This is a genomic window from Pseudomonas sp. RA_35y_Pfl2_P32 (genome assembly GCF_963970735.1).
GTDB lineage: Bacteria > Pseudomonadota > Gammaproteobacteria > Pseudomonadales > Pseudomonadaceae > Aquipseudomonas.
Genome location: NZ_CAXAQF010000004.1, coordinates 173015 through 228921, shown reverse-complemented (window position 1 = coordinate 228921; position 55907 = coordinate 173015). Strand labels below are relative to the sequence as shown.

The 55907-nt window shown below is 62.1% G+C and carries 55 protein-coding genes (2 of these 55 running past the window's edge); 30 read left to right on the top strand and 25 right to left on the bottom strand.

Annotated features, from left to right (window positions below; translation table 11 throughout):
• Window positions 1–54, top strand: the end of a protein-coding gene (gene icd, locus AACY45_RS06015) for an NADP-dependent isocitrate dehydrogenase (RefSeq protein WP_339544604.1). The gene continues 1203 nt to the left of window position 1, outside the view; the window shows 54 of its 1257 coding nt (coding positions 1204–1257); the start codon falls outside the window, past its left edge; it ends in the stop codon at window positions 52–54.
• A gap of 90 nt (window positions 55–144) precedes the next feature.
• Here icd and cspD read toward each other — a convergent pair whose 3' ends face one another.
• Window positions 145–411 carry a cold shock domain-containing protein CspD gene (cspD, locus tag AACY45_RS06010; protein WP_339544603.1) on the bottom strand — a complete coding sequence of 89 codons (267 nt, stop codon included), beginning with the start codon at window positions 409–411 and terminating at the stop codon, window positions 145–147.
• A 226-nt stretch (window positions 412–637) separates the two neighbouring features.
• On the opposite strand from cspD, the gene clpS reads away from it, so the two are divergent.
• On the top strand, window positions 638–1000 hold the full coding sequence (gene clpS, locus AACY45_RS06005) for an ATP-dependent Clp protease adapter ClpS (RefSeq protein WP_093421263.1): 363 nt from the start codon (window positions 638–640) through the stop codon (window positions 998–1000).
• A gap of 29 nt (window positions 1001–1029) precedes the next feature.
• On the top strand, window positions 1030–3300 hold the full coding sequence (clpA, locus tag AACY45_RS06000; RefSeq protein ID WP_339544602.1) for an ATP-dependent Clp protease ATP-binding subunit ClpA: 2271 nt from the start codon (window positions 1030–1032) through the stop codon (window positions 3298–3300).
• Window positions 3301–3440: 140 nt separating this feature from the next.
• Here clpA and infA read toward each other — a convergent pair whose 3' ends face one another.
• The 4 genes from infA to trxB all read right to left on the bottom strand — a co-directional run bounded on the left by infA (window position 3441) and on the right by trxB (window position 6230).
• A complete protein-coding gene (gene infA / locus AACY45_RS05995; RefSeq protein ID WP_002553999.1) occupies window positions 3441–3659 on the bottom strand; it encodes a translation initiation factor IF-1 in 219 nt (72 codons plus the stop codon).
• Window positions 3660–3770: 111 nt separating this feature from the next.
• Window positions 3771–4478, bottom strand: coding sequence for an arginyltransferase (locus AACY45_RS05990; protein ID WP_339544601.1), 708 nt, complete (start codon window positions 4476–4478; stop codon window positions 3771–3773).
• Window positions 4479–4507: 29 nt separating this feature from the next.
• Complete coding sequence (aat, locus tag AACY45_RS05985) at window positions 4508–5218, bottom strand: leucyl/phenylalanyl-tRNA--protein transferase (protein WP_339544600.1); 711 nt, start codon at window positions 5216–5218, stop codon at window positions 4508–4510.
• 61 nt (window positions 5219–5279) lie between these two features.
• Window positions 5280–6230, bottom strand: coding sequence for a thioredoxin-disulfide reductase (gene trxB, locus AACY45_RS05980; protein WP_339544599.1), 951 nt, complete (start codon window positions 6228–6230; stop codon window positions 5280–5282).
• Window positions 6231–6536: 306 nt separating this feature from the next.
• Between trxB and AACY45_RS05975 the strand changes: the two genes are divergently transcribed.
• The 6 genes from AACY45_RS05975 to cysG all read left to right on the top strand — a co-directional run bounded on the left by AACY45_RS05975 (window position 6537) and on the right by cysG (window position 14168).
• Complete coding sequence (locus tag AACY45_RS05975; protein ID WP_339544598.1) at window positions 6537–8945, top strand: DNA translocase FtsK; 2409 nt, start codon at window positions 6537–6539, stop codon at window positions 8943–8945.
• Between the two features lie 59 nt (window positions 8946–9004).
• Complete coding sequence (lolA, locus tag AACY45_RS05970; RefSeq protein ID WP_339544597.1) at window positions 9005–9628, top strand: outer membrane lipoprotein chaperone LolA; 624 nt, start codon at window positions 9005–9007, stop codon at window positions 9626–9628.
• A gap of 151 nt (window positions 9629–9779) precedes the next feature.
• Window positions 9780–11105, top strand: a complete 1326-nt coding sequence (locus tag AACY45_RS05965; RefSeq protein WP_339544596.1) for a replication-associated recombination protein A — start codon at window positions 9780–9782, stop codon at window positions 11103–11105.
• On the top strand, window positions 11102–11476 hold the full coding sequence (crcB, locus tag AACY45_RS05960) for a fluoride efflux transporter CrcB (protein ID WP_339544595.1): 375 nt from the start codon (window positions 11102–11104) through the stop codon (window positions 11474–11476). The genes AACY45_RS05965 and crcB overlap by 4 nt, the downstream gene beginning before the upstream one ends.
• A 16-nt stretch (window positions 11477–11492) precedes the next feature.
• Window positions 11493–12773, top strand: coding sequence for a serine--tRNA ligase (gene serS, locus AACY45_RS05955; protein WP_339544594.1), 1281 nt, complete (start codon window positions 11493–11495; stop codon window positions 12771–12773).
• Window positions 12774–14168, top strand: coding sequence for a siroheme synthase CysG (gene cysG, locus AACY45_RS05950; RefSeq protein WP_339544593.1), 1395 nt, complete (start codon window positions 12774–12776; stop codon window positions 14166–14168).
• A 72-nt stretch (window positions 14169–14240) separates the two neighbouring features.
• Here the strand turns inward: cysG and AACY45_RS05945 are convergent, their stop codons facing one another.
• The 9 genes from AACY45_RS05945 to AACY45_RS05905 form a co-directional block, all read right to left on the bottom strand.
• The gene (locus AACY45_RS05945; RefSeq protein WP_339544592.1) at window positions 14241–15242 is read right to left on the bottom strand and encodes a glutathione S-transferase family protein; all 1002 of its coding nucleotides are present in this window, start codon (window positions 15240–15242) and stop codon (window positions 14241–14243) included.
• An 89-nt stretch (window positions 15243–15331) separates the two neighbouring features.
• Window positions 15332–16333, bottom strand: a complete 1002-nt coding sequence (locus tag AACY45_RS05940) for a glycosyl transferase family protein (protein WP_339544591.1) — start codon at window positions 16331–16333, stop codon at window positions 15332–15334.
• Window positions 16330–16665 carry a TusE/DsrC/DsvC family sulfur relay protein gene (locus tag AACY45_RS05935; RefSeq protein WP_339544590.1) on the bottom strand — a complete coding sequence of 112 codons (336 nt, stop codon included), beginning with the start codon at window positions 16663–16665 and terminating at the stop codon, window positions 16330–16332. The genes AACY45_RS05940 and AACY45_RS05935 overlap by 4 nt, the downstream gene beginning before the upstream one ends.
• The gene (tusB, locus tag AACY45_RS05930; RefSeq protein WP_339544589.1) at window positions 16662–16961 is read right to left on the bottom strand and encodes a sulfurtransferase complex subunit TusB; all 300 of its coding nucleotides are present in this window, start codon (window positions 16959–16961) and stop codon (window positions 16662–16664) included. Before tusB ends, AACY45_RS05935 begins: the two co-directional genes overlap by 4 nt.
• Window positions 16961–17323, bottom strand: a complete 363-nt coding sequence (tusC, locus tag AACY45_RS05925; RefSeq protein WP_339544588.1) for a sulfurtransferase complex subunit TusC — start codon at window positions 17321–17323, stop codon at window positions 16961–16963. The genes tusB and tusC overlap by 1 nt, the downstream gene beginning before the upstream one ends.
• Before the next feature lie 3 nt (window positions 17324–17326).
• The gene (gene tusD, locus AACY45_RS05920; RefSeq protein ID WP_339544587.1) at window positions 17327–17719 is read right to left on the bottom strand and encodes a sulfurtransferase complex subunit TusD; all 393 of its coding nucleotides are present in this window, start codon (window positions 17717–17719) and stop codon (window positions 17327–17329) included.
• A gap of 65 nt (window positions 17720–17784) precedes the next feature.
• Complete coding sequence (locus AACY45_RS05915) at window positions 17785–18489, bottom strand: YoaK family protein (RefSeq protein ID WP_339544586.1); 705 nt, start codon at window positions 18487–18489, stop codon at window positions 17785–17787.
• A gap of 3 nt (window positions 18490–18492) precedes the next feature.
• Window positions 18493–18822, bottom strand: a complete 330-nt coding sequence (locus AACY45_RS05910; protein WP_339544585.1) for a DUF6388 family protein — start codon at window positions 18820–18822, stop codon at window positions 18493–18495.
• A gap of 59 nt (window positions 18823–18881) precedes the next feature.
• Window positions 18882–19130: a hypothetical protein gene (locus AACY45_RS05905; RefSeq protein WP_095171377.1), complete on the bottom strand. Its 249-nt coding sequence runs from the start codon at window positions 19128–19130 to the stop codon at window positions 18882–18884.
• A gap of 168 nt (window positions 19131–19298) precedes the next feature.
• Here AACY45_RS05905 and AACY45_RS05900 point away from each other — a divergent pair, with 168 nt between their 5' ends.
• Entirely contained in the window at window positions 19299–19637 is a 339-nt protein-coding gene (locus AACY45_RS05900; protein ID WP_339544584.1) for a hypothetical protein, read from the top strand.
• 101 nt (window positions 19638–19738) lie between these two features.
• On the opposite strand, the gene lpxH is transcribed toward AACY45_RS05900, so the two are convergent.
• On the bottom strand, window positions 19739–20482 hold the full coding sequence (gene lpxH, locus AACY45_RS05895; protein WP_339544583.1) for a UDP-2,3-diacylglucosamine diphosphatase: 744 nt from the start codon (window positions 20480–20482) through the stop codon (window positions 19739–19741).
• Window positions 20479–20982 carry a peptidylprolyl isomerase gene (locus AACY45_RS05890; protein ID WP_339544582.1) on the bottom strand — a complete coding sequence of 168 codons (504 nt, stop codon included), beginning with the start codon at window positions 20980–20982 and terminating at the stop codon, window positions 20479–20481. The genes lpxH and AACY45_RS05890 overlap by 4 nt, the downstream gene beginning before the upstream one ends.
• Here AACY45_RS05890 and AACY45_RS05885 point away from each other — a divergent pair.
• From AACY45_RS05885 to cysS, 3 genes are read left to right on the top strand one after another with little or no spacing between them, the layout of a single operon-like run.
• Complete coding sequence (locus AACY45_RS05885) at window positions 20974–21237, top strand: hypothetical protein (protein ID WP_339544581.1); 264 nt, start codon at window positions 20974–20976, stop codon at window positions 21235–21237. The two genes, AACY45_RS05890 and AACY45_RS05885, sit on opposite strands and share 9 nt — an antisense overlap.
• Window positions 21234–22931 carry a glutamine--tRNA ligase/YqeY domain fusion protein gene (locus tag AACY45_RS05880; RefSeq protein WP_339544580.1) on the top strand — a complete coding sequence of 566 codons (1698 nt, stop codon included), beginning with the start codon at window positions 21234–21236 and terminating at the stop codon, window positions 22929–22931. Before AACY45_RS05885 ends, AACY45_RS05880 begins: the two co-directional genes overlap by 4 nt.
• Before the next feature lie 18 nt (window positions 22932–22949).
• Entirely contained in the window at window positions 22950–24332 is a 1383-nt protein-coding gene (gene cysS, locus AACY45_RS05875; RefSeq protein WP_339544579.1) for a cysteine--tRNA ligase, read from the top strand.
• Between the two features lie 175 nt (window positions 24333–24507).
• Here cysS and AACY45_RS05870 read toward each other — a convergent pair whose 3' ends face one another.
• Window positions 24508–26334 carry a sigma-54-dependent Fis family transcriptional regulator gene (locus AACY45_RS05870; RefSeq protein ID WP_339544644.1) on the bottom strand — a complete coding sequence of 609 codons (1827 nt, stop codon included), beginning with the start codon at window positions 26332–26334 and terminating at the stop codon, window positions 24508–24510.
• Between the two features lie 404 nt (window positions 26335–26738).
• On the opposite strand from AACY45_RS05870, the gene AACY45_RS05865 reads away from it, so the two are divergent.
• The 8 genes from AACY45_RS05865 (at window position 26739) to AACY45_RS05830 (ending at window position 34432) form a co-directional block, all read left to right on the top strand.
• Complete coding sequence (locus AACY45_RS05865) at window positions 26739–27833, top strand: ABC transporter ATP-binding protein (protein WP_339544578.1); 1095 nt, start codon at window positions 26739–26741, stop codon at window positions 27831–27833.
• On the top strand, window positions 27833–28948 hold the full coding sequence (locus AACY45_RS05860; protein WP_339544577.1) for an ABC transporter ATP-binding protein: 1116 nt from the start codon (window positions 27833–27835) through the stop codon (window positions 28946–28948). Before AACY45_RS05865 ends, AACY45_RS05860 begins: the two co-directional genes overlap by 1 nt.
• Complete coding sequence (locus AACY45_RS05855) at window positions 28945–29811, top strand: carbohydrate ABC transporter permease (RefSeq protein WP_320332591.1); 867 nt, start codon at window positions 28945–28947, stop codon at window positions 29809–29811. The genes AACY45_RS05860 and AACY45_RS05855 overlap by 4 nt, the downstream gene beginning before the upstream one ends.
• A gap of 8 nt (window positions 29812–29819) precedes the next feature.
• Window positions 29820–30620 (top strand): carbohydrate ABC transporter permease, encoded by an 801-nt coding sequence (locus tag AACY45_RS05850; RefSeq protein WP_339544576.1) that lies wholly within the window; start codon window positions 29820–29822, stop codon window positions 30618–30620.
• Between the two features lie 10 nt (window positions 30621–30630).
• Complete coding sequence (locus tag AACY45_RS05845) at window positions 30631–30903, top strand: DUF2160 domain-containing protein (RefSeq protein ID WP_339544575.1); 273 nt, start codon at window positions 30631–30633, stop codon at window positions 30901–30903.
• A gap of 44 nt (window positions 30904–30947) precedes the next feature.
• Complete coding sequence (locus AACY45_RS05840) at window positions 30948–32690, top strand: ABC transporter substrate-binding protein (protein WP_339544574.1); 1743 nt, start codon at window positions 30948–30950, stop codon at window positions 32688–32690.
• Window positions 32691–32905: 215 nt separating this feature from the next.
• Complete coding sequence (locus AACY45_RS05835; RefSeq protein ID WP_166591450.1) at window positions 32906–33865, top strand: tRNA dihydrouridine synthase; 960 nt, start codon at window positions 32906–32908, stop codon at window positions 33863–33865.
• A 120-nt stretch (window positions 33866–33985) separates the two neighbouring features.
• Window positions 33986–34432 carry an Hsp20 family protein gene (locus AACY45_RS05830; protein WP_339544573.1) on the top strand — a complete coding sequence of 149 codons (447 nt, stop codon included), beginning with the start codon at window positions 33986–33988 and terminating at the stop codon, window positions 34430–34432.
• A 67-nt stretch (window positions 34433–34499) separates the two neighbouring features.
• Here the strand turns inward: AACY45_RS05830 and AACY45_RS05825 are convergent, their stop codons facing one another.
• The 8 genes from AACY45_RS05825 to AACY45_RS05790 all read right to left on the bottom strand — a co-directional run bounded on the left by AACY45_RS05825 (window position 34500) and on the right by AACY45_RS05790 (window position 44699).
• Complete coding sequence (locus tag AACY45_RS05825) at window positions 34500–35432, bottom strand: phosphatidate cytidylyltransferase (RefSeq protein WP_339544572.1); 933 nt, start codon at window positions 35430–35432, stop codon at window positions 34500–34502.
• A gap of 1 nt (window position 35433) precedes the next feature.
• Complete coding sequence (locus AACY45_RS05820; RefSeq protein ID WP_339544571.1) at window positions 35434–36054, bottom strand: lysophospholipid acyltransferase family protein; 621 nt, start codon at window positions 36052–36054, stop codon at window positions 35434–35436.
• 9 nt (window positions 36055–36063) lie between these two features.
• Window positions 36064–36519 (bottom strand): hypothetical protein, encoded by a 456-nt coding sequence (locus tag AACY45_RS05815; RefSeq protein ID WP_339544570.1) that lies wholly within the window; start codon window positions 36517–36519, stop codon window positions 36064–36066.
• A complete protein-coding gene (locus tag AACY45_RS05810) occupies window positions 36509–37852 on the bottom strand; it encodes a phosphatase PAP2/dual specificity phosphatase family protein (protein WP_339544569.1) in 1344 nt (447 codons plus the stop codon). The genes AACY45_RS05815 and AACY45_RS05810 overlap by 11 nt, the downstream gene beginning before the upstream one ends.
• Window positions 37849–39606: a bifunctional alpha/beta hydrolase/class I SAM-dependent methyltransferase gene (locus AACY45_RS05805; protein ID WP_339544568.1), complete on the bottom strand. Its 1758-nt coding sequence runs from the start codon at window positions 39604–39606 to the stop codon at window positions 37849–37851. The genes AACY45_RS05810 and AACY45_RS05805 overlap by 4 nt, the downstream gene beginning before the upstream one ends.
• 10 nt (window positions 39607–39616) lie before the next feature.
• On the bottom strand, window positions 39617–40240 hold the full coding sequence (locus tag AACY45_RS05800) for a CDP-alcohol phosphatidyltransferase family protein (protein WP_339544567.1): 624 nt from the start codon (window positions 40238–40240) through the stop codon (window positions 39617–39619).
• 209 nt (window positions 40241–40449) lie between these two features.
• Window positions 40450–43740 (bottom strand): PAS domain S-box protein, encoded by a 3291-nt coding sequence (locus AACY45_RS05795; RefSeq protein ID WP_339544566.1) that lies wholly within the window; start codon window positions 43738–43740, stop codon window positions 40450–40452.
• Window positions 43741–43808: 68 nt separating this feature from the next.
• A complete protein-coding gene (locus tag AACY45_RS05790) occupies window positions 43809–44699 on the bottom strand; it encodes a LysR family transcriptional regulator (protein WP_339544565.1) in 891 nt (296 codons plus the stop codon).
• Window positions 44700–44847: 148 nt separating this feature from the next.
• Between AACY45_RS05790 and leuC the strand changes: the two genes are divergently transcribed.
• The 9 genes from leuC to AACY45_RS05745 form a co-directional block, all read left to right on the top strand.
• Entirely contained in the window at window positions 44848–46266 is a 1419-nt protein-coding gene (gene leuC / locus AACY45_RS05785; protein ID WP_339544564.1) for a 3-isopropylmalate dehydratase large subunit, read from the top strand.
• A gap of 11 nt (window positions 46267–46277) precedes the next feature.
• Entirely contained in the window at window positions 46278–46922 is a 645-nt protein-coding gene (gene leuD, locus AACY45_RS05780; protein WP_339544563.1) for a 3-isopropylmalate dehydratase small subunit, read from the top strand.
• An 83-nt stretch (window positions 46923–47005) separates the two neighbouring features.
• Entirely contained in the window at window positions 47006–47773 is a 768-nt protein-coding gene (locus AACY45_RS05775) for a class I SAM-dependent methyltransferase (RefSeq protein WP_339544562.1), read from the top strand.
• A gap of 53 nt (window positions 47774–47826) precedes the next feature.
• A complete protein-coding gene (leuB, locus tag AACY45_RS05770; RefSeq protein ID WP_339544561.1) occupies window positions 47827–48909 on the top strand; it encodes a 3-isopropylmalate dehydrogenase in 1083 nt (360 codons plus the stop codon).
• A 67-nt stretch (window positions 48910–48976) separates the two neighbouring features.
• Window positions 48977–50089, top strand: coding sequence for an aspartate-semialdehyde dehydrogenase (asd, locus tag AACY45_RS05765; protein ID WP_339544560.1), 1113 nt, complete (start codon window positions 48977–48979; stop codon window positions 50087–50089).
• Window positions 50090–50381: 292 nt separating this feature from the next.
• Complete coding sequence (locus AACY45_RS05760) at window positions 50382–51392, top strand: aspartate-semialdehyde dehydrogenase (protein ID WP_339544559.1); 1011 nt, start codon at window positions 50382–50384, stop codon at window positions 51390–51392.
• Between the two features lie 196 nt (window positions 51393–51588).
• Window positions 51589–54351, top strand: coding sequence for a FimV/HubP family polar landmark protein (locus AACY45_RS05755; protein ID WP_339544558.1), 2763 nt, complete (start codon window positions 51589–51591; stop codon window positions 54349–54351).
• Between the two features lie 193 nt (window positions 54352–54544).
• Window positions 54545–55369 (top strand): tRNA pseudouridine(38-40) synthase TruA, encoded by an 825-nt coding sequence (gene truA, locus AACY45_RS05750; RefSeq protein ID WP_339544643.1) that lies wholly within the window; start codon window positions 54545–54547, stop codon window positions 55367–55369.
• A 63-nt stretch (window positions 55370–55432) separates the two neighbouring features.
• Window positions 55433–55907 carry the 5' portion of a phosphoribosylanthranilate isomerase gene (locus AACY45_RS05745; RefSeq protein ID WP_339544557.1) on the top strand. The gene runs 158 nt beyond the window's last position, so the window shows 475 of its 633 coding nt (coding positions 1–475); it begins with the start codon at window positions 55433–55435; its stop codon lies off the right edge, out of view.

Genomic DNA, 55907 nt, shown 5'->3' with positions numbered 1-55907 from the left:
GCCAAACTGCTGTCTTCTTCGGCGTTTGGCGATGCCCTGATCTCGCACATGTGAGCTGAGCGGCATTAAACACAAACCGGCCGGCTCAAGTGATTGAGTTGGCCGGTTTTTTTATGGAAAACCTGAAATCGGTAGGGGGGGGGCTCAGGCGGTAACAGAGTTGTTCTGTGCGGTGGTGTCGATTGCGCCGGTTTCAGTGGCGGCGCCGATATTCACGGCGTGCAGGCCCTTGGGGCCCTGGATGATCTCGAAGCTCACCGCCTGGCCGGCCTTCAAGGTCTTGTAGCCGTCCATCTGGATCACCGAGTAGTGGGCGAACAGATCGTCCGTTTTGCCGTCTTCATTGATGAAACCGTAACCCTTGGCATTGTTGAACCACTTGACCTTGCCATAGATCTTGACGCCTGACATACCCAACTCCCTCTGCAACAGACTCCATCACTGGAGTATCATCCAGTTGATCCTGATCAAATCCTGCAAATAGGGTTTGACGGCACGGACCTTTTTTACCCACTGTGGGCTCTATTGGTTGTAACACTGTTTTGCCGATAGTCAAGGCGACCGGACAGTCAGAGTTGAAAAGCTCTGGGACCGCCCCCACCACTGTATTCAGCTCAACTGACGAACCTTTCTTTCCATGCATGCAATCAGCCAGATTCGACTAACATTCAATCAGGATCGCCCGGATTCACACGACGACGATTCCGCAGGCATTGCTGTACAGGAGGCAAAGCCTGCCTTACAGGCACCGCCGATGTACAAGGTGGTTTTGTTCAATGATGACTACACACCGATGGATTTCGTCGTCGAAGTGCTCGAGGTGTTTTTTAACCTGAATCGTGAGCTGGCGACCAAGGTAATGCTGGCCGTCCACACAGAAGGACGGGCAGTATGTGGATTGTTTACCCGCGACATCGCCGAGACCAAGGCCATGCAGGTCAACCAGTACGCCAGGGAAAGCCAGCATCCGCTACTCTGTGAAATCGAGAAGGACGGTTAACGCCGACCACTTGGGTATGAGGTGAAGCTATGTTAAACCGCGAGCTCGAAGTCACCCTCAATCTCGCCTTCAAGGAGGCGCGTTCGAAACGTCATGAGTTCATGACCGTCGAACACCTCCTGTTGGCACTATTGGATAATGAGGCAGCCGCCACCGTTTTGCGTGCTTGCGGCGCAAACCTCGACAAACTCAAGCACGACCTGCAGGAGTTCATCGACTCCACCACACCTTTGATTCCCGTCCATGACGAGGATCGCGAGACCCAGCCAACCCTGGGCTTCCAGCGTGTACTGCAACGTGCTGTCTTCCATGTACAGAGCTCGGGCAAGCGTGAAGTGACCGGCGCCAACGTGCTGGTTGCGATCTTCAGTGAGCAAGAGAGTCAGGCAGTGTTCCTGCTGAAACAGCAGAGCGTTGCCCGCATTGATGTCGTCAACTACATCGCCCATGGCATTTCCAAGGTGCCTGGGCATGGCGATCACTCTGAAGGTGAGCAAGATATGCAGGACGAGGAGGGGGGCGAATCTTCTTCTTCAGGCAATCCGCTGGATGCTTATGCCAGCAACCTCAACGAACTGGCGCGCCAGGGTCGCATCGACCCGCTGGTCGGGCGTGAAATGGAAGTTGAGCGTGTGGCGCAGATCCTCGCGCGCCGGCGCAAGAACAATCCGTTGCTGGTGGGCGAGGCAGGCGTGGGTAAAACCGCGATTGCCGAAGGCCTGGCCAAGCGTATTGTCGACAACCAGGTGCCTGATCTGTTGGCCAACGCCGTGGTCTACTCCCTGGACCTCGGTGCACTGCTGGCGGGTACCAAGTACCGTGGCGATTTCGAGAAGCGCTTCAAGGCGCTGCTCAATGAGCTGAAAAAACGTCCGCAGGCCATTCTGTTCATCGACGAGATCCACACCATCATCGGTGCGGGTGCCGCCTCTGGCGGAGTCATGGACGCCTCGAACCTGCTCAAGCCGCTGCTGTCGTCGGGTGATATCCGTTGCATCGGTTCGACTACCTTCCAGGAATTTCGCGGGATCTTCGAAAAAGACCGCGCCCTGGCGCGACGCTTCCAGAAGGTCGATGTGTCGGAGCCTTCGGTCGAAGACACCATTGGCATCCTGCGCGGCCTCAAAGGTCGTTTCGAGGCGCACCACAACATCGAATACAGTGATGAAGCCTTGCGTGCCGCTGCCGAACTGGCTTCGCGCTACATCAATGATCGGCACATGCCGGACAAGGCCATCGACGTGATTGACGAGGCGGGCGCCTACCAGCGTCTGCAGCCGGTCGAGAAGCGCGTGAAACGCATCGAGGTGCCTCAGGTCGAGGACATCGTGGCGAAAATCGCGCGGATTCCGCCCAAGCATGTCACCAGTTCCGATAAGGAGCTGCTGCGCAACCTTGAGCGTGACCTCAAGCTGACGGTGTTTGGTCAGGATGCCGCGATCGACTCGCTGTCGACTGCGATCAAACTGTCCCGTGCCGGTCTCAAGTCACCGGACAAGCCCGTGGGTTCGTTCCTGTTCGCCGGTCCGACCGGTGTCGGCAAGACCGAGGCGGCTCGCCAATTGGCGAAGGCGCTGGGGATCGAGTTGGTGCGGTTCGACATGTCCGAGTACATGGAGCGTCACACCGTATCGCGACTGATCGGTGCGCCGCCGGGTTACGTCGGGTTCGACCAGGGCGGTCTGTTGACCGAAGCCATCACCAAGCAGCCACATTGCGTGTTGTTGCTCGATGAGATCGAGAAGGCGCATCCGGAAGTCTTCAACCTGCTGCTGCAGGTCATGGACCACGGTACGCTCACCGATAACAACGGGCGCAAGGCGGACTTCCGCAACGTGATCGTGATCATGACGACCAACGCCGGCGCCGAAACCGCAGCCCGTGCGTCGATTGGCTTCACCCATCAGGACCACTCGTCCGATGCGATGGAAGTGATCAAGAAAAGCTTCACGCCGGAGTTCCGTAACCGTCTGGACACCATTATCCAGTTTGGTCGCCTCAGTCATGAGGTCATCAAAAGTGTGGTGGACAAGTTCCTTACCGAGCTTCAGGCGCAGCTGGAAGACAAGCGCGTGCAGCTGGAAGTGACCGATGCCGCACGCAGCTGGCTGGCGGCGGGTGGCTACGACTCGGCAATGGGGGCTCGTCCGATGGCTCGCTTGATCCAGGACAAGATCAAGCGTCCGCTGGCCGAAGAGATCCTGTTTGGCGAGTTGGCCGATCATGGTGGTGTGGTGCATATCGATATCAAGGACGGCGAGCTGACCTTCGATTTCGAGACCACGGCGGAAATGGCCTGACGGTTGATTGTGGTAAAGCGGAAGGCGCCGGGAGGCGCCTTTTTGCTGAACCGCAGGAGCGGAGATGCTCAAAAAACTAAAGACAAACAAGGCGCACACAAAAACGCCCGGTATAAACCGGGCGTTTTGTATTGACTTGATTAGCGAGCGCGGTAAGTGATGCGCCCTTTGCTCAAGTCATAGGGCGTCAGCTCGACGCGCACTTTGTCACCGGTAAGAATACGAATGTAGTTCTTGCGCATCTTGCCGGAAATATGCGCGGTTACGACGTGCCCATTTTCCAACTCCACACGAAACATGGTGTTGGGCAGGGTGTCGACGACAGTGCCTTCCATTTCGAAGCTGTCTTCTTTCGACATGCAGTAAAGCCCTCGGTGTCCAATGAATGGCCCGGTGCAACTGCGCCAGGCAAAAGCGGCGTGCATTGTGCCCGAAAAATGGGGTTTAAGCCAAGGGCTTTACGGCTGACCCTAGTTCAGAACCACCCAGCGCTGGTTAATCAGCAGTTCTATTGGGCGATATTGGGTCTTGTAGTTCATTTTTTTGCAGTTCTTGATCCAGTACCCCAGGTACACCGCATCCAGCCCCAGGCGGCTGGCCTCGCCGATTTGCCAGAGGATTGCATAGCGCCCCAGGCTGCGGCGCTCTTCGGCGGGTTCGTAGAAGGTGTAGACCGCAGATAAGCCGTTGGGCAGCAGGTCAGTCACGGCAATGGCCAGCAGTCGGCCTTCCAGGCGGAATTCGTAGAACCGGGAAAAAGGCAGGTCGCGCACCAGGAAGGTGGAAAACTGATCGCGACTGGGTGGGTACATGTCGCCATCGGCATGCCGTTGTTCGATGTAGCGCTGGTAAAGGTCGAAGTATTCTTCGCTGAAGCCCGGTTTGGCCGGGCGGATCTGCAAGTCGGCGTTGCGCTTGAAAATGCGTTTCTGCTGCCGGTTGGGAGTAAATTGCGCCACGGGGATTCGCGCAGGCACGCACGCATTGCAATTCTGGCAATGGGGTCGGTACAGGTGATCGCCGCTGCGCCGAAAACCCATTTCCGACAGATCTGCGTAGACATGCACATCCATGGGCTGGCTAGGGTCGAGGAACAGCGTGGTCGCCTGCTCCTCAGGCAGATAACTGCAAGAGTGGGGCTGAGTGGCATAAAACTTGAGACGCGCCAACTCGGTCATGGATCAACCCTCGGGGGTAAACCGTTCAATTAAGTGTAAGCCACAGGCGTCAAAGTCGCCTGACAAACCCATGTGGCACGGTTGGGTTGATCGAGGTGGCGGGCCAGATAATCGGCAAACTCCCGGCGTGGGATCGAGCGGGCGCCCAGGCTGTGCAGGTGATCGGTGGGCATCTGGCAGTCGATGAGGACAAAGCCGGCCTCTTTGAGGTGTTGCACCAGGGTCGCAAAACCGACTTTCGATGCGTTGTCGGCACGACTGAACATCGACTCGCCGAAAAACAGCTGGCCCATGGCTAGGCCGTACAAGCCGCCCACCAGCACGTCCTGGTCCCAGACTTCCACGCTGTGTGCGTGGCCACGGGCATGCAGCTCCCGGTAGGCATCCTGCATGGCGTTGGTGATCCAGGTGCCGTCGGCATAGTCCCGGGGCGCTGCGCAGGCGCTGATCACGGCGGCGAAGTCTTGGTCGAACGTCACCCGATAGCGTTTTTGCCGCAGCAGTTTGCCGAGGCTGCGCGAGACATGCAGTTCGTCGGGGAACAACACCGTGCGCGGATCCGGGGACCACCACAGGATCGGCTGGCCTTCGGAAAACCAGGGGAAGCAGCCATGGCGATAGGCTTGGACCAGGCGATCGGCAGACAGGTCGCCACCGGCGGCGAGCAAGCCGTTGGGCTCGCGCATGGCTTTTTCCAGCGGTGGAAAATTCAGGGAGTCGCGTTGTAACCAGGTCAGCATGGTATCCAGCTTACAGTAGGGGAGGGCAGCGCCAGCGCCGGGCTACCGCCCATCATCTGAGTCAGTTGTCGTCGAGGTATTTTTCAGCGTCCAGCGCCGCCATGCAACCCGCGCCTGCAGAAGTCACTGCCTGGCGGTACACGTGGTCGGCGACATCGCCGGCGGCAAACACCCCGGCAATCGCGGTGGCAGTGGCATTGCCTTCACTGCCACCCTGGACCTGCAAGTAGCCATCATGCATCGGTAACTGGCCCTGGAACAGCTCAGTATTGGGTTTATGGCCAATGGCGATGAATACCCCGGCCAGCGGTAGCTCGCAGGTTTGCCCGGTGAGGCTGTCTCGCAGGCGGGCGCCGGTCACGCCGCTGGCATCACCGAGGACTTCGTCCAGATTCTGGTTCCAGTGCAGGCGGATATTACCGTTGGCGGCTTTTTCGAACAGTTTGTCCTGGAGGATCTTTTCCGAGCGCAACTTATCGCGGCGGTGGATCAGATGCACTTCCCGGGCAATGTTGGACAGGTACAAAGCCTCTTCCACCGCCGTATTGCCGCCGCCGACCACGGCAACCACCTGGTTGCGATAGAAGAATCCATCGCAGGTCGCGCAGGCCGATACCCCCTTGCCGGCAAAGGCTTCTTCGGACGGCAGGCCCAGGTACTGCGCGGAGGCGCCGGTGGCAATAATCAAGGCATCGCAGGTGTAGGTGGCGCTGTCGCCAATCAGCTGGAACGGGCGCTGCTGCAACTTGGCGGTGTGGACGTGGTCGTAGACGATCTGTGTGTCAAAACGCTCGGCGTGTTTTTGCATGCGTTCCATGAGTACCGGGCCCGTGAGGCCTTCGACGTCGCCGGGCCAGTTGTCGACTTCAACCGTGGTGGTGAGCTGGCCACCGGCCTGCATGCCGGTGATGACTACGGGTTTGAGGTTGGCGCGGGCGGCATAAACGGCAGCGCTGTAACCGGCAGGACCGGAACCCAGAATGATCAGGCGTGAATGCTTCGCATCGCTCATAAAAACACCTCATAAGCCTTTGTCACAAAAGAGAATGCATGCTCAAATTGAATCGTGCGCCACAGACTTCTGGCTATGCTGTAGCCATGGACTTGAAGCATGGCATCGGCCGTACAAACCCGTACAATGCAAGGCTGTAACAATGCATTGCGCAAAAAAGCACGGCGTGTCGTGTTTATAAAAGCCCAAGTGCAGTGTTAAAAGTAGTCCCAGTTGCGCCTGTTCACTTTTTACCTGCCTGGATTGGGCAGTTTTTTATAGTCATTCAACAGATGGACGCGCCCCTGGCGCAGGAAAAGTAGCGTTTTGAAGAAATCCACCGCAGCACCTAAACCAGTCGTTCCGCTTTGGCGTCAACACCTGCACTACCGACTCAAGGAAGGTGCGTTGATCGCCATCGGGGCCTTGTGCCTGTTCCTGATGATGGCCTTGCTGACCTACGGCAAGGACGATCCGGGCTGGAGCCACAACAGCAAGATCGACGACGTGCAGAACTTCGGCGGCCCTGCGGGCTCCTACAGCGCCGACATCCTGTTCATGGTGCTGGGGTATTTCGCCTATATCTTCCCGCTGTTGCTGGCGATCAAGACCTATCAGATTTTCCGCCAGCGCCACGATCCCTGGGAGTGGAGCGGCTGGCTGTTCTCCTGGCGCCTGATCGGCCTGGTATTCCTGGTGTTGTCGGGCGCGGCCCTGGCCCACATCCATTTCCATGCCCCTACCGGCTTGCCGGCCGGTGCCGGTGGCGCGCTGGGTGAAAGCCTGGGCGAATTGGCAAAGAACGCGTTGAATATCCAGGGCAGCACCCTGATGTTCATTGCCCTGTTCCTGTTCGGCCTGACCGTGTTTACCGACCTGTCGTGGTTCAAGGTGATGGACCTCACCGGCAAGATCACCCTCGACTTGCTTGAACTGTTCCAGGGCGCCGCCAATCGCTGGTGGACCGCGCGTACCGAGCGCAAGCAACTGGTTGCACAATTGCGTGAAGTGGATGACCGGGTGCACGACGTGGTGGCGCCAGCCGTGACCGACAAGCGCGAGCAGGCCAAGGTCAAGGAGCGCTTGATCGAGCGCGAGCAGGCCCTGAGCAAGCACATGTCCGAGCGCGAGAAGCAGGTGCCGCCGGTGATCGCCCCGGCGCCACCGAAACCCGCCGCCCCGAGCAAGCGTGTGGAGAAAGAGAAACAGGCGCCGTTGTTCGTCGACAGCGCCGTGGAAGGCACCTTGCCACCGATCTCGATTCTCGACCCGGCGGAGAAGAAGCAACTCAACTATTCGCCTGAATCGCTGGCGGCAGTGGGGCATCTGCTGGAAATCAAGCTCAAGGAGTTCGGGGTCGAGGTTTCGGTGGACTCGATTCACCCGGGGCCGGTGATTACCCGTTACGAAATCCAGCCAGCGGCGGGGGTCAAGGTCAGCCGTATTTCCAACCTGGCGAAAGACCTCGCGCGTTCGCTGGCAGTGACCAGTGTGCGGGTGGTGGAAGTGATTCCCGGCAAGACCACGGTCGGTATCGAGATCCCCAACGAAGACCGGCAGATCGTGCGCTTCTCCGAAGTGCTGTCGACCCCGGAATACGACAACTTCAAGTCGCCGGTGACCCTGGCCCTGGGCCACGACATTGGCGGCAAGCCGATCATCACCGACCTGGCAAAAATGCCTCACCTGCTGGTGGCCGGTACCACCGGTTCCGGTAAGTCGGTGGGGGTCAACGCGATGATCCTGTCGATCCTGTTCAAGTCCGGCCCGGAAGACGCCAAGCTGATCATGATTGACCCGAAAATGCTTGAGTTGTCGATCTACGAAGGCATTCCGCACTTGCTGTGCCCGGTGGTCACCGACATGAAGGACGCCGCCAACGCCCTGCGCTGGAGCGTGGCCGAGATGGAGCGGCGCTATAAGCTGATGGCCAAGATGGGCGTGCGTAACCTGTCCGGCTTTAACCAGAAGGTGCGCGAGGCACAAGAGGCCGGCACTCCGCTGACCGACCCGCTGTACAACCGCGAAAGCATTCACGACGAAGCGCCGCTGCTGACCAAGCTGCCGACCATCGTGGTGGTGGTCGACGAATTCGCCGACATGATGATGATCGTCGGCAAGAAGGTCGAAGAACTCATCGCCCGTATCGCGCAGAAAGCCCGGGCGGCCGGTATCCACCTGATTCTCGCGACCCAGCGTCCGTCGGTGGACGTGATCACCGGTCTGATCAAGGCCAACATCCCGACGCGCATGGCGTTCCAGGTGTCGAGCAAGATCGACTCGCGGACCATCATCGACCAGGGTGGCGCCGAACAATTGCTAGGCCACGGTGACATGCTCTACATGCCACCCGGTACCAGCCTGCCCATCCGGGTGCACGGGGCGTTTGTTTCCGATGACGAGGTCCACCGTGTGGTGGAGGCCTGGAAACTGCGCGGCGCTCCGGAATACAACGACGACATCCTCGCCGGTGTCGAAGAGGCCGGCAGCGGCTTTGAAAATGGCGGTGGCGGCGGCGGTGACGATGACGCCGAAACCGATGCGCTCTACGACGAAGCCGTGCAGTTTGTTCTCGAAAGCCGTCGCGCCTCCATCTCGGCGGTGCAGCGCAAACTCAAGATCGGCTACAACCGCGCGGCGCGCATGATCGAAGCCATGGAAATGGCCGGGGTCGTGACCTCCATGAATACCAACGGCTCGCGTGAAGTCCTGGCCCCTGGCCCGGTGCGCGACTGAATCAGTGCCGCGTGGCCTCACGCGGCGCGTCATTCAAACGAATCTCTATGAGGACTCCCATGCGTCTTATCCGCATGTTGCTGTTGCCGGTACTGGCTTTCACCACCCTCTCGGCCCAGGCCGATGACAAGGACGTGGCGCGTCTGACTCAATTGCTGGAAAAGTCCCAGACCCTGAGCGCGCGCTTCTCCCAGTTGACCCTTGACGGCAGCGGTACCCAGTTGCAGGAAACCACTGGCCAGATGTCGCTGCAGCGCCCGGGCCTGTTCTACTGGCACACCGATGCGCCGCAGGAGCAGTTGATGGTCTCCGATGGCAAGAAGGTCTCCCTGTGGGACCCGGACCTGGAGCAGGTCACCATCAAGACCCTCGACCAGCGCCTGACCCAGACCCCAGCGCTGCTGCTCTCCGGTGATGTGTCGAAGATCAGCCAGAGTTTCGACATCAGCGCCAAGGAAGCCGGCGGCGTGATCGATTTCACCCTCAAGCCGAAAACCAAGGACACCTTGTTCGACAACCTGCGCCTGTCGTTCCGTAACGGCCTGGTCAACGACATGCAACTGATCGACAGCGTCGGCCAGCGCACCAATATCCTGTTCACCGGCGTAAAAGCCAACGAGCCGATCCCGGCGTCCAAGTTCAAGTTCGACATCCCCAAGGGTGCCGATGTGATCCAGGAATAGACGCAGGACCCCTGTAGGAGCGAGCGTGCTCGCGATAAACCCGAGCACGCCGCGGGGTGTCAGGTTTACAGCGTTATCGTTGGCGACCATCGCGAGCAGGCCGCAAGCGGGCGCTCGCTCCTACATGACATCAGAGGTTTAACAGTACGCCATGGATCTGTTTCGAAGTGCCCCGATCGCTCAGCCACTGGCCGCTCGCTTGCGCGCGGCGAACCTGGATGAGTACGTCGGCCAGGAACACCTGCTGGCCCGCGGCAAGCCCCTGCGCGAGGCGCTGGAGCAGGGTGCCCTGCATTCGATGATCCTCTGGGGACCGCCGGGCGTGGGCAAGACCACCCTGGCGCGCTTGCTCGCGGAAGTCTCGGATGCCCACTTCGAAACGGTCTCGGCGGTACTGGCCGGGGTCAAGGAGATCCGCCAGGCGGTGGAAGTGGCCAAGCAGCAGGCCGGGCAATACGGCCGCCGCACCATCTTGTTCGTCGACGAAGTGCATCGCTTCAACAAGTCGCAGCAGGACGCCTTCTTGCCGTATGTCGAAGATGGCACGCTGATTTTCATTGGCGCCACCACCGAGAACCCCTCCTTCGAGCTGAACAACGCTTTGCTGTCCCGGGCTCGGGTCTACGTGCTCAAGAGCCTTGACGAAGCGGCGCTGAACAAGCTGGTACAGCGCGCGCTGACCGAAGAGCGCGGCCTTGGCAAGCGCCAACTGAGCCTCAGTGCCGAGGGCTTCCAGATGTTGCTGTCGGCCGCGGATGGCGACGGTCGGCGCTTGCTCAACCTGCTGGAGAACGCCTCGGACCTGGCCGAAGATCACAGCGAGATCGGTGTCGATCTGCTGCAAAGCCTGCTGGGTGACACTCGGCGGCGTTTCGACAAGGGCGGCGAGGCGTTCTACGACCAGATTTCCGCGCTGCACAAATCGGTACGCGGCTCCAACCCCGATGGCGCCTTGTACTGGTTCGCCCGCATGCTCGACGGTGGCTGCGACCCGCTGTACCTGGCCCGGCGCGTGGTGCGCATGGCCAGCGAAGACATCGGCAATGCCGACCCGCGGGCGCTGAGCCTGTGCCTGGCGGCCTGGGACGTGCAAGAGCGCCTCGGCAGTCCCGAAGGCGAGTTGGCAGTGGCCCAGGCCATCACCTACCTGGCCTGTGCGCCGAAAAGCAACGCGGTGTACATGGGCTTCAAGGCGGCCATGCGCAGTGCTGCCGAGCACGGTTCGCTGGAGGTCCCGCTGCACCTGCGCAACGCCCCGACCAAGCTGATGAAGCAACTGGGCTACGGCGACGAATACCGCTATGCCCACGATGAGCCGGACGCCTATGCCGCTGGCGAAGACTACTTCCCCGATGCTCTCGAGCCCCAGGCGTTCTACCGGCCGGTGCCGCGCGGCCTGGAATTGAAGATCGGCGAGAAGCTCAACCACCTGGCCCAGCTCGACCGCCTGAGCCCCCGGCAGCGGAGAAAATCGTGATTGCCCTGATCGTCGCAGTCTCGGTGGGTGGCATAACCGGCACTTTGTTGCGCTTTGCCACCGCCAACTGGATCAACGCCAATTGGCCGCGGCACTTCTATACCGCGACGCTGGCCGTTAATATCGTGGGCTGTCTGCTGATCGGCATGTTGTACGGCCTGTTTTTGACTCGCCCGGAAGTCCCCCTTGAGGTGCGCGCCGGGTTGATGGTTGGCTTTCTTGGCGGCCTGACGACTTTTTCATCCTTTTCACTGGATACGGTGCGCTTGCTGGAAAGCGGGCAAGTGCCGCTGGCCCTGGGCTATGCGGCCATCAGCGTATTCGGCGGGCTGCTCGCGACCTGGGCTGGCCTGTCCCTGACCAAACTTTGATAAACGAGAGACCGACATGCTCGATTCCAAACTGTTACGTAGCAACCTTCAGGACGTAGCGGACCGCCTCGCATCCCGTGGTTTTGTGCTGGATGTTGCGCGCATCGAAGCGCTGGAAGAACAACGCAAGACCGTCCAGACCCGCACCGAAGCACTGCAGGCTGAACGTAACGCGCGCTCCAAATCCATCGGTCAGGCCAAGCAGCGCGGCGAAGACATCGCGCCGTTGATGGCGGACGTCGAGCGCATGGCCAGCGAACTGGGGGCCGGCAAAGTCGAGCTGGACGCGATCCAGACCGAGCTGGACGCCATCCTGCTGGGTCTGCCGAACCTGCCCCACGAGTCGGTGCCGGTAGGCGCAGACGAAGACGGCAACGTCGAAGTGCGTCGCTGGGGCACCCCAACCACCTTCGACTTCGAGGTCAAGGACCACGTCGCCCTGGGCGAGAAGTTCGGCTGGCTCGACTTCGAAACCGCCGCCAAGCTGTCCGGTGCCCGTTTTGCCCTGCTGCGCGGGCCGATTGCTCGCCTGCACCGCGCTCTGGCGCAGTTCATGGTCAACCTGCACACCACCGAACACGGCTACGAAGAGGCCTACACCCCTTACCTGGTGCAAGCGCCGGCGCTGCAAGGCACTGGTCAGCTGCCGAAGTTCGAGGAAGACCTGTTCAAGATCACTCGTGAAGGCGAAGCCGATCTGTACCTGATCCCGACTGCCGAAGTGTCGCTGACCAACATCGTCGCCGGCGAGATCGTCGATGCCAAGCTGCTGCCGATCAAGTTCGTCGCACACACGCCGTGCTTCCGCAGTGAAGCCGGTGCCTCGGGTCGTGATACCCGCGGGATGATTCGCCAGCACCAGTTCGACAAGGTCGAAATGGTCCAGATCGTCGAGCCGTCGACCTCGATGGAAGCCCTCGAAGGCCTCACCGCCAACGCCGAGAAAGTCCTGCAACTGCTGCAGCTGCCTTACCGCACCCTGGCGCTGTGCACCGGCGACATGGGCTTTAGCGCCGTCAAGACCTACGACCTGGAAGTGTGGATTCCGAGCCAGGACAAATACCGCGAGATTTCCTCGTGCTCCAACTGCGGTGATTTCCAGGCCCGACGCATGCAAGCGCGTTTCCGTAACCCGGAAACCGGCAAGCCTGAGTTGGTGCACACCTTGAACGGTTCTGGCCTGGCGGTCGGTCGGACCCTGGTGGCGGTGCTGGAAAACTACCAGCAGGCCGACGGTTCGATCCGCGTGCCGGACGTGCTGAAACCCTACATGGGTGGCCTTGAGGTCATCGGCTAAATGAAGTATCTGCCGCTGTTTCACAACCTGCGCGGTAGCCGGGTGCTGGTGGTCGGTGGAGGGGAGATTGCCTTGCGCAAATCCCGCCTGCTGGCCGATGCCGGTGCACTGCTTCGGGTCGTCGCACCCGAGATCGAAGTCCAGTTGCGCGAGCTGGTGCAAAACAGTGGCGGCCAATTACTGGGGCGCGGCTACCAAGAGTCGGACCTGGACGGTTGCGGGCTGATCATTGCCGCTACCGATGACGAAACCTTGAACGCGCAAGTCTCCGCCGATGCCCATCGGCGTTGCCTGCCGGTCAATGTGGTGGACGCGCCTGCCTTGTGCAGCGTGATCTTCCCGGCGATCGTCGACCGTTCGCCGCTGATCATTGCGGTGTCCAGTGGCGGCGATGCACCGGTGCTGGCGCGGTTGATCCGGGCCAAGATCGAAACCTGGATTCCGTCGACCTATGGCCAGTTGGCGGGGTTGGCGGCACGTTTCCGGGACCAGGTCAAAGGCCTGTTCCCGGACGTGCAGCAGCGTCGTGGGTTCTGGGAAGACGTGTTCCAGGGGCCCATCGCCGACCGGCAACTGGCCGGGCAGGGTGCTGAAGCTGAACGACTGCTGCAAGCCAAGCTGGCAGGTGAACCCAGCGTGACCACCGGCGAGGTGTATCTGGTGGGCGCGGGGCCGGGTGATCCGGACCTGTTGACCTTCCGCGCCCTGCGCCTGATGCAGCAGGCGGACGTGGTGTTGTACGACCGTCTGGTGGCGCCGGCAATTCTCGAACTCTGTCGGCGCGACGCCGAGCGGGTCTACGTCGGCAAGCGCCGCGCCGATCACGCCGTGCCCCAGGACCAGATCAACCAGCAACTGGTGGACCTGGCCCGGCAAGGCAAGCGTGTGGTGCGGCTCAAGGGGGGCGATCCGTTCATCTTCGGTCGCGGCGGTGAAGAAATCGAAGAGCTGGCGGCCCAGGGCATCCCGTTCCAGGTGGTGCCGGGCATTACCGCGGCCAGCGGTTGCGCTGCTTACGCCGGGATTCCATTGACCCACCGTGATTACGCGCAGTCCGTGCGGTTTGTCACCGGGCACCTGAAAGACGGCACCAGCGATCTGCCGTGGAGCGACCTGGTTGCACCGGCCCAGACCCTGGTGTTCTACATGGGCCTGGTGGGCTTGCCGATCATCTGCGAGCAGTTGATCAAGCACGGCCGTGGCGCGGACACGCCAGCGGCCTTGATCCAGCAGGGCACCACCGCCAACCAGCGAGTCTTCACGGGCACCCTGGCCGACCTGCCACGCCTGGTGGCGGAGCATGAAGTGCATGCGCCGACCCTGGTGATTGTTGGGGAAGTGGTGCAACTGCGCGAAAAGCTGGCGTGGTTTGAAGGGGCTCAGACGCAGGTCTAATCAGGCCGAGTCGGCCCCATCGCTAGCAGGCTAGCCTGCTAGCGATGGGGGGCGTCAAAAACGACACACACCTCAGGCCTTGCGCCAAACCCCTTTCCCACTCAACCGTGTCCGGTTATGCGGCGCCGTGAAATCCTGCGCCGGTCCTTTTGGCACCACCCCCGTCGGATTAATGGTCTTGTGGCTGCCGTAGTAGTGATGCTTGATGTGGGTAAAGTCCACCGTCTCGGCGATCCCCGGCCATTGATACAGTTCCCGTAGCCAGTTCGACAGGTTCGGGTAATCGGCTATCCGCCGCAGGTTGCACTTGAAGTGGCCGTAATACACCGCGTCGAACCGAATCAGGGTAGTGAACAGGCGAATGTCGGCTTCGGTCAGGTAGTGGCCGGTCAGGTAGCGGTTGGCATCGAGCAATGCTTCCAGCCGATCCAGTTCCGCAAACAGTCCGTCGAAGGCCTCCTCATACGCTTTTTGCGAAGTGGCAAACCCGGCCCGGTACACGCCGTTGTTGATGGCCGGATAAATTCGCGCGTTCAGCGCGTCGATCTCGCCGCGCAGGGGCGCGGGGTAGAAGTCCAGGTCGTTGCCGGTCAGCCCATCGAAGGCGTCGTTGAACATGCGGATGATTTCCGCCGACTCATTGTTGACGATGCGTTGCTGCTGGCTGTCCCAGAGCACCGGTACGGTGACACGCCCGCTGTAGTCGGCGGTATCGGCGGTGTAGCGCTGGTGCATGAACTGCAGGTGATCGAGGCGGTCGCCGCTGGAGCCGGTTTGCGGGTCGAAGGTCCAGCCGTTTTCCCCCATCAGCCAACTGACCACCGACACGTCGATCAGCGGTTGCAGGCCTTTGAGCGTGCGCAGAATCAGCGTGCGGTGTGCCCAGGGGCAGGCCAGGGAGACGTAGAGGTGGTAACGACCGGGCTCGGCGGCAAACCCGCCGACGCCGCTCGGGCCGGGCCGCCCGTCGTGGGTCAGCCAGTTGCGCCGTTGCGCCTGTTCGCGCTGGAAGGCGCCGTCCTTGCTGCTTTCATACCACTGATCATGCCATTGGCCTTGCACTAACAAACCCATGTCCAGACTCCTCCATCAATAAGCGTTGGAGTGGAGTCTATGCCCATGGGTTCGAACAAAAAGCGCAAAGATTGTGGGTTAACCATCGATTAGATCGATCTGTCCCGGGCACCCCAGTATTGCTCGGCCAGGGCGAAGGCTTGCACCCGCGGGTGACCGAGCCCACGCAAGGCCAGGGCCATGGTGGCAATCAAGGCCATCTGCGGATAGCTGTCCAGTACATCGCCGCGCCACACGGCTTTCAGGTGCTCGGGGTCGAGGCTGGCCGGCTTGACGTGACGCTGGGCCGACATCTGTGGCCATTCTTCGTCCCAGCTGGCGCCGCCGGTGGTGCCGTACAGGTGACTGTCGGCGTCCGGGTTGATCTCGATTTCGCCGCCGTCACCCTTGATCACGATCACGTTGTCGCCCAGCAGGCCGCTGGCATCGCGGTGCACGCCCTGGTAGCCGGGGTGGAAGATGCTTTGCAGGCCACAGCGCGCGCCCAGTGGGTTGAGAATCCGCGCCAGAGAATGGATCGGCGAGCGCAGGCCCAGGGTGTTGCGCAGGTCGATCATCCGCTGCAGTTGGGGGGCCCAGTCGCCCAGGGGCATGAAGGCCAGGTTGCCCTGGTCCAGTGCCGCACCGGTTTGTTGCCAGGTACGGCACAGGGGAATCTGCAGGAACTCCAGCAACTGCTCGGTGTAGAGCCGGCCGGCGGTGTGTGCGCCACCGCCGTGCAGCAGGATGCGCACGCCGTTCTGGGCCAGGCACTTGGCCGCCAGCAGGTACCACGGCAGGTGGCGCTTCTTACCGGCGTAGGTCGGCCAGTCCAGGTCGACCGCCAGGGGCGGGGTGTGCAGGCGCGCGCGCAGGGCTTCGGTGAAGCCCGCCAGTTCCTGCGCGCTCTCTTCCTTGTGCCGCAACAGCATCAGGAAGGCGCCGAGCTGGGTGTCCTCGACCTTGTCGTCAAGCAGCATGCCCATGGCTTCGCGGGCTTCCTCGCGGGTCAGGCTGCGCGCGCCGCGCTTGCCTTTGCCGAGGATGCGCACGAAGGGGGCAAACGGGTGTTCGGCGGGCGTTTCGGTCAGCAGTGGGGCGAAATCGGTCATAGACAATTCGTCGGTCTGGGCAGGCCCGCCAGCTTGGCGGCGAGTTTGGCGGGAGTGCCTTTGAACAGGCGGTTCAGGTGCAGGCTGTTGCCCTTGTCCGGCCCCAGTTTGAGTGCGGTGTACTTGATCAGCGGGCGGGTTGCCGGCGACAGCTGGAACTCCTGGTAGAAGCCGCGCAGCAGCTCGAGGATCTCCCAGTGTTCAGCACTCAGTTGCAGGTCTTCGGTGGCCGCCAGCGCGTCGGCGACTTGCGCCGACCAGTCCGCCAGGTCCAGCAAATACCCGTCTTTATCCAGTGCGATCTGGCGTGTACCCACGGTCAGCGTGTTCATAACCAGCTGTTGACCTTGTCGTAGGCCACTGACTGTTCGACGAAGGCCGGGTAGTCAAGGCACTTGATCCACTGCGGCACTGGCAAGCCGCGGGCCTGGACGTCTTCTTCCAGGACAAACAGTTGCAGGCTGTCAGCCCGTTCCTGTAACTGACTGAGCGGTGCGGTGCCGGGTTGTAGGGCATAGACCGCGTCCCCTGTGAGTAGCAAGCCATCGCTGACGCTGAGCAGGCGCAGGCAACTGTCCAGCCGGTTGTCGGTGAAGGGCGAATGAGACAACACATGCAAAGTCGACATCAGAGGGTAATAACCTGGTCATAGCGGTCAATAACGGCCGGGATCTGCCCGGCGGCCAACAACTGTAGTTCATCGAGGCTAAGGGCCTGCGCCAGCAAACCCCGCGCGTTGGCACTGTCGGCACAGACGTAGAGGTCTTCGATGCCGAACAGGCCAAGGGCTTGCAGGTTGGCGCTGAGGTCTTTTTGCTGGATGGCCTTGGCATTCTGCTGGCTGGCCAGCTGGAACACGCCATCATCGAGAAACAACAGGCCGATGGGCAGGTCGAAGGCACCGCCGGCCAGCACGATGTCCAGCGCTTCACGGGCGCCGGGGCCGGACCAGGGGGCCTGGCGGCTGATAATCAACAGGGATTTAGACACGGCTCATGGTCCTCCAAAGCAAATCAGGCGATCGGCGTCCTGCACTGCATCGTGCAGTTGGCCGAGGCCGGACAATTGCCATGGCGCGTCGACATTGATCGCGCTGCGCTGATAGCGCTTGGCCTCGGTCTCGTCCAGCACGCCGCGTCTCAGGGCGGCGGCAATGCACACTACGCCGTCGAGCTGGTGCTCATTGACGAAGGTGCGCCATTGCTGGGCGATGTCCTGCTCATCCTGCGCAGTGACGACGCTGCTCGAAGCGTTGTAGACGCCGTCCTGATACAAAAACAGCCGAACGATCTGGTGCCCGCCGGCCAGCGCGGCCTGGGCGAACAGCAGGGCGCGGCGCGAGGAGGGCGCGTGAGGAGCGGAAAACAGCGCGATGGCGAACTTCATGGCGAACTCTGACGATAAATCTGCGGCCATGATAATGCTTTATCGGCGGTGCGGCGAAGGGCGATTCAACGCGGCATGTAGCCCAGATGCCAGCGACGTGGAATCTTCAGCGAGACAATGCCCAGCACCGCTGCCAACAGACCGCTGGCGTACAGCGCTTGCAGGCCGAACTGTTGCTCCAGGACCGCCCCCAGCACCGCACCGGCAAACATCCCGGTCCAAGGGATCAGTTGCACGCGCCAGCCCGCGCGTCGCTCGCCCAGCATCCAGCGTCCCAGGCCGCGGCCGAAGCGTGACAGGGCGCCGGTGACGTAGGTCAGGCCGATCGGCAGGCCGTTGACCTGCTCCACGGCGGCATTGAGCATGCCCATGGCCAGGATCGCCGCCAGCAATGCCGGGAATTGTGTTTCGAATGGCCAGGCTGCGGCGCCGTACAGCAGGGCCGCGATACTCAGCATCAGGGGCAGGGCGTGGCGCCGGCCGATGCGACTGACGATCACACCCAGGGCGTTGCCGACGATAAACATCAGCACCAGCACCAACAGGCGCAGGGTCAGTTGCCAGTCACTGTCGCTGATTGCCACCGCCAGGCGGGTGGTGTTGCCACTCATGAAGGAAACAAAGTCGCCGGTGGCCATGAAGCCGATGGCGTCGGTCATGCCCGCCAGGACCGACAGGCTTGCCACCAGGCACAGGCCGACGCGACCACGCCATTTCTGCACGTGCAACAGGCCACTGGTGGGGGCGCGATGGGGTGGGGTCGGCAGCATCGGCTAGCGCTCGAGGCCGTGCAGTTCGCAGTACTCCTGCCAACCCATGCCCGCCATCTGCGCCACCTCCTTGTGTACCTCCAGCCGTTGGGCGGCAAAGTCCTCGGGGGTGGCGGCGGTCAACTGCAAGGTCAGTTCCCAGGCAAACAGGCCCAGGCGCTCGGCCTCGGCTTCGTAGGCTTCGTGCAGGCGTTCGCTGCGAAAGTGTTCCATGCTCTCGCCTTTGGCCTGGGCGGCCAGCGGATTGAGGTGGTCCAGTTCTTCGCGCAGTGCCGGATGGGCATTGAGAAAACGTTGCAGCGCCAGTTCGTGTTGCGATTCGATCGGAGCCATGGATCATCCTGGTCAAAGTGAAAGTATACGCGCAGTCCCTCGCCGGGCCTTGATCCTGGTCAGGAAGTCTTCTTGCGGTTGGCCTTGGCTTCGGCCGCCAGGCACTCAAGGGCAAACTGTTCGGTGTAGGTCATCTGAATCGGCGTGGTCTCGCCCTTTACCGTGCGTTCGCCGTCGAGAATGTAGCGAATGCGTTTATCGGTCACGCCAATGCGCTTGGCAATCCAGGAGGGGGTCTGGCCGATCTGGCTGATCAGTTTGTCGGCGTAGTCGGTGGACGGTTTATACAGCTCAGCGTTCGGGGTCATTGGCTTTCCAGAAAAAGTACGTGGCGCAGGGCGCCCATAATGGCGCGACAGGGTGCGTGAATAACCGTGGCCTGTCGCGCCTTATCTCGAAGTAAAGCAGAGCCTTTGCACTTCGAGGCGGCGGTGTGGGGTGATAGAGTCGGCGTTTTTCCCATTTAAGGAAGCATGATGCGTATTTGTACGGTGGCACTGGCGGGTCTGTTACTGGCCGGGTGTGCGGGATCGACGATGAACCAGGCGCGTACCCAGAGCCCCTACAAGACGCTTGCCTCGACCAAGGCCGACCTGGTGGTTGCCCAGTGCGTGCAGTTTGCCTGGCAGGATGAGGCGGTCTTCGGGGTGGATGCCAGCGGTTACCTGGAGCCGGGTGACGGTGGTGGGTTTACCGTTTATACCCGTTCGGCTGAGTCGTTTATCGATGTGCAGGGAGGGACGTTGAAGTATTACGCGGTGGAAGATACTTGGGTCGCCAAGCGTCGGTTGGCGGCGTTGGCGACTTGTTTGTAGGGGGGTATCCATAATAGATGTGGGAGCGAGCCTGCTCGCGATGGGGCCACCCGAGAATTCCAGGCAAGGCCCGATGACGTCATCGCGGGCAAGCTTTGTTCCTACAGCTGTGGCAGGGCTGCCACGGGGAAGTCGAACGCGCTCAGTTGGAATCCCTGCTCGTCCACCTGCAGTGCCCAGCCTTGTCGGTCCCAGTCCCCCAGCACAATGCGCTTGGCCGCCAGGTCGCCGATCTGCAGCTTGTGGATGGCGGGGCGGTGGGTGTGGCCGTGGATCAGGGTTTTTACCCCGTATTGCTGCATAATCCGCGGGATTTCCTCGGGGGTCACGTCGACGATGTCGTTGGCTTTCATGCGGGTCTGCGCGCGGCTTTCGCTGCGTAACTTGCGCGCCAGGGCATGGCGGGTGCGCAGGGGCAGGTGGCGCAGGATGAACAGGGTCAGCGGGTTGCGCAGGTAGCGTCGCAGTTTCATGTAGCCGATGTCGCGGGTACACAAGCTGTCGCCGTGCATCAGCAGCACCGGTTCACCGGCGAGTTGCACCACACTCGGGTCCTTGAGCAGGGTACAGCCAGCTGCTTTGCAGAAGGCCTTGCCCAACAGGAAGTCGCGATTGCCGTGCATCAGAAAGATGGCCGTGCCGCTGTCGCTCAAGTTGCGCAGGGCCTGGCAGATGGAGCGTTGGAAGGGACTCATGGCGTCGTCGCCAATCCAGGCCTCGAAAAAGTCGCCCAGTATGTACAGCGCACTGGCCGCGCGGGCGCGGGTGGCGAGCAAATCCAGAAACGCCCGGGTTATGTCCGGGCGTTCCTCTTCCAGATGTAAGTCTGAAATCAGCAGTATCACTCAATGATCTCGGCTTTCTCGATGATCACGTCTTCTGCTGGGACGTCCTGGTGGCCGGACTTCATGGTGGTGGAAACACCCTTGATCTTGTCGACAACGTCGGTGCCGGCAGACACTTTGGCGAATACCGCGTAGCCCCAGCCTTGTACGTTCTTACCGCTGTGGTTAAGGAAGCTGTTGTCCGCCACGTTGATGAAGAACTGCGCGGAAGCCGAATGCGGCTCCATGGTGCGTGCCATGGCCACGGTGTACTTGTCGTTGGAAAGACCGTTGTCGGCTTCGTTCTGGATGCTTGGACGCTTGTCTTTCTTTTCCTTCATGCCTGGCTCGAAACCGCCGCCCTGGATCATGAAGTTGCCGATGACGCGGTGGAACACGGTGTTGCTGTAATGACCGGCCTTAACGTACTCGATGAAGTTGGCCACGGTGATCGGGGCTTTCTCGGCGTTCAGGTCCAGGACGATGTCGCCATGGTTGGTGGTCAGTTTGACTTGAGTCATGATCGCTACTCTATTAAGGAATTCGTGGGTTTCGGGGCAGCACGGCCCCCAACCGGTTTGGCCAGCGTCGGCCAAGGTGCGCAGTTTAGCGTGCCGGGCGCGAATTTCGAGGCTGTTTTTTCATCTCAGTTCGATAAAAAGCAGCAGTTTTCCGGCCTGCTCTGTCAGGCACTTGACCGCATCGGCTATGATAGCGGCTTTGTTTTGTCCGGCCTGCCTGTAGGCCACGCACTTGTACGCCCAAGGATCCTATGAGCAAGCCCACTGTCGACCCTGCCTCGAATTCCAAGAACGGCCCAGCCGTGCCGGTCAACTTCCTGCGCCCGATCATCCAGGCGGACCTGGACTCGGGTAAGCACACGCAGATCGTCACCCGTTTCCCGCCAGAGCCCAATGGTTACCTGCACATCGGTCACGCCAAGTCGATCTGTGTGAACTTCGGTCTGGCCCAGGAGTTCGGTGGCGTTACACACCTGCGTTTCGACGACACCAACCCGGCCAAGGAAGACCAGGAATACATCGACGCCATCGAAAGCGACGTCAAGTGGTTGGGTTTCCAGTGGTCCGGTGAAGTGCGCTATGCCTCGCAGTATTTCGACCAGTTGCACGACTGGGCGGTCGAGCTGATCAAGGCGGGCAAGGCCTATGTTGACGACCTGACCCCTGAGCAGGCCAAAGAATACCGTGGCAGCCTGACCGAGCCGGGCAAGAACAGCCCGTTCCGTGAGCGCAGCGTGGAAGAAAACCTCGACCTGTTCGCCCGCATGAAAGCCGGCGAGTTCCAGGACGGTGCGCGGGTGCTGCGGGCCAAGATCGACATGGCCTCGCCGAACATGAACCTGCGCGACCCGATCATGTACCGCATCCGCCACGCCCATCACCACCAGACCGGTGACAAGTGGTGCATCTACCCCAACTACGACTTCACCCACGGTCAGTCGGATGCCATCGAAGGCATCACCCACTCGATCTGCACCCTGGAGTTCGAAAGCCACCGTCCGCTGTACGAGTGGTTCCTGGACGCGCTGCCGGTGCCGGCCAAGCCGCGCCAGTACGAGTTCAGCCGCCTGAACCTGAACTACACCATCACCAGCAAGCGCAAGCTCAAGCAACTGGTCGATGAAAAGCACGTCAACGGCTGGGACGACCCGCGCATGTCGACCCTGTCGGGCTTCCGCCGTCGTGGCTACACGCCAAAATCGATCCGCAACTTCTGCGAAATGGTCGGCACCAACCGTTCCGACGGCGTGGTCGACTTCGGCATGCTGGAATTCAGCATCCGTGACGATCTGGACCACAGCGCCCCACGCGCCATGTGTGTGCTGCGTCCGCTGAAAGTGGTGATCAGCAACTACCCGCAAGGCCAGGTCGAGAACCTCGAACTGCCGTGCCACCCCAAAGAAGACATGGGCGTGCGCGTCCTGCCGTTCGCCCGGGAAATCTACATCGACCGTGAAGACTTCATGGAAGAGCCGCCAAAAGGCTACAAGCGCCTGGAGCCGGGCGGTGAAGTGCGCCTGCGTGGCAGCTACGTGATTCGCGCCGACGAAGCGATCAAGGACGCCGACGGCAACATCGTCGAGCTGCGCTGCTCCTACGACCCGGACACCCTGGGCAAGAACCCTGAAGGCCGCAAGGTCAAGGGCGTGGTGCACTGGGTGCCGGCTGCCGCCAGCGTCGAGTGCGAAGTGCGCCTGTACGATCGCCTATTCCGCTCGGCCAACCCTGAGAAGGCCGAAGACAGCGCCAGTTTCCTGGACAACATCAACCCTGACTCGCTGCAAGTTCTCACTGGTTGTCGTGCCGAGCCTTCGCTTGGCCATGCACAGCCGGAAGACCGTTTCCAGTTCGAGCGCGAAGGTTACTTCTGCGCGGATATCAAGGACTCGAAACCGGGCGCTCCGGTATTCAACCGTACCGTGACCCTGCGCGACTCCTGGGGTCAGTGATTCAGTCAAGGAACTAAAGTGCTAACGATCTACAACACGCTCACCAAGAGCAAAGAAGTGTTCAAACCGCTGGATGGCAATAATGTGCGCATGTACGTCTGCGGGATGACCGTGTACGACTACTGCCACATTGGCCACGGCCGTAGCATGGTCGCGTTCGACCTGGTGACCCGCTGGTTGCGGTTCAGCGGTTATAACCTGACGTATGTACGCAATATCACCGACATTGAAGACAAGATCATCAATCGGGCCAAAGAGAACGGCGAGCCGTTCGACGTGCTCACCGAGCGCATGATCACTGCGATGCACGAGGACGAGGCGCGCCTCAATATTCTCAAGCCGGACATGGAGCCGCGGGCCACCGATCACATCGCTGGCATGCAGAGCATGATCCAGACCCTGATCGACAAGGGTTACGCCTACGCCCCGGGCAACGGCGACGTGTACTACCGCGTCGCCAAGTTCATGGGCTACGGCAAGCTGTCGCGCAAAAAGATTGAAGACCTGCGCATTGGCGCGCGGATCGAAGTCGACGAGTCGAAACAGGACCCGCTGGACTTCGTGCTGTGGAAAGGCGCCAAGCCGGGCGAGCCAAGCTGGCCTTCGCCGTGGGGCGACGGGCGCCCGGGCTGGCACATCGAGTGCTCGGTGATGTCCACCTGCTGCCTGGGCGAGACCTTCGACATCCATGGTGGCGGCAGCGACCTGGAGTTCCCGCACCACGAGAACGAAATCGCCCAGAGCGAAGCGGCCACCGGCAAGACCTACGCCAACGCGTGGATGCATTGCGGCATGATCCGCATCAATGGCGAGAAGATGTCCAAGTCCTTGAACAACTTCTTCACCATCCGAGACGTGCTGGAAAAGTACCACCCGGAAGTCGTGCGTTACCTGCTGGTGTCGAGCCACTACCGCAGCGCCATCAACTACTCGGAAGACAACCTCAAGGACGCCAAGGGCGCCCTGGAGCGTTTCTACCACGCGTTGAAAGGCCTGCCGAAGGTGGCGCCGTCCGGTGGCGAAGCCTTTGTCGAGCGTTTCACCCAGGTGATGAACGACGACTTCGGCACACCGGAAGCCTGCGCGGTGCTGTTCGAGATGGTGCGCGAGATCAACCGCCTGCGTGAGAGCGATCTCGAAGCGGCGGCCGGTCTGGCGGCGCGCCTCAAAGAGCTGGCCAGCGTGCTGGGTGTGTTGCAGCTTGAAGCTGATGACTTCCTGCAGGCGGGCGCTGAAGGGCGGGTCGATGCGGCTGAAGTCGACGGCTTGATTGCCGCGCGCCTGGCGGCGCGTGCCGCTAAAGACTGGGCCGAATCCGACCGCATCCGCGACCAGCTCACCGCCATGGGCGTGGTGCTGGAAGACGGCAAGGGCGGTACGACCTGGCGTCTGGCTGACTGAGTGCTGCACGGCTAAAAACAAAACCCGCCTAGTGCGGGTTTTTGTTTATGGGGCGGAGCAAGCTCGCTCCCCCAGGTTCTGTGGCATGTGCAGATTCTGTGTTCGACTCGGACACGGTGGGAGCGAGCTTGCTTGCGATGGTCTCAAGTCGAGCACCGCCAAAGCGGATCACTGATCATTCAGTCTGGCGCAACCGCTTGTAGAGGGTGTTACGACTCACCCCCAACCGCCGCGCCAAATGCGAAATATTCCCCCCGGCCGCCTGCAACTGCCGATTCAAATCCTCGGCATCATTCAGGTCCACCGCCAACGTTTGCGGCGTCTCGACCGGTTCCATCTCCAGGTCGACAAAAAAATCATCCGGCAAATGCTCCGGCCGCACCGGCTGGTCTTCGGCCATGGCCAGGGCCACCTGGATCACGCTGCTGACCTGGCGCAAGTTTCCCGGCCACGGATGGCGGCTGAACAATGTCACCACTTCGGGGCTCAAACCGGCCCACTGCGACGGTTCACGGTGCTGCTCCCAGAGGCGTTTGAACAGCGCCTGCTTGTCGCTGCGCTCGCGCAGCGGCGGCAGTTCCAGGGTCAGGCCGCCGATGCGGTAAAACAAATCCTCGCGAAAGCGCCCCAGTTGCACCTGCTCGCGCAACGAACGGTTGGTGGCCGAGAGGATGCGGATATCCACCGCGAACAGTTCACTGCTGCCCACCGGCTGCACGCAACGCTCCTGCAGCACGCGCAGCAACCGGGCCTGGGTCGGCAGCGGCATGTCGCCGATTTCGTCGAGAAACAAAGTGCCTTTGTCGGCCTTGCGAATCAGGCCAATGCTGCCTTTCTGATTGGCGCCGGTGAAGGCGCCTTTCTCATAGCCAAACAGCTCGGATTCCACCAGTTCGGCGGGGATCGCCGCGCAGTTGACGGCGATAAACGCCTGTTTGCTGCGGGAGCTCGCCTGGTGCAGGGCCTTGACGAAGACTTCCTTGCCCACCCCGGTTTCGCCGTGAATCAACAGGGGAATGTCTTTTTCCAGCAGGCGCTCGGCCTGGCGCACGGCCTTTTCCACACGACTGTCGCCAAAGTGCAGGGTGCCGAGGCTAATGGGGGCGGGGAGGGGAGCTGGGGCAAATACCCGGGCCTGCACCGGGCGTTGCAACGGTCGCTTGAGCAGGCAATGGAAGCGGTTGCGTCCGGCCGCCTGCAGGGCGAAGGGCAGGCCGTCGGGTTGGTTGAGCAGCTCCAGCAATGAGACCTTGAACAGGCTGTCGATGTTGACCCGTGACAAGCTGATGCCCAACAGGTTGTCCGCCCGTCGGTTGGCCGAGAGCACCTGGCCGCTTTCATCAAAAATCAGCAGGCCGGCCCATTGGCTGTCGAGGTTGTTCAGGCCGGTGTTGAACACCAACTGGAAGTGCTCACCCTTGAACAGATTGAGGATCAGCCGGTTTTCCACGGTCTGGCTCATCATCTTGACCATGCCCAGGGTGTGGTCCGGCGGCAGGTAGCTGTCGCTGGACACATCGAGCACGGCGATCAGCCGCCGCTGCGCATCGAAAATCGGCGCCGCCGAGCCAGTCATGAAGCGGTTGGCTTTGAGAAAATGCTCATCGTGGGCGATGTGTACGGCCTGCTCGCAGGCCAGCGCGGTACCGATGGCGTTGGTGCCGCTGGATTGCTCACGCCAACTGGCGCCGGCATTGAAGCCGCGGCTCAGGCTTGGCTCGATAAAACGCTGGGTACCCCAGGAGGTCAGCACCTGGCCCTGGTTGTCGGCCAGCATGATCAGGCAGTTGGAGTTGCTGAGGATGTTCTCGTAGTAAGGCAGCACTTCCTGGTGGGTGGTTTGCACCAGGGAGTGCTGGCTTTCCAGCAGGCGCGCGATGTCGGCGGCAGGGAGCTGGTCGAAGGCCGGGGGGCTTTGATGCTGCAGGCCGAAGGCGCGACAGCGGCGCCAGGAGTCCTGGATGATGGCGTCGTGGGGCAAGGGCGAGGCAGGCGCGGGCATGGCGGGCAGTCTCTGGGCAAGCATTTATTGTTCTTGTTTTGGGCGAACGCGATCTGTGTAGCAGCTGTCGAGCCTACGAGGCGGCGTTCGGCTGCGCAGCAGCCGTAAATCCTATCGATCACGTCAATCTGACACTGCGCGGAGCCTGATTTCACCACAGCTTCGCCAGCGGCTACGGAGGTCAAGGTAGGTGAGTCATCGATTGAGTGTTGTTCACAATTGTTCAAAGTCAAACCCGCAACTGTTCAATTGTCCTGCCGATGTTGTTCATTTCTGTTCAGCGGCGAACCTGCCGGGTTCATCCTTTTCGTGAAATCCAAGGCAGATCAAACGCTTGGAATTTCTGGCACGAATGTCGCTCTGTCACCTCGGTCGCTTGACTCCAATAAGAAAAAGGCCGAGCCATGTCATTAACGCTGGAGCACGTCAGCCGCACCGTCGAGGGCCAGGTCTGGATCGATGATGCCAGCCTGCGTTTCGAACCCGGGTCCTTCAACGTCCTGCTGGGCCGCACCCTGTCGGGCAAGACCAGCCTGATGCGGCTGATGGCCGGTCTCGACAAGCCGGACAGCGGGCGCATCCTGATGGACGGGGTCGATGTCACCCAGCGCCCCGTGCGCCTGCGCAATGTATCGATGGTCTATCAGCAGTTCATCAACTACCCGACCATGACCGTGTTCGAGAACATCGCCTCGCCCTTGCGCCAGGCCGGGGTCTCGGCGGAGCTGATCCAGAGCAAGGTGCACGAGACCGCGCAGATGCTGCGCATCGACAAGTTCCTCAAGCGTTATCCGCTGGAACTGTCCGGCGGCCAGCAGCAGCGCACCGCCATGGCCCGGGCGCTGGTCAAGGATGCCGAACTCATCCTGTTCGACGAGCCCCTGGTCAACCTCGACTACAAGCTGCGCGAAGAACTGCGCCAGGAAATGCGCGAGCTGTTCCAGGCGCGCCATACCATCGCCATCTACGCCACCACTGAACCCAACGAAGCGCTGGCCCTGGGCGGCACTACCACCATCCTGCACGAGGGCCGGGTGATCCAGAGCGGCAAGACGGCCGAGGTCTATCACCAGCCGCAGACCGTGCTGGCCGCCGAACTGTTCTCCGAGCCACCGATCAACCTGATGCCGGGGCGAATCGCCGGCAACGAAGTCAGCTTCGCCAATTTTGTGCACTTCCCGCTGAACGTCGACCTGCGCCCGGTGGGTGAGGGCGAGTTCCGCTTTGGCGTGCGCCCCAGCCATATCTCCCTGGTGCCGAGCAATGACGACGACCTGGAACTGGCGGTGACCGTCGAGGTGGCGGAAATCAGCGGTTCGGAAACCTTCCTGCATGTGCGCAACGAGCACTTCCTGCTGGTGCTGCACTTGCCCGGGGTCCACGAGTACGACGTCGATGCGCCGATCCGCATCTACATCCCGACCCACAAACTGTTTGTCTTCGATGGCCAGGGGCGCTTGCTGCAGGCGCCCGGCCGGCGTGTCGCGAGGGTTGCCTGATGGCCGAAATTCACTTGCACAACCTCGCCCATAGCTACACCCGCACCCCGGCGGGGCCCGAGGACTACGCGATCCGCGAGATGAACCATGTCTGGGAGCAGGGCGGGGCCTACGCCTTGCTCGGACCGTCCGGCTGCGGCAAGTCGACCCTGCTCAACATCATTTCCGGCCTGCTCAGCCCCTCCGAAGGCCAGGTGCTGTTCGACAACAAGGTGGTCAACCAACTGACCCCCGAAAAGCGCAACATCGCCCAGGTTTTCCAGTTTCCGGTGGTCTACGACACCATGACGGTGTTCGACAACCTGGCCTTCCCGCTGCGCAACCAGGGCATGGCCGAGGCCCGGGTACACAGCAAGGTCCAGGAAATCGCCGAGGTCCTCGACCTGCAGGCACTGCTGGGGAAAAAGGCGCGCAACCTCAGCGCCGACGAAAAACAGAAAGTCTCCATGGGCCGTGGGCTGGTGCGCGACGACGTGTCGGCGATCCTGTTCGACGAGCCACTGACGGTGATCGACCCGCACATGAAGTGGAAGCTGCGGCGCAAGCTCAAGCAGATTCACGAGCAGTTCAACATCACCATGGTCTATGTCACCCACGATCAACTCGAGGCCTCGACCTTCGCCGACAAGATCGCGGTGATGTACGGCGGGCAGATCGTCCAGTTCGGCACCCCGCGCGAGCTGTTCGAGCGGCCGAGCCACACCTTCGTCGGTTATTTCATCGGCAGCCCGGGGATGAACCTGATCGAGGTCAGCCCACGTCCCGGCGGCGTGGGTTTCGCGGACATTGACTTGCCGTTGTCCGAAGGCCTGCAGCAGCGCATTGCCGAGGTAGCCGGCAAGTCGCTGAAGGTCGGCATCCGCCCGGAGTTCGTGCATGTCTGGGACGAACCCTTCGATGAGGCGATGCAAGCGACGGTGGTGCACGTCGAAGACCTGGGCACCTACAAGATCATGACCCTGGAACTGGGCGGCGTGCCGCTCAAAGTGCGCCTGGCCGAAGACAAGCCGGTGCCCCAGGGCACCGCCTTTATCAGCTTTCCGGCCCAGTGGCTGATGGTCTATGCCGATGACTATCTGCTGCCCATGCACGCCAGCAACGAGGGGCAACCATGAACAAGGTGCAGAACAACAAGGCCTGGTGGCTGGTACTGCCGGTGTTCCTGCTGGTGGCGTTCAGTGCGGTGATCCCGATGATGACCGTGGTCAACTATTCGGTGCAGGACATCTTCGACCAGTCCAGCCGCTACTTTGTCGGGGCCGACTGGTACAAGCAGGTGCTGCTGGACCCACGGCTGCATGACTCGCTGCTGCGCCAGTTCATCTATTCGGCCTGCGTGCTGCTGATCGAGATCCCCCTGGGCATCGGCATCGCCCTGACCATGCCGACCAAGGGCCGCTGGTCGTCGCTGGTGTTGATCATCCTGGCCATTCCGCTGCTGATTCCGTGGAACGTGGTCGGCACCATCTGGCAGATTTTCGGCCGCGCCGACATCGGCCTGCTGGGCTCGACCCTCAACGCCATGGGCATCAGCTACAACTACGCGGCCAACACCATGGACGCCTGGGTGACGGTGCTGGTGATGGACGTCTGGCATTGGACCTCGCTGGTGGCCTTGTTGTGTTTCTCCGGGTTGCGGGCGATCCCGGATGTCTACTACCAGGCCGCCCGGATCGACCGGGCCTCCAGTTGGGCGGTGTTTCGCCACATCCAGTTGCCCAAGCTCAAGAGCGTGCTGTTGATCGCGGTGATGCTGCGGTTCATGGACAGCTTCATGATCTACACCGAGCCGTTCGTGCTCACCGGGGGCGGGCCGGGCAACGCCACGACCTTCCTCAGCCAGACCTTGACCCAGATGGCGATCGGCCAGTTCGACCTGGGGCCGGCGGCGGCCTTCTCCCTGGTGTACTTCCTGATCATCCTGCTGGTGTCCTGGCTGTTCTACACCGCCATGACCCACTCCGACGCCAACCGCTGAGGCCCGACATGAGCAAGACCAAGCTGCTGCCTCTGTTGCTCTACATCCTGTTCCTGCTGGTGCCGATCTACTGGTTGCTGAACATGTCGTTCAAGAGCAACACGGAAATCCTCGGTGGCCTGACCCTGTTTCCCCAGGACTTCACCCTGGCCAACTACAAAGCGATCTTCACCGACCCGAGCTGGTACACCGGCTACCTCAATTCGTTGTATTACGTGAGCCTGAACACGGTGATTTCCCTGAGCGTGGCGCTGCCAGCGGCCTACGCGTTCTCCCGTTATCGGTTCCTCGGCGACAAGCACCTGTTCTTCTGGCTGCTGACCAACCGCATGGCCCCGCCAGCGGTGTTCCTGTTGCCGTTCTTCCAGCTCTATTCGTCGATCGGCCTGTTCGACACCCACATCGCGGTGGCCCTGGCCCACTGCCTGTTCAACGTGCCGCTGGCGGTGTGGATCCTGGAAGGGTTCATGTCCGGAGTACCGAAGGAAATCGACGAAACTGCCTACATCGACGGCTACAGTTTCCCCAAGTTCTTCGTCAAGATTTTCATCCCGCTGATCGGTTCGGGCATCGGTGTGACGGCGTTCTTCTGCTTCATGTTTTCCTGGGTCGAGCTGCTGCTGGCGCGCACCCTGACCTCGGTCAATGCCAAGCCGATCGCCGCGGTGATGACCCGCACCGTGTCGGCCTCGGGGATCGATTGGGGCGTGCTGGCGGCGGCCGGGGTACTGACGATCCTGCCGGGCATGCTGGTGATCTGGTTCGTGCGCAACCATGTGGCCAAGGGCTTTGCCCTGGGCCGAGTGTGAGGAGCTGATGATGGAGTGGATGAACTGGACCCCGCCGACCGCGCTCTTCTTCGGTGCCATCGCCTTGCTGCTGGTAGGCATGACCACCTGGGAGCTGCGTTCGCCGAGCATCGCCCGGCGCGGCTTTTTACCGATCAGCACCACCCGTGGTGATCGGCTGTTTATCGGTCTTCTCGGCAGCGCCTACCTGCATTTGCTGGTAATTGGCGCTACCGGCTGGAGCATCTGGGTGGCCACCGGCCTGTCCCTGGTGTGGCTGTTGGTGGTGATGCGTTGGGGCTAGCCGACAATCGGCAATCGTGCTCCGAAACCTAAACAGGAGGTCTTATGTTCGAGAAAAACAATAAGCTGCGACATAGCATTTCAGTGGCAGCCATGCTGGCACTCAGCGGGTTGAGCGCTGTGGCCTGGGCCGATGCCTATGAAGACGCCGCGAAAAAATGGATTGGCAGCGAGTTCAAGCCTTCGACCCTCACGGCCGAGCAACAGCTGGAAGAGCTGAAGTGGTTTATCAAGGCCTCCGAGCCGTTTCGCGGCATGAAGATCAACGTGGTCTCGGAAACCATCGCCACCCACGAGTACGAGTCCAAGGTGCTGGCCAAGGCCTTCAACGAAATCACCGGGATCAAGCTGACCCACGACCTGCTGCAGGAAGGCGACGTGGTGGAAAAACTGCAGACCCAGATGCAGTCGGACAAAAACATCTATGACGGCTGGGTCAACGACTCGGACCTGATCGGCACGCATTTTCGCTACGGCAAGACCGAATCGATCACCGACCTGATGGCCAATGAAGGCAAGGACTACACCTCGCCGACCCTCGATCTCAAGGACTTCATCGGTCTTTCCTTCACCACTGCACCGGACGGCAAGATCTACCAACTGCCCGACCAGCAGTTCGCCAACCTGTACTGGTTCCGCGCCGACTGGTTCGAGCGAGCGGACCTGAAGGCCAAATTCAAGGAAAAATACGGCTACGAGCTGGGCGTGCCGGTGAACTGGTCGGCCTATGAGGACATCGCCAAGTTCTTCACCGAAGACGTCAAGGAGATCGACGGCAAGCGGGTGTATGGGCACATGGACTACGGCAAGAAGGACCCGTCCCTGGGCTGGCGGTTCACCGATGCCTGGTTCTCCATGGCCGGTGGGGGCGACAAGGGCCTGCCCAACGGCTTGCCGGTGGATGAGTGGGGCATTCGCGTCGAGGATTGCCACCCGGTCGGTTCCAGCGTGACCCGCGGTGGCGATACCAACGGCCCGGCGGCGGTATTCGCGACACAGAAATATGTCGACTGGATGAAGGCCTACGCGCCACCCGAAGCGGCCGGCATGACCTTCTCCGAATCCGGGCCGGTGCCTTCCCAGGGCAACATCGCCCAGCAGATCTTCTGGTACACCGCCTTCACCGCCGACATGACCAAGCCGGGTCTGGCGGTGATGAACGCCGACGGCACGCCGAAATGGCGGATGGCGCCATCACCCCGCGGACCGTATTGGGAGGAGGGCATGAAGCTGGGCTATCAGGACGTGGGGTCCTGGACGTTCATGAAGTCGACGCCGGAGAAACAGAAACTGGCGGCCTGGCTCTATGCCCAATTCGTCACCTCGAAAACCGTGTCGCTGAAAAAAACCATCGTCGGCCTGACGCCGATTCGTGAGTCGGACATCAACTCCCAGGCCATGACCGACCTGGCGCCCAAGCTCGGTGGCCTGGTGGAGTTCTACCGCAGCCCGGCCCGCGTGCAATGGACCCCGACCGGGACCAACGTGCCGGACTATCCGCGCCTGGCCCAGCTGTGGTGGAGCCACATTGCCGAAGCCGCCAGCGGCGAGAAAACCCCACAACAGGCCCTCGACGGCCTGGCCAAGGACCAGGACGCCATCATGGCCCGGCTCGAACGCTCCAAGGTCCAACCGGTCTGCGGCCCGAAAATGAACCCGGAACGCGACGCGCAATACTGGTTCGACCAACCGGGTGCGCCTAAACCGAAACTGGCCAATGAGAAACCCAAGGGCGAGACCGTGAGCTACGCCGAACTGCTGAAGTCGTGGGAGGCGGCGCGTAAGTAAGTGTGGGGGAAATGGCCCGCCGGGCCTTTGTGGGAGCGAGCTTGCTCGCTCCCACATGTGGTCGTATCGCCCTGGCGGGTCGGTGTTGCACCCTTATGTGTTTTTTTTGCATTCGATCCACTGTCTTTGCTGCCCGTGGAACCGTCCACCGGTACGGCATGCCCTGATCGGCGAAACCGGCTAAACTGCCGCACGATTTTTGTTGAGTGTTTTCCATGCAAATTGCCTTGGCGCCCATGGAGGGGTTGGTCGACAACATCCTGCGGGACGTGCTGACCCGGGTGGGCGGTATCGATTGGTGCGTGACCGAGTTCATCCGGATCAACGATCAACTGCTCACCCCTGCCTATTTCCATAAGTTCGGTCCTGAATTGCTCAACGGTGCCAAGACCGCTGCCGGCGTGCCGTTGCGGGTGCAGTTGCTCGGTTCCGACCCGGTGTGCCTGGCGGAAAACGCGGCGCTGGCCTGTGAGCTGGGCTCGCAGGTGATCGACCTGAACTTCGGTTGCCCGGCCAAGACCGTCAACAAGTCCCGTGGCGGTGCGGTGTTGCTCAAGGAGCCGGAGTTGCTCAACCAGATCGTCGAGCATGTGCGGCGTGCCGTTCCGGCGCACATCCCGGTGACCGCCAAGATGCGCCTGGGTTTTGATAGCCCGGACGGTTCGCTGGTGTGTGCCACGGCGCTGGCCGAAGGGGGCGCGGAGCACATCGTGGTGCATGCGCGGACCAAGATGGACGGCTACAAGCCGCCGGCGCATTGGGAGTGGATCCCGCGGGTGCAGGAGGTGGTCAAGGTGCCGGTGTTCGCCAATGGCGATATCTGGAGCGTCGACGACTGGCGCCGATGCCGCGAGATCAGCGGTGTGGAAGACATCATGTTGGGTCGCGGCCTGGTATCGCGTCCGGACCTGGCGCGTCAGATTGCAGCCGCCCGGGCGGGCGAAGAGGTGGTCGAGATGACCTGGGCCGAGCTGTTGCCGTTGATCCAGGCGTTCTGGCTGCAGGCCAAGGCGCAGATGACGGCGCGCCAATCGCCGGGTCGCCTGAAGCAATGGCTGGCGATGTTGACCCGCAATTACCCCGAGGCGGTGGAGCTGTTTACCCTCATGCGCCGGGAGACGGAGCTGGACCAGGTTTCGCGTTTGCTGGGTTTGCAGGTTGCTGAAGCGGCCTGAAACAATCTGCAGAAAACCTCTTGAAATGCAATCGGCGGTCCCTATCTAAGGGTTACGCGATGCCGAATTCGGGTCGCGGAGATAAAAAACCTTGCTGATTGTTTTCAGGAGATTTGAACCATGAGTACCGCATTTTCCCTGGCTCCACTGTTCCGTTCTTCCGTGGGTTTCGATCGTTTCAACGATCTGTTCGAGACTGCGCTGCGCAACGAGCCTGGCAGCAGCTACCCACCCTACAACGTTGAAAAACACGGTGATGACCAGTACCGCATCGTCGTGGCGGCAGCCGGCTTCCAGGAAGAAGACCTGGAACTGCAAGTCGAAAAAGGCGTGTTGACCATCAGTGGTGGCAAACGCGACAGCAATGACGGCGTGACCTTCCTGCACCAGGGCATCGCCCAGCGCGCGTTCAAACTGTCGTTCCGCCTGGCCGATCACATCGAGATCAAGGCCGCGGACCTGCGCAATGGCCTGCTGAGCATCGACCTGCTGCGCATCGTGCCAGAAGAGGCGAAAGCCAAACGCATCCCGATCAACGGCGAGCAAAAACCTGCACTGCAGCACTGAGTCACCGCAATAAAAGAAGGGCGCCCATGGCGCCCTTCTTTATTCGTTGTTGTAGGAGCCGCCGGGCTCACGTCCAGCCATAGCGCACCAGATGAAAGAAGATCGGCGCGGCGAAACACACCGAGTCCAGGCGATCGAGCATGCCGCCATGGCCTTCGATCATGTGCCCCCAATCCTTGACGCCGCGGTCGCGCTTGATCGCTGACATCACGATGCCACCGGCAAACCCCAGCAGGTTGATCAGCAGGGCGATCAGGAACGATTGCCAAACATTGAATGGGGTAATCCAGCACAACGCGGCCCCAATCACGGAAGCCAGGACGATACCGCCGACAAAACCTTCGACAGTCTTGGACGGGGACAGGTTGGGCGCGATCTTGTGTTTGCCAAACAGTTTGCCGCAAACGTACTGCAGCACATCCGACATCTGCACCACGATCACCAGGTAGGCGATCAGCAGCAGGTTGCGCCCCTCATAACCGCCAATGTCCAGGGTCAGCAGGGCCGGTACGTGAGACACGCAGAACACCGCGATCATCAGCCCCCACTGGACCTTGGAGGCGCGCTCGAGAAAGTGCGTGCTGTCCCCGCCCAATGACGCGAGGATCGGCAGCAACAGGAAGACGTAGACCGGAATGAAGATCGAGAACAGTCCGTACCAGTCGAAGTAAATCAGCAAGTACTGCAGCGGCAGCGCCAGGTAGAAGGCCGCCACCAGGGCCGGGTAGTCGCTGCGCCGGGTCGGGGTGAGGGTCATGAACTCGCGCAGGGCGTAGAAGGATACGGCGTAGAACAGCAGGATGACCGCACTGGTGCCGAGCCAGAAAGCGATGCCGATCACTGCCACCATCACCCACCAGGCGTTGATCCGCGCGTTGAGGTTATCGATCACCGGGTCAGGCGTGCCGCGCTTGCGCAGCTTGAGGGTCCAGCCGATCAGTGAGGCGAGCAGCAGGAAAGCGCCAATCCCGCCAAACAGCATCAGGGTTTGTCTATCCATGTCAGGCCAGCTCCTCAGCCAGGTCCAGCAGCGCGGCACGGCTGCGCTTTAGAAATTGCTCTTTGCTTTCATCGGCCTCGAGGGTGAGCGCCGCGCCAAAACGGGTGGTGCATAACAACGGCAGCGGCAGGAAACGGCCCTTGGGCATGACGCGGTTGAGGTTGGCGATCCATACCGGGATCAGTTCGACCTCGGGATGTGCTTTGGCCAGGTGATAGATCCCGCTTTTGAATGGCAGCAGGCCCTCCTCGAGGTTGCGGGTGCCTTCGGGGAAGATGATCAGTGAGTCGCCGTTGGCCAAGGCGTCGAGCATGGGCAGCAAGGGGTTGTCCGTCGGCTCCTTGCGCTCGCGGTCGACCAGCACGCCGTTGAATACCCGGTTGATGATGTAGCGGCGCAGCGGGGTGGTTTGCCAGTAATCGGCGCCCGCCACGGGTCGGGTCATGTTGCGCAGGGCCGGTGGCAGCGAGGCCCAGAGCAGCACGAAGTCGCCATGACTGCTGTGGTTGGCGAAGTAGATGCGCTGCACCGCCTGTGGCGCGCAACCGAGCCACAGGCTGCGGGCGCCGGTGATGGTGCGTGCCGCGGAGGTGATGAGGGTGGCAACCAAGGGTTCGAGCATGGCAACTCCTTATCCAGCAAAGGCCAGCCAGGGGCTGGCCAGAATGAAGCCCAGTGTCAGCAGCACTTGCGCCGCCACCAGCAGGGCCTGGCGCCGTAGCAGGTTGAGGGCGCCGCCCGTACGTTCGCTCCACAGGCGGCCGCCCCGTTCGGCAGGTTGCAGGCCGAGGGCGGCGAGGGCGTGATCCAGGGCCTCGGTGCGCAAGGTCAGGGCTTGATTGCCGTCGGCCACGCGCTGGAACAGCTCTGCATCGAACGCCACCCGCAGTGCCCAGTATTTTTGCACCAGGCCCAGCACCAGCAAGGCGGCGCCGCACAGCACCGCCCCTACGCCGGGGCCGGCCAACAGATACTGGCTCAAGCCCAGCAAGGCACCCACCAGCGTGAGGCCGGTGGACAGTTGATCCAGGGACGCCCCGCGGCGCAGCAGGCTGGCGGTCGTGTGCAGTTCCATGTCAGTGGTCATGGGCAGGCTCCGTACTTAAGCACAAGGGTGTCAGGGCGACTCGGTGGGCCTGGCGCAGGACGATGCCCGGGCGTGCCTGTTGCAGTCGCGCGATTGCTTGATCGAGGGTGGCAGCCCTGCCACTGTGCAACAGCCACGCGGCCACCGCAGTAGCGCTGCGTGAATAACCAAGGGCGCAACAGACCAGCAGCGGACCGTGTTGGCGCAGGTGTTCGATGGCGTGCGCGGCTTCCAGGCATTGCGCAGTGGTGGGGGCGGTCAGGTCGAGCACGGGCAGTGAGCGGTAGGCCAGGTTTCCCGGGTCCAGCGACAATTCGGCACACAGGTCGAGCACCGCCTTGAACGGGCTGTCCTGCAGTTCCCGGCGAGTTGGAATCCGCCCCAGCCACAGTCCATCGAGCACCCGGTCGGGCTGCGGATGGCGGCGCGTCCACCCCCGTGAGTTGAGCCAGGCCGCAGCCAGATAGGGCGCCAGCAACCAGCGTGCGGCCCAGCTCAGGCGCCCATCGCTGCGTTTCTGAAAACCACTGGCGTCCAGCACCGCGTAATTCAGCGCGACCAGCAGCAAGGACAGCGCCGGCCAGAGCAACCACAACCCGCCACCACCGATACGCCAGGCCAGGAGGCACACGACCCCGGCGCCTGCCAGGTACCCCAGGCTCAGTTTCCAGCGTTTGCTGTCGCGGGCCAATCGGGCACTGTACAGCGGACTCGGGCGATCCAGCGGCCACAGCCAGACACACAGCCAGCCGAGCAGGGCACCCGTGGGCAAATCGATGAAGTGATGCTGGTAGGTGGTCAGCACCGACACCCCGATCAGGCCGAACCAGATATGCATTAACCCGCGCCAGAGGCCCGGTAGATGTCGCTGATAGCAGGTCCACAACACCACCAGCAGGGCAATGTGCAGGGAGGGGGCCTGATTGAACGGTTTGTCGAAGCCGGCCAGGACCTCGAACAGCCAGCCGAAAACCCCATCGAGTACGGGGCGTTCGAAGGTGAAGCGTAAGGGCCAGAGCAGAAAACAACTGACCGCGATCACTTGCGCAGTCAGCAGGCGCAGCGCATGGCGCTTGAGCGCCTGGCGAGTGTCGGGGAGCAGCAGCGACAGGCCATACAGCAGGTCGATCGACCAATAGGGCACGATGGTCCACGCCCAGAACGGCATGTGGCTTTCCCACTCGAACACCAGGCTGCCAACGTCGGCGCGCTGGGTGGTGACCCAGGTGGCAAACCCGTAGGTGGCAAAAAACAACGGTGCCAACACCAGGAGCCAGAGTACCGCGGCCTTTAGCATGCCGGGCTCACGCTGCCCGGTGCTGGCGTGGCTCATGCCTGCACACGTTGGGCGAGGGCGACGCTGAAGATGCCCCATTCATCGACCCGCTGGGTGATTTTGCGAAAACCGGCAGCCGCCACCAACTGGTCCATCTCCGCCTGGCTGCGCCGGCGCATGACCCAGGCCTGGCCTTCCCGGTGGCTGGTCAGGGCACGGGCAATCAGCTCCAGCTGCGGGTGCCAGGGTTGGCCGGTGTAGACCAGGTAACCGCCGGGTGGTACTGCGTCCGCCAGGCCCGCGAGGGAGTCGCCGACCCTCTGGTTGTCGGCGAACAGTTCGTACAGGCCGGACACCACGGCGAGGGTCGGTTGCGGGTCGAGGGCCGCCAGGTCGGCGCGGTCGAAGGCATCGCCCTTGACGAAGCAGGCGATGTTTTCCAGGCCCTTCTCGCGGATCAATGCACCGCCGTCGCGCACATTGATGTCGCTGTAGTCACGCAACACGATTGACTCGGGAAGCGGCGCAACGCCCTGCAAGGCTTCGAGAATGTAGCGTCCGTGACCGGCGGCGATGTCGACGATCCGTACCGCGCTGCCTTGCTCGCGTAGCTGTGCGATAGCCAGGCGCAGCAGTTCCTCGACATGCAGCTTGCGCTGGCGAATGCCGCGCCAGCCGATCGAGTCCAGGTAGTTGCGGTCGATCATGCGTCCGATTGCGGAGGTGCCGGTGGGGGTGTTGCGGTAGACGTAGTCCAGGGTGCTGCCGGAGTCGAAACCGGTGTCGAAACCCAGCTTGACCCCGCTCGACAGTCGACTGCCCAGGCGCATGCTGGCGCGGGTCATGCGCCAGTACCGGTCGCGCAGGGAGTTGTGCGGCAAGGGCGCGGCCAGGGCTTCCGATTCGGCGCAGGTCAGGCCCAGGCGGTCGGCGGCCAGCAGCGAGGGGCGTTCGAGCGGTTGTTGGAAGTTCTGCACAATGAAGCGCCGGGCGCTGGCGACGGCGATACCGCGACGCTGCTCGCCGAGGGTGTCGTGGAAGAAGCCTGGCAGGATGTGTTTTTCCTTGTGCAGGCTGCCCAGGCGCTCGAAGAACTGCTCTTGCGGTCGGCGATGCACCACGAAGTCGGCACCGGAGATCAGCAGCTGGGTGGGTACCTGAATGGCCTGGGCATCGGCGACCACTCGCTCGGCGGCGTCATACAGGCCCAGCAGTACATTCACTGAAATGGCTTTGGTGATCAGCGGGTCGCTGTCGTAGGACGCCACCCGTTCCGGGTCATGGCTGAGAAAGCGCGCCTTGACGTAGCTGTTGACGAAAAAGTTACCGCGAAACCGTCGCATCAGGGCCAGCCCCTGACGGGCGAACGGTACGTAGAGCTTCACGTTGAACGCCGGCGACGCCAACACCAGTGCGCGGATGTTGGGGGCGTAGTCGTGGACCCAGGTCGCGACGATCACCGCGCCGACGCTCTGGGCAATCACGGCCATGTTCGACTCGGCAATCTGGTAGCTCGTTTGCAGGTGATCGCAGAACGTCTGCACGTCGCGCACGCTGGTCGCGAAGCTCGGGCTGTCGCCACGCTCGCCCGGGGACAGCCCGTGGCCCCGTGAATCCCAGGCAAAAAAATCAAATTCAGGCAGGTCCAGTTCGTTCACCAGATGGGCGATGCGCCCGGAATGTTCGTGGCCCCGGTGGAACAGCAGCACGGCGTTGCGCGGTGCGCCCGGGGCCGGGGTGCCTGGCCAGTAGCGATAGAACAGTTGCACGCCGTCGTGGGTGGTGAATGTCTGGTGCTGGGCTTGGCGCATGACGACTTCCTTAGGCTGGAGGGGTGTTTTCCTGGACTTCCTTGAGACCCTGGCGGACCCGGTTGACCAGGGTGCAGGCCAGCAGGACTGCGATCAGCGCGAACACGCCGTTGATCCACGGGGCGCTGGCCCAGCCCAGTGCGATAACCATGGCCAGAAGCCCCAGCACCAAGGCCCGGTCACTCTTGCCCATCGGCCCGTCATAACGGCGCGATGCACCGATCATCGGGCCCAATACACCACTGTATTCACTGAACACCGCAAGCAGGGTCACCAGCAGCACCAGCAGCAGGCTGACGTCGGCAAGCAGGGCGAAGGGCAGAATCAGGGCGCAGTCGGCGACCACGTCGCACAACTCATTGAGATAGGCCCCCAGGTGTGATTGCTGGTTGAACTCGCGGGCGAGCATGCCGTCGATGGCGTTGAGGGCCATGCGCAGCAGCATCCACAGGGGAACCAGGGCGAACACCCAGGCATGCTGGGCAAAAGCGCCGATCGCGACCCCCATCAACACCGAACCGAGGCCTGCCAGCAGGGTGATCTGATTGGCCGTGGTGCCGTTATCGAACAGACGCCGGACCAGCGGTCGCAAGCAGTTCTGAAACGCAGGTTTGATCTGGTAGAGGCTGGGCACGGTATCGAGTCTCGGCGAGGGGGCGTGCGGCTGGGTAATGCCGGCGGAAAACATGAGGTGTGAGTGTAGATGGCTTCTGGCTTCTGGCAGGGGGGGCCAAGCTAACCGTGCGGTGCCGAGGAAAAAATAGGATATGTCTGAATTGTAAGTAGGTTCGCGCCTCGTTCGGGTATCGATGTAGCGCCTGGCGCAAGCCAAACTGCCGCCCGTTACTGCAGCAACAACTCAAACTCCTCCACCGGCAACGGCCGGCTATGCAGGTAGCCCTGGTACAAGTGGCAGCCCAGCCCCTGCAAAAACTCAAGCTGTTCCGGGGTTTCCACGCCCTCGGCGATGACTTCCAGTTCCAGGCTGCGGGCCATGGCGACGATGGCGCGGATGATTTCGGCGTCGTTGGGGTCGCTGGTGGCGTCGCGGATGAACGATTGGTCGATTTTCAGGGTGTCCACCGGCAGGCGCTTGAGGTAAGTCAGCGATGAGTAGCCGGTGCCGAAGTCGTCCATGGCAAAGCTGACGCCGAGTTTTTTCAGGCGACGCATTTTGCTGATGGTGTCTTCCAGGTTCTGGATCACGATGCCTTCGGTAATTTCCAGTTTCAGCAGCGAACAGGGCAGGCCGTGGCTGCTGAGGCTGCGCTCGATGCGTTCGACGAAATCGACCTGGCGGAACTGCCGTGGGCTGATGTTCACGCACAGGCTGAAGGTGTGCGGGTCGACCTTGCCCTGGGTGATCAGTTGCTTGAAGGCCAGGCAGGCTTCATCGAGGATCCAGGTGCCGACTTCGAGGATCAGTCCGCTGTCTTCCAGCACCTTGATGAACTCGGTGGGCGACTGGGCGCCCAATTGCGGGTGGTTCCAGCGCACCAGCGCTTCGGCGCCGACAATGCGGTTGCCGCGGGCGTCGACCTGGGGTTGGTAGTGCACCCGGAATTCACCCCGGGACAGGGCCAGGCGCAGGTCGGTTTCCATGCGCAAGCGCTCGCTGGCGGCCTTCTGCATGGTGTTGTGGTACATCTGCGTGGTGTTGCGCCCCGAGTCCTTGGCCCGATACAGGGCAATGTCTGCGCGCTTGAGCAGGTCGGTGGGGGTGGAGCCATGGTCGGGAATCAGGGCCACGCCGATGCTGGGGGTGACCTGCAGGCGGTGACCGTCGAGGAACATCGGCTCCGACAGCAGTTCGCGCAGGGTGTCGGCCAGATCCCGCACCTGGTCGCTGACTTCATTGCGCGTGCCTTCCAGGCCGCTGAGCAGGACCACGAACTCGTCACCGCCCAGGCGCGCCACGGTGTCTTCCATGCGCACGCTGGCTTCCAGGCGTGCGGTGATGATCTTCAGCACCGTATCGCCCACCGGGTGACCCAGGGAGTCGTTGATGTGCTTGAAGTGGTCGAGGTCCAGGAACAGCAGTGCGCCGCGCAGGTTGTGGCGCTTGAGCAGGGCGATCTGCTGGCTCAGGCGGTCCATTAACAGGGCGCGGTTGGGCAGGTTGGTCAGGGAGTCGTGGTAGGCCAGGTGGCGGATCTGCGCTTCGGCGTTCTTCAGCAGGCTGACGTCCCGCGCGGTCAATAGCAGGCAGTCGGTTTCGTTGAGGGTGATGGGTTCCACCGAGACTTCGACGGTGAGCAACTGCCCGCTCTTGTTGCGCCCGAGCATTTCCAGGTGGTGGACCCGGCCCTTGAGTTGCAACTCCGCCAGCAGCATCGAGCGCTGTTTTTCTTCGGCCCAGATGCCCACCTGGTACACGGTCTTGCCGACCACCTCCTCGGCGCGGTAGCCGGTCAGGCGGCAGAAACCGTCGTTGACCTCCAGGTAACGCCCGGTGTCGCGTTCGGTGATGGTGATGGCGTCGGGGCTGGAGTGGAACGCCTTGGCGAATTTCTCTTCACTGGCCTTGAGCGCGGCCTCCGAGCGCTGTTGCTGGGTAATGTCGCGCAGGGTGGTGACGATGCACGGTTGCTCGCCAACGCTGATCTGCCGGCTGGAAATCACGCAGGTCAGGGGCTGGCCGTCCTTGTGCTGGACCCTGATCGCCACATTGTTCAGGCCCTGTTCGCGGATCACCTGTTCGATCCGTCGCAGGCTTTGCGCCGAGGCATCCCACAGGCCGATGTCGTCGGCGCGGCGGCCGATCACGTCGGCGGCGGTCCAGCCGAAGGTCTGGGTGAAGCTGTTGTTGATTTCGATGAACTGGCCGCTGTCCTGGCGGGTCACGCAGATCGGGTCCGGGCTGACCTGGAACAGGGTGGCGAACTTCTCTTCGGAGGCCACCAGGCGCTGCTCGCGCTCCACCTGGTCGGTGATGTCCAGCAAGGTTCCGGCCATGCGCAAGGGCTGGCCGTTTTCGTCGCGGTACAGGCGCGCGCGGCTTTCCAGGTAGCGCGAGCTGCCATCGGCCAACTGCACCCGGTAAGTCAGCTGATAGTTGCCGGCCGGACCTTCACGCAGGCTGCGGTAGGCGTCGCGCATGCTGTCGCGTTCTTCGCCGGGCACCCCTTCGAAAAACGCCTCGAAGGATTCATGAAAGGGGATCGGTTCCAGCCCGTGCAGTTGGGCGGCCCGCGCCGAGCCATAGAGCATGCCGCTGGGGATGTGCCAGTCCCAGGTGCCCAGTTGGGCGGAGTCCAGGGCCAGGTCCAGGCGCTCCTGGCTGTCCTTGAGGGCGTCTTCGGCGATTTTGCGTTCGGTGGTGTCGAGAAAGGTGCTCAGCAGGTAGGGCTGGCCTTCGAGTTCGACCTTCTGGGCGCTGAGGATGCCGTCATGGATCTGCCCGTTGCTGGCACGAAATTGCACTTCCATGCTCACCAGCTCGCCCTTGGCCTTGGTCGCCTTGACCAGCTTGGCCCGTTGCTCGGGGTGTACCCACAACCCCAGTTCCAGGGTGGTACGACCAATGGCGTCCTGCACCGGCCAGCCGAACAGGCTTTCGAAATACTGGTTGGCCTCGGTGATCAGGCCGTCTTCCTGGCGGGTCAGCAGGACCATGTTGGGGCACAGGTGAAACAGTGTGGCGAAGCGTTTTTCCGAGCTGCTCAGGGCCTGTTCGCGCTGGCGCTGATGGGTGGTCTCGCGGATCACCCCGATCATCCGGGGCCGGCCCTGTTTGTCCGGCAGCAGGCTGCCGCTGATTTCCAGCCAGTGCAGGCTGCCATCCGGCCAGCGGATGCGGTGGTGCATCACTTGTTCCAGGGGCGCGCCGGCGATGACCGCGTTGAACGCACGCAGGGTCTTGGCCCGGTCCTCGGGGGGCAGCAGGTCGAGGTATTCGAGGTCTGCCGGCAAGGGTTGCCGGGGGTCGAAACCGAACAATGCCTGGGTGCCCCGGGACCAACTGATCAGCCCGCGCTCGATGTCCCAATACCAGGCACCCAGGCGCGCACCGTTGAGGGCGGCCAGTAACTGCGGAGCGCTTTCCCAGCTTTGCTCCGACGTGTGGGGGTCAAGCGCCTGGATACGCGGCATCAGTGGCGTAGGTGGACGAGGGCGGTCAACAGATTTGGGCATTGGCAACAGGCCTTGGGCTGATAGGGGCGTTAGGCACGGGTTTTGCGGCTCTATAGGAGTAGCACAAGTTAGCCATCAGTCCCTGGCAAATCGATCTGTGCGTCCAGCAAAGCCATGAAGGCGCGCGCAGCATTCGACAACGTCCTTTCGGTGTGCACGATATAGCCTAGCTGGCGTGTGAGTTGTATGCCCGGCAATGGGATGCGCGCCACCTGCTCGTCGAGCATGGTGCGCGGCAGGACACTCCAGGCCAGGCCGATGGACACCATCATCTTGATGGTTTCCAGGTAATTGGTGCTCATGGCGATGTTGGGCGTCAATCCCTGGGCCTCGAACAGGCGCTGGACGATGTGATGGGTGAAGGTGTTGCCGCCGGGGAATACCGCCGGATGCAAGGCGATATCGACCAGGCTGACCGCGCCGTTGCTGATCAGCGAATGCTCGGGGGCCACCACGAAATCCAGCGGGTCGTCCCAGACCGGGGTGGCCTTGACCAGGGTGTGGGGTTCCGGGGCCAGGGTAATCACCGCCAGTTCGGCACGGCCGTGAAGAATTTCCTCATAGGCCACTTCCGAGTCGAGGAACTGGATGTCCAGTGCCACCTCGGGGTATTGGCGGGTGAACGCCCTTAATAACGGTGGCAAGCGATGCAGGCCGATGTGGTGACTGGTGGCCAGGGTCAGGCGACCGGTGACCTCGCCTGTCAGGTTGGTCAGGGCGCGGCGGGTGTCATCCAGCACGTTGAGGATCTGGTAGGCCCGTGGCAGCAGGGCGCGCCCGGCCTCGGTCAGGCCCACTTCACGGCCCAGGCGATCGAACAGGCGGACCTTGAGCTGCTGCTCCAGCCCGGCGATGCGTTTGCTGATGGCCGGCTGGGTCAGGTGCAGGCGTTCACCGGCCCCGGAGAAGCTGCCGGTCTCGGCAATGGCGATAAAGGCATTGAGGTTGGCCAAGTCCATGTTCGTATTCCAGTTGGTTATCCAAAGCATAAAAAATATGAATTTGAGTTATTTAATGTAACCCCATAGGATCGACCTCACAAGCCAAGGGGTTATTGAGTCGCTCAAGGCCCAGGGCATAGAAACAAGCTGATGAGGAAAACGTCTGATGGCCGGCAAAACGCTCTACGACAAGCTCTGGGATTCGCATTTGGTCAAGCAGCGCGACGATGGTTCGGCGCTGATCTATATCGATCGTCACATCATTCACGAAGTGACCTCGCCGCAAGCCTTTGAAGGCCTGCGTCTGGCCGGGCGCAAGCCTTGGCGCATCGATGCCAATATCGCGACTCCGGACCACAACGTACCGACCACCCCGGAGCGCAAGGGCGGCATCGACGCCATTGTCGACCAGGTCTCGCGTTTGCAGGTTCAGACCCTCGACGATAACTGTGATGAGTACGGCATCGTCGAATTCAAGATGAACGACGTGCGCCAGGGCATCGTCCACGTCATCGGCCCGGAGCAGGGCGCCACCTTGCCGGGCATGACCGTGGTCTGCGGCGACTCCCACACCTCGACCCACGGCGCCTTTGGTGCCCTGGCCCACGGCATCGGCACCTCCGAGGTCGAGCACGTGCTCGCTACCCAGTGCCTGGTCGCCAAGAAAATGAAGAACATGCTGGTGTCCGTCGAAGGCACCTTGCCGTTTGGCGTGACCGCCAAGGACATCGTGCTCGCCGTGATCGGCAAGATCGGCACCGCGGGCGGCAATGGCCATGCGATCGAATTCGCCGGTAGCGCGATTCGCGAGTTGTCGGTCGAAGGCCGCATGACCATCTGCAACATGTCCATCGAAGCCGGTGCCCGTGTGGGCCTGGTAGCCGCCGACGAAAAAACCGTGGCCTACGTCAAGGGCCGTCCATTCGCCCCGAAAGGCGCGGAATGGGACTTGGCGGTCGAAGCCTGGAAAGACCTGGTTTCCGATCAAGACGCCCGGTTCGACACCATCGTCGAACTCGACGCGAGCCAGATCAAGCCACAAGTCAGCTGGGGCACGTCGCCCGAGATGGTCTTGGCGGTAGACCAGAACGTGCCGGACCCGGCCAAGGAAATGGACCTGGTCAAGCGTGACTCCATCGTCCGCGCCTTGAAGTACATGGGTTTGACCGCCAACCAGGCGATCACCGACATTCAGCTGGACCGGGTGTTCATTGGCTCCTGCACCAACTCGCGAATCGAAGATTTGCGCGCCGCAGCCGTGATCGCCAAGGGCCGCAAAGTGGCCTCGACCATCAAGCAAGCCATCGTGGTCCCGGGTTCGGGCCTGGTGAAGGCCCAGGCGGAGTCGGAAGGCCTGGACAAGATTTTCCTCGAGGCCGGTTTCGAGTGGCGTGAACCAGGTTGCTCGATGTGCCTGGCGATGAACCCGGACCGTTTGGAAAGTGGCGAGCATTGCGCCTCCACCTCCAACCGCAACTTCGAAGGCCGTCAGGGCGCCGGTGGTCGTACTCACCTGGTAAGCCCGGCGATGGCCGCCGCCGCCGCTGTCAACGGCCGTTTCATTGACGTCCGCGAATTGATCTGAAGGAGCGCAGCATGAAAGCTTTTACCCAGCACACTGGTCTTGTCGCGCCTCTGGATCGTGCCAACGTGGACACCGACCAGATCATTCCCAAGCAGTTCTTGAAGTCGATCAAACGCACCGGTTTTGGTCCGAACCTGTTCGACGAGTGGCGCTACCTCGATGTCGGGCAGCCGTACCAGGACAACTCCAAGCGTCCGCTGAACAAGGACTTCGTGCTCAACGCCGAGCGTTACCAGGGCGCCAGCGTGTTGCTGGCCCGTGAGAACTTCGGTTGCGGCTCGAGCCGCGAGCATGCGCCGTGGGCCCTGGAAGAGTACGGTTTTCGCAGCATCATCGCGCCGAGCTACGCCGACATCTTCTTCAACAACAGCTTCAAGAACGGCTTGCTGCCGATCATCTTGAGCGACGCTGAAGTCGACGAACTGTTCGCACAGGTGGAAAGCACGCCAGGCTATCAGTTGCAGGTCGACCTGCAGGCCCAGACCGTGACCCGTCCCGACGGCAAGGTGCTGAACTTCGAGATCGACGCCTTTCGCAAGCACTGCCTGCTCAACGGCCTGGATGACATCGGTCTGACCTTGCAGGACCACGAGGCGATTGCCACGTTTGAGGCCAAGCACCGGGCGAGCCAGCCGTGGTTGTTTCGCGACGCGTGATTGATACGAGGTTCAGGTAGGTAGTGCTGCCCTCATCGCGGGCAGAACAGACACCCCAAGACTCACCTTAAAAGGAAGTCCCCATGACCAGCAGCACCCAGCACATTCAAGTCGTACAAAAGCAATTCGGTGAGCAGGCTGCGGCCTACCTGAGCAGCGCCGTACACGCCCAGGGCACTGAGTTTGCGCTGCTCCAGGCCGAAGTGGCGGGGCGCGCTGATGCGCGGGTGCTGGACCTGGGCTGCGGCGCTGGGCATGTGAGTTTCCATGTGGCCCCGCTGGTCAAGGAGGTGGTGGCCTACGACCTGTCGCAGCAGATGCTCGATGTGGTCGCCGGTGCCGCGGTTGAACGTGGCTTGAGCAACGTATCGACAGTCCTGGGTGCCGCCGAGCGGTTGCCGTTCGCCGATGGCGAATTCGACTTCGTCTTCAGCCGTTACTCGGCGCACCATTGGAGCGATCTCGGCCTGGCCCTGCGCGAAGTGCGTCGGGTCTTGAAGCCGGGCGGGGTGGCGGCGTTCATTGATGTCTTGTCGCCGGGTAGCCCGTTGTTCGACACTTACCTGCAGAGCGTCGAAGTGCTGCGCGACACCAGCCATGTGCGTGATTATTCTGCCGGCGAGTGGTTGCGCCAGATCAGTGAGGCGGGGCTGTTTGCCCGTACCACCAGCCGTCAGCGCCTGCGCCTGGAGTACAGCTCCTGGGTCGAACGCATGCGTACCCCTGAAGTGATGCGCGGGGCGATCCGCGAGCTGCAACAGGCGATGGGCAGCGAAGTGCGCGAGTATTTCCAGATCGAAGCCGATGGTTCGTTCAGCACCGACGTGCTGGTGTTGATGGCCGAACGCTAGAATTTTTCCGGGCGTGCCTCCTAGGGCGCGCCGACTGATGACATGAGGAACCCATGAGCAAGCAGATTCTGATTCTCCCAGGCGACGGTATTGGTCCGGAAATCATGGCCGAAGCGGTCAAGGTGCTGGAGCTGGCCAGCGACAAGTTCGCCCTGGGCCTGGAATTGAGCCACGACGTGATCGGCGGCGCGGCCATCGACAAGCACGGCGTACCCCTGGCGGACGAAACCCTGGAGCGCGCGCGCGCGGCCGACGCGGTCCTGCTGGGCGCCGTGGGCGGCCCGAAATGGGACACCATCGAGCGTGACATCCGCCCTGAGCGCGGCCTGCTGAAAATCCGTGCGCAACTGGGCCTGTTCGGTAACCTGCGTCCGGCGATCCTTTACCCGCAACTGGCCGAGGCTTCCAGCCTGAAGCCGGAAATCGTTGCCGGCCTGGACATCCTGATCGTTCGCGAATTGACCGGTGGCATCTACTTCGGCGCGCCGCGCGGCACTCGCACCCTGGAAAACGGTGAGCGCCAGGCCTACGACACCCTGCCGTACAGCGAAAGCGAAATCCGCCGGATCGCCCGTGTTGGTTTTGACATGGCCATGGTCCGTGGCAAGAAGCTGTGCTCGGTGGACAAAGCCAACGTATTGGCCTCCAGCCAGCTGTGGCGTGAGATCGTTGAGCAAGTGGCCAAGGATTACCCTGAGGTCGAGCTGAGCCACATGTACGTCGACAACGCCGCCATGCAATTGGTGCGTGCGCCCAAGCAGTTTGATGTGATCGTCACCGACAACCTGTTCGGCGACATCCTGTCCGACCAGGCCTCGATGCTCACCGGCTCCATCGGCATGCTGCCGTCGGCGTCCCTGGACACCCACAACAAGGGCATGTACGAGCCGTGCCACGGCTCGGCGCCGGACATCGCAGGCCTTGGCATTGCCAACCCGCTGGCGACCATTTTGTCGGTGTCGATGATGCTGCGCTACAGCTTCAACCAGCAGGCGGCGGCGGATGCCATCGAGCAGGCGGTCAGCCTGGTCCTGGACCAGGGCTTGCGCACTGGCGACATCTGGTCGGCCGGTTGCACCAAAGTCGGAACGCAGGAAATGGGCGACGCAGTAGTCGCGGCGCTGCGGAATCTGTAATCTCTCGGGCCCCGCTTGTCGCTGATGCCGGCAAGCGAGCCCACTTTTTGTAAAAGGTGTAGTTGCGATGAAACGTGTAGGTCTGATCGGTTGGCGCGGTATGGTCGGTTCCGTGCTCATGCAGCGGATGCTGGAAGAGCAGGATTTCGATCTCATTGAGCCGGTGTTTTTCACCACTTCCAATGTCGGTGGTCAAGGCCCGTCCGTGGGCAAGGATATTGCTCCGCTCAAAGACGCTTACAGCATCGACGAGCTCAAGACCCTCGACGTGATTCTGACTTGCCAGGGTGGTGACTACACCAGCGAAGTCTTCCCCAAGCTGCGTGAAGCCGGCTGGCAGGGCTACTGGATCGATGCCGCTTCCAGCCTGCGCATGCAGGATGACGCGGTGATCATCCTCGACCCGGTGAACCGCAAGGTCATCGACCAGCAGCTGGATGCGGGCACCAAGAACTACATCGGCGGCAACTGCACCGTCAGCCTGATGCTGATGGGCCTGGGCGGCCTGTTTGAAGCCGGCCTGGTGGAGTGGATGAGCGCCATGACCTACCAGGCGGCCTCCGGCGCCGGCGCGCAGAACATGCGTGAGCTGATCAAGCAGATGGGCGCGACCCACGCGGCGGTCGCCGATGAACTGGCCAACCCGGCCAGTGCCATCCTCGACATCGACCGCCGTGTGGCCGAAGCCATGCGCAGCGACGCCTACCCGACCGAAAACTTCGGCGTGCCACTGGCGGGCAGCCTGATCCCGTGGATCGACAAGGAACTGCCGAACGGCCAGAGCCGGGAAGAGTGGAAGGCCCAGGCCGAGACCAACAAGATCCTCGGTCGCTTCAAGAGCCCGATCCCGGTGGACGGCATCTGCGTGCGTATCGGCGCCATGCGCTGCCACAGCCAGGCGCTGACCATCAAGCTGAACAAAGACGTGCCGATCGCCGACATCGAAGGCTTGATCAGCCAGCACAACCCATGGGTCAAGCTGGTACCGAACAACCGCGAGAGCAGCATGCAGGAGCTGAGCCCGACCAAGGTCACCGGCACCCTGAATGTCCCGGTTGGCCGTCTGCGCAAGCTCAACATGGGCACCCAGTACCTGGGCGCGTTCACCGTCGGCGACCAGTTGCTGTGGGGCGCGGCCGAACCGCTGCGTCGCATGCTGCGGATCCTGCTGGAACGTTGATCGGTTGAAGCAATGAACGAACCCGCGCCTTGCCAGAGGCGCGGGTTTTTTTTGACTGGTTGCTTGGTGGTCCGTCATTGCTGGCAGGTTCGTGTGGTGCGATGCCAGGCACTGTGGGGGGCTGCTTTAGGCTGTGGTAGGGGCGGGCGAGGCGGCCTGCTTTTCCTGGTGTACGAACCTCCCTTGTGGGAGCGAGCCTGCTCGCGAGGGGCCGGTACAGGTCCTACATAATTGCCTGCATGCCACCCACCCGGTAAAGTGCCGCTCCCCCCGTTTCGCCTGAGGTAGAACCATGAGCCAGTCCTTTGATATCGCCGTTGTCGGCGCCACCGGTACTGTCGGCGAAACCCTCGTCCAGATCCTCGAAGAGCGCGACTTCCCGATCGCCAACCTGCACCTGCTGGCCAGCAGCGAGTCGGCCGGGCATTCGGTGCCGTTTCGCGGCAAGAACGTGCGGGTGCGGGAGGTCGATGAGTTTGATTTCAGCAAGGTCCAGTTGGTGTTCTTCGCCGCAGGCCCGGCGGTCACCTTGAGCTTTGCCCCGCGGGCGACGGCCGCCGGCTGCTCGCTGATCGATCTGTCCGGCGCCTTGCCGGCCGAGCAGGCGCCCCAGGTCGTGCCGGAGGCCAATGCCCAGGTGTTGGCCGGTCTGAAACAACCGTTCCAGGTCAGCAGCCCGAGCGCCTCGGCGACCACCCTGGCAGTGGTGCTGGCGCCGTTGCGCGCGCTGCTGGATGTGCAGCGGGTGACGGTGACCGCCAGCCTGGCTGTGTCCACCCAGGGCCGCGAGGCGGTGACCGAGTTGGCCCGGCAGACCGCCGAGCTGTTGAATGTGCGTCCATTGGAGCCGCGCTTTTTTGATCGGCAAATGGCGTTCAACCTGCTGGCCCAGGTCGGCACGCCGGATGCGCAAGGCCACACCCTGCTGGAAAAACGCCTGGTCCACGAACTGCGTGCGGTCCTCGGGCAGCCGGCGCTGAAAATTTCCGTGACTTGCGTTCAAGCCCCGGTGTTTTTTGGCGATAGCTTTAGTGTGACCCTGGCGTCGGCCAGGCCGGTTGACCTGGCGGCGGTGAACGCTGCGCTGGAGATCGCCGAGGGTGTCGAGCTGGTGGAGGCGGGCGATTACCCGACGCCGGTCGGTGATGCGGTTGGCCAGGACGTGGTCTACGTCGGTCGGGTTCGCAGCGGGGTCGACGACCCGGCGGAACTTAATCTGTGGCTGACGTCAGATAATGTGCGCAAAGGCGCGGCCCTCAATGCAGTGCAAGTGGCCGAGTTGTTGATAAAAGACCTTGTGTAAAAGATACTTGGCAACAATTTTCAGAATGATTCTAGCTGAGCGCTATGCTTGCAAGCGGGCCGCCTGCGGGGGCTCGCTGGCGCGTCGGTGAAATAATCGCGTGCAGCCTCCTCCGGGGTCTGTGCGCAATGCCTTGTGGCAGCGACAAACAACACCTTCTCGCTGGCCGAGGAATGTTCAAACAAAGGATGAGGCTATGGTTCAAGTTCGCAAACTGGTGTTAGCAATAGCGGCCGCCTCGGCGCTGTCCTCCGGTATGGCGCATGCCCTTGGGCTCGGGGAATTGACCCTGAAGTCGACCCTGAACCAACCGTTGGTGGCCGAGATCGAGCTGCTCGATGTCAAGGACCTCACGGTGGCCGAAGTGGTGCCGAGCCTGGCCTCAGCCGATGACTTCGCCAAGGCCGGCGTGGATCGCCAGGCGTTCCTCAATGACCTGACCTTTACCCCGGTGCTCAATGCCAACGGCAAAAGCATTCTACGGGTGACCTCCAGCCAGCCTTTGTCCGAACCCATGGTCAAGTTCCTGGTTCAGGTGATGTGGCCCAACGGCCGTCTGCTGCGCGACTACAGCGTGCTGCTCGATCCGTCCAAGTTCTCGCCGCAAACGGCAGAGGCTGCCGGGCAAACTGCGCCGGCGATCAATGCGCCGGTGACCGGGGCGACTGCGCAACACACCACCGTGGTCCGCGACACCCTGTGGGAAATCGCCGCCAAGGCGCGCAACGGTGGCTCGATCCAGCAGACCATGCTGGCGATCCAGGCGTTGAACCCGGATGCCTTTATCGATGGCAACATCAACCGCTTGAAGGCCGGCCAGGTCCTGCGCCTGCCGGATGCCACGCAAATCAGCCAACTGCCGCAGGCCCAGGCCATTGCCGAAGTGGCTGCGCAGAACAAGGCCTGGCGCCAGGGCCGTCGTTATGTGCCACGGACCCAGGCCCAGCAACTGGACGCCACCGGTCGTGCGCCTGACGCAGCGGCAGCGCAGGGCGCGGCCCGCGACAGTTTGAGCCTGGTCTCGGCCGAGTCGGGCAAGAGCACCGGTAAAGGTGCGGTCGGCGACAGCAAGGGCATCAGTAACAAGCTGGCAGTGACCCAGGAAAGCCTGGACACCACCCGGCGCGACAATGCCGAGCTGAAAAGCCGCGTGGCCGACCTGCAAAGCCAGATGGACAAGCTGCAACGCTTGATCGAACTGAAGAACAATCAACTGGCCAAGCTGCAGGCTGAAAGCGGCGCGACGCCTGAGGCTGCGTCCGAGGCGCTGCCTGCGGAGTTGGTGGCCCCAGCCGCCACCACGCCTGCTGAACCCGTACCGGCCACTGCACCTGTGCCGGCTGATGCAGAACCGGCTGCCCCCCCTGGCGAAACACCTGCCAAGGCGACACCCGAGCAAACCTACAACGAACTGCTGACCAGCCCGCTGTTGATGGGGCTGATCGGCGGTGGCGCGATTGTCCTGGCGTTGCTGCTGTTGTTGCTGGCACGCCGGCGCAAGGCGCAGCAGGAAGCCGAGAAGCACGTACGCATGGCGCGTGCGTTGGCCGAGGAATCGGATTTCAACGACGACCTGGACCTGCCAGAGAGCAGTTTTGAAGGCCTCGAAGAGCCGGCGCCGACCGCCAAGCTGGCCACCGCGCCGACGCCAACGCCGGTCGCTGCGGCGGTTGTTACCCCGGTGGTGATGACCACGCCGATTGCCGCGCCGTTGGTGGCGCCGGCCGGCGAGCGGATGGACGACGTGCTGGGCCATGCCCAGGCCCATATCGATGAGGGGCGCCTGAATCAGGCCGCCAGCCTGCTCGAGGAAGGCATCAAGCAAGAGCCACAACGCAGCGAGCTGCGCCTCAAGCTGATGGAAGTCCACGGCATGCAGGGCGATCGTGATGCGTTCGTGGTGCAGGAGCGCCAACTGGTGGCCAATGGCAAGAACTTCGCGCAAGTCGAAGCGCTCAAGAGCCGCTTCCCGGCCATGGCTGCGGTCGCTGCGGTCGGTGGCATCGCTGCCGCTGCGGTCGCGGCCGAACTGGATGCGCAATACGTCAAGGACCTGCTGCTGGACGAGCCGCAAGCCCCTGCGCCAAGCGCTGAAAATCAGGCGCTGGACGATGATCTTGACAGCGCCTTCGACCTCGACCTGGACACGCCGCAGGTCGCGCCACAAGTGGAGCCAGCAGCAGTGGCGGTGCCGGAAGATGACTTCGACAGCGCCTTCGATCTCGATCTGGATCAGCCGCAGGAACCCGCTGCCGCACCGCTGGCGCCTGCAGCTGTGCTGGATGACGACCTGGATGCCGCCTTCGATCTCAGCCTGGACGAACTGGAAGCCGTGTCGCCGGCAGTGGTCGCCACCGAGCCGGTTGCCGACCTGGAAGACTTCCCGCTGGACGACGATCTGAGTTTCGAGTCGCAGGCTGACGCGCCGCAAAGCCCGGCCGACCTGGCGGATTTCGACCTGGACCTGGCTGGCGATGTACCGGAGTCGGTCCTGGCTGAAGATGCCGCGGTGCTGGGCCTGGACGATGAACCCCAAGACCTGGAGGCGAGCGAGGAGCCGGCGGTTGCCGAAGTGACGCCTGACGACCTGGAGTTGCCGGCGGATTTCGACCTGTCCCTGGCTGATGAGCTGGAGGCGCCGGCCACGCCGGATGATTTCATCACCGACCTGGATGATGTGCACGCCGAGCTGGAGCGTTTTTCCGAGGATCTCGAGCATCCGCCTATCGGCGAGCCAAGCTTCACCGCCGAAGACGCGGCGCTGGCCATGGACAGCGACGAGCCGGAGTTCGATTTCCTGTCGGGCACCGATGAAGTCGCCACCAAGCTGGACCTGGCCCAGGCCTACATCGACATGGGTGACAAGGACGGCGCGCGGGACATCCTCGGTGAGGTGCTCAGCGAGGGCAACGACGGGCAGAAGAGCGAAGCCAAGGAGATGCTTGCTCGCCTGGCGTGATTGAGCACCTCTGTAAGTCGTATAGCTGTGGGAGCGAGTCGCCAGACTCGCTCCCACAGCTGTTTCAGGGCATGGGCAAAAACAAAAAACAGCGCGAACATGGCATCCCCGGCACACAGCCTTATAATGCCCGCCTTAGCGTACATCAGCAGGCTGTCACCCCTTGGCAAATATAGATAACCCGGCCGCCGAAATGGCGGCCGACGGCTTTTTCCGGATCGCGTTGGGCGTCGAATACAAAGGCTCGCGCTACCGCGGCTGGCAGCGCCAAGCCTCCGGCGTGGCCACTGTGCAACAAGCCCTTGAAACGGCCTTGTCGAAAGTCGCCGATTCGCCGGTGTCCCTGCATTGCGCGGGGCGCACCGACGCCGGCGTACACGCCTGTGGCCAGGTGGTGCATTTCGACACCCAGGTGGAGCGTTCGCTGAAGGCCTGGGTCATGGGCGCCAACATCAACTTGCCCCACGACATCAGCGTCAGTTGGGCCAAGGTCATGCCGGCGGATTTCCATGCGCGTTTCAAGGCCATTGCCCGGCGTTATCGCTATGTGATCTACAACGACCAGATCCGTCCGGCCCACCTCAATGAGGAAGTGACCTGGAACCACCGGCCGCTGGATGAACAGCGCATGGCCGAAGCCGCGCAGTACCTGCTCGGGACTCACGATTTCAGCGCCTTTCGCGCGGGGCAGTGCCAGGCCAAGTCGCCGGTCAAGCAGATCCACCATCTGCGCGTGACCCGGCACGGCAAAATGATCGTGCTGGACATCCGCGCCAGTGCCTTCCTGCATCATATGGTGCGCAACATCGCCGGGGTGCTGATGACCATCGGTACCGGCGAGCGTCCGGTGGAGTGGGCCAAGGAAGTGCTGGAGAGCCGGATTCGCCGCACCGGTGGGGTCACGGCCCACCCCTTCGGGCTGTACCTGGTGCAGGTCGAGTACCGGGACGAATTCCCGTTGCCGGAGCGTTACATCGGACCGCACTTCCTCACCGGCTTCTCGGAACTTGACGGCTGACGCCTGCCAATGCATTTGCTACCATCCGGGACTTTCCCGGATTTGCCCTGAGGTTCCCCCGACATGCCAGCCGTTCGCAGCAAAATTTGTGGGATTACCCGCATTGAAGACGCGCTGGCAGCGGTCGCGGCCGGGGCCGATGCCATCGGTTTTGTGTTCTACGCCAAGAGCCCGCGGGCGGTCACGGTGCAGCAGGCACGGGCGATCATCGCTGCGCTGCCACCGTTCGTGACCACCGTGGGCTTGTTCGTCAACGCCAGTCGCTGCGAGCTGGGCGAGATCCTCGACGCCGTGCCGCTGGACCTGCTGCAGTTCCATGGCGATGAAACCGTGGCCGACTGCGAAGGCTGGCACCGGCCCTATATCAAGGCCCTGCGGGTCAAGGCCGGGGATGATATCGCCGCCGCCTGCGATGCGTACCCCAGTGCCAGTGGCATCTTGCTCGATACCTATGTCGAAGGGGTGCCCGGTGGAACCGGCGAGGCCTTCGACTGGTCATTGATACCGCCGGGTTTGCGCAAGCCGATTATCCTGGCCG

What these genes read in the sequence shown, in the direction of transcription:
- AACY45_RS05850 (WP_339544576.1), top strand. Translation starts at nt 29,820, where the DNA reads ATGAGCAAGACCAAGCTGCTGCCTCTGTTGCTCTACATCCTGTTCCTG.
- asd (WP_339544560.1), top strand. Translation starts at nt 48,977, where the DNA reads ATGAAACGTGTAGGTCTGATCGGTTGGCGCGGTATGGTCGGTTCCGTG.
- truA (WP_339544643.1), top strand. Translation starts at nt 54,545, where the DNA reads ATGGCGGCCGACGGCTTTTTCCGGATCGCGTTGGGCGTCGAATACAAA.
- AACY45_RS05815 (WP_339544570.1), bottom strand. Translation starts at nt 36,519, where the DNA reads ATGACCACTGACATGGAACTGCACACGACCGCCAGCCTGCTGCGCCGC.
- cysG (WP_339544593.1), top strand. Translation starts at nt 12,774, where the DNA reads ATGAAGTATCTGCCGCTGTTTCACAACCTGCGCGGTAGCCGGGTGCTG.
- AACY45_RS05890 (WP_339544582.1), bottom strand. Translation starts at nt 20,982, where the DNA reads ATGACTCAAGTCAAACTGACCACCAACCATGGCGACATCGTCCTGGAC.
- AACY45_RS05855 (WP_320332591.1), top strand. Translation starts at nt 28,945, where the DNA reads ATGAACAAGGTGCAGAACAACAAGGCCTGGTGGCTGGTACTGCCGGTG.
- AACY45_RS05905 (WP_095171377.1), bottom strand. Translation starts at nt 19,130, where the DNA reads ATGACCCCGAACGCTGAGCTGTATAAACCGTCCACCGACTACGCCGAC.
- AACY45_RS05790 (WP_339544565.1), bottom strand. Translation starts at nt 44,699, where the DNA reads ATGGACTTGGCCAACCTCAATGCCTTTATCGCCATTGCCGAGACCGGC.
- tusB (WP_339544589.1), bottom strand. Translation starts at nt 16,961, where the DNA reads ATGTCGACTTTGCATGTGTTGTCTCATTCGCCCTTCACCGACAACCGG.
- AACY45_RS05775 (WP_339544562.1), top strand. Translation starts at nt 47,006, where the DNA reads ATGACCAGCAGCACCCAGCACATTCAAGTCGTACAAAAGCAATTCGGT.
- leuC (WP_339544564.1), top strand. Translation starts at nt 44,848, where the DNA reads ATGGCCGGCAAAACGCTCTACGACAAGCTCTGGGATTCGCATTTGGTC.
- AACY45_RS05825 (WP_339544572.1), bottom strand. Translation starts at nt 35,432, where the DNA reads ATGGATAGACAAACCCTGATGCTGTTTGGCGGGATTGGCGCTTTCCTG.
- lolA (WP_339544597.1), top strand. Translation starts at nt 9,005, where the DNA reads ATGCGTCTTATCCGCATGTTGCTGTTGCCGGTACTGGCTTTCACCACC.
- AACY45_RS05910 (WP_339544585.1), bottom strand. Translation starts at nt 18,822, where the DNA reads ATGGCTCCGATCGAATCGCAACACGAACTGGCGCTGCAACGTTTTCTC.
- AACY45_RS05845 (WP_339544575.1), top strand. Translation starts at nt 30,631, where the DNA reads ATGGAGTGGATGAACTGGACCCCGCCGACCGCGCTCTTCTTCGGTGCC.
- aat (WP_339544600.1), bottom strand. Translation starts at nt 5,218, where the DNA reads ATGCTGACCTGGTTACAACGCGACTCCCTGAATTTTCCACCGCTGGAA.
- AACY45_RS05830 (WP_339544573.1), top strand. Translation starts at nt 33,986, where the DNA reads ATGAGTACCGCATTTTCCCTGGCTCCACTGTTCCGTTCTTCCGTGGGT.
- leuB (WP_339544561.1), top strand. Translation starts at nt 47,827, where the DNA reads ATGAGCAAGCAGATTCTGATTCTCCCAGGCGACGGTATTGGTCCGGAA.
- AACY45_RS05810 (WP_339544569.1), bottom strand. Translation starts at nt 37,852, where the DNA reads ATGAGCCACGCCAGCACCGGGCAGCGTGAGCCCGGCATGCTAAAGGCC.
- AACY45_RS05840 (WP_339544574.1), top strand. Translation starts at nt 30,948, where the DNA reads ATGTTCGAGAAAAACAATAAGCTGCGACATAGCATTTCAGTGGCAGCC.
- AACY45_RS05915 (WP_339544586.1), bottom strand. Translation starts at nt 18,489, where the DNA reads ATGCTGCCGACCCCACCCCATCGCGCCCCCACCAGTGGCCTGTTGCAC.
- AACY45_RS05760 (WP_339544559.1), top strand. Translation starts at nt 50,382, where the DNA reads ATGAGCCAGTCCTTTGATATCGCCGTTGTCGGCGCCACCGGTACTGTC.
- AACY45_RS05880 (WP_339544580.1), top strand. Translation starts at nt 21,234, where the DNA reads ATGAGCAAGCCCACTGTCGACCCTGCCTCGAATTCCAAGAACGGCCCA.
- AACY45_RS05900 (WP_339544584.1), top strand. Translation starts at nt 19,299, where the DNA reads ATGCGTATTTGTACGGTGGCACTGGCGGGTCTGTTACTGGCCGGGTGT.
- cspD (WP_339544603.1), bottom strand. Translation starts at nt 411, where the DNA reads ATGTCAGGCGTCAAGATCTATGGCAAGGTCAAGTGGTTCAACAATGCC.
- AACY45_RS05755 (WP_339544558.1), top strand. Translation starts at nt 51,589, where the DNA reads ATGGTTCAAGTTCGCAAACTGGTGTTAGCAATAGCGGCCGCCTCGGCG.
- AACY45_RS05940 (WP_339544591.1), bottom strand. Translation starts at nt 16,333, where the DNA reads ATGACCGATTTCGCCCCACTGCTGACCGAAACGCCCGCCGAACACCCG.
- AACY45_RS05935 (WP_339544590.1), bottom strand. Translation starts at nt 16,665, where the DNA reads ATGAACACGCTGACCGTGGGTACACGCCAGATCGCACTGGATAAAGAC.
- AACY45_RS05835 (WP_166591450.1), top strand. Translation starts at nt 32,906, where the DNA reads ATGCAAATTGCCTTGGCGCCCATGGAGGGGTTGGTCGACAACATCCTG.
- AACY45_RS05860 (WP_339544577.1), top strand. Translation starts at nt 27,833, where the DNA reads ATGGCCGAAATTCACTTGCACAACCTCGCCCATAGCTACACCCGCACC.
- trxB (WP_339544599.1), bottom strand. Translation starts at nt 6,230, where the DNA reads ATGAGCGATGCGAAGCATTCACGCCTGATCATTCTGGGTTCCGGTCCT.
- AACY45_RS05990 (WP_339544601.1), bottom strand. Translation starts at nt 4,478, where the DNA reads ATGACCGAGTTGGCGCGTCTCAAGTTTTATGCCACTCAGCCCCACTCT.
- AACY45_RS05865 (WP_339544578.1), top strand. Translation starts at nt 26,739, where the DNA reads ATGTCATTAACGCTGGAGCACGTCAGCCGCACCGTCGAGGGCCAGGTC.
- clpA (WP_339544602.1), top strand. Translation starts at nt 1,030, where the DNA reads ATGTTAAACCGCGAGCTCGAAGTCACCCTCAATCTCGCCTTCAAGGAG.
- AACY45_RS05870 (WP_339544644.1), bottom strand. Translation starts at nt 26,334, where the DNA reads ATGCCCGCGCCTGCCTCGCCCTTGCCCCACGACGCCATCATCCAGGAC.
- serS (WP_339544594.1), top strand. Translation starts at nt 11,493, where the DNA reads ATGCTCGATTCCAAACTGTTACGTAGCAACCTTCAGGACGTAGCGGAC.
- AACY45_RS05805 (WP_339544568.1), bottom strand. Translation starts at nt 39,606, where the DNA reads ATGCGCCAAGCCCAGCACCAGACATTCACCACCCACGACGGCGTGCAA.
- AACY45_RS05945 (WP_339544592.1), bottom strand. Translation starts at nt 15,242, where the DNA reads ATGGGTTTGTTAGTGCAAGGCCAATGGCATGATCAGTGGTATGAAAGC.
- clpS (WP_093421263.1), top strand. Translation starts at nt 638, where the DNA reads ATGCATGCAATCAGCCAGATTCGACTAACATTCAATCAGGATCGCCCG.
- AACY45_RS05965 (WP_339544596.1), top strand. Translation starts at nt 9,780, where the DNA reads ATGGATCTGTTTCGAAGTGCCCCGATCGCTCAGCCACTGGCCGCTCGC.
- AACY45_RS05795 (WP_339544566.1), bottom strand. Translation starts at nt 43,740, where the DNA reads ATGCCCAAATCTGTTGACCGCCCTCGTCCACCTACGCCACTGATGCCG.
- tusD (WP_339544587.1), bottom strand. Translation starts at nt 17,719, where the DNA reads ATGAAGTTCGCCATCGCGCTGTTTTCCGCTCCTCACGCGCCCTCCTCG.
- AACY45_RS05820 (WP_339544571.1), bottom strand. Translation starts at nt 36,054, where the DNA reads ATGCTCGAACCCTTGGTTGCCACCCTCATCACCTCCGCGGCACGCACC.
- leuD (WP_339544563.1), top strand. Translation starts at nt 46,278, where the DNA reads ATGAAAGCTTTTACCCAGCACACTGGTCTTGTCGCGCCTCTGGATCGT.
- infA (WP_002553999.1), bottom strand. Translation starts at nt 3,659, where the DNA reads ATGTCGAAAGAAGACAGCTTCGAAATGGAAGGCACTGTCGTCGACACC.